This is a genomic window from Sphingobacterium bovistauri (assembly GCF_020295405.1).
Taxonomy (GTDB): domain Bacteria; phylum Bacteroidota; class Bacteroidia; order Sphingobacteriales; family Sphingobacteriaceae; genus Sphingobacterium; species Sphingobacterium bovistauri.
Map to the genome: position 1 here is coordinate 115,344 of NZ_JADEYP010000005.1, position 52,994 is coordinate 168,337.

Consider the following 52,994-nt stretch of genomic DNA (forward strand, 5'->3'; position numbering starts at 1 on the left):
TGCTAGCGTCTGATGGTTCAATTTTTGCAAGAAGAGTAGCTGCAGCTGAGTTAGCTAAAAGCCAGTTTTCTGTTTTATCATCTGTGTTAAAATTACCACCTTTCCATACTCCTTTACTTGGAGTGGTTGGATCCCATGGAGCCATTCTTACTAGACTATTATCCAAGTTGCCGAAATTGCGAAGATCACTAATCATTCTCCACGCAGGTCCCTCTTGAAATGAATAGGCATATGTTGTATTATTAGAAACATGAAATATACGTTTCGAAGGTAGTGTGTACGATAATCCTACTTTCGCTATTAATTCATTACCTATAGCTGGATTAGTGTAGTTAAACGTGAATTTGATGTCTCTAACAACAGGAAAATTGGCATTGGTAAAAGTTGCTAAGTTAAGGCTAGCAATTGACGGATCTACCGATTTGAATGTAACAGGAAGATCTGTAACTTGAATTTGAAACTGACTTAATACAGACGGGTCAACAGTATAGTAGCTATATTCCCAAGTGTCATTTGTAGGCGTTGTGGCATCTAATATTTGGCTAACAGGAACCGTCTGAATATTTGAAAATGTATTATCTTTAATATTAAAAGTTGCTTTTTTGAAGTTGTTTTGATCTAGAAACTGAACTTTTATACCTCTTATTTGTGCATACAACGCCAGATTTACTGCGTCAATTTTAACAGTAACTTTTGTCATCTTATGCTTAAAAAGGATTGCTATAGGATACATTTTTATGTTTCCTGTAGGGGTTCCAGTTGGTACAATTAATGTTCCTTGTGCATACAATAAGTCTTTGTCAGTGAGAGCTTCTACAGTAGGGTTTTGCAAATCAGCTATAGCGGGTAATGGCTGATCTTCATTATAAGAGTAGGCTACCCATTGAAATGAATCTCCTTTGGTGACATCAAATTTAATAGCAGTTCCTACGGTGCCATCAAAAGTTTTCCAAACAGTAGTAGAATTATTTTTATAAATTAATATTCTGTACGTGCGACCATTAGCCATGTTCGCTGCAACGCGAGTGCTATTTGCACTTTTATTCAGTCTTTCTTTTAAAGATAGCCCGTTATCAGCGGTACTAATACCCTTGCCAATTGAGGTTTGCTCAGCAATGGCATCTACTGTAAATCCAACTTCGTTATTAAACGTTGTTGATACTTTTATGCCATCGGAATTTTCGTTTGAAATTTCCTGCATTAAATTCTTGTTAGTGCTGGCAATTCGGATTGGTTCAGGGGATTGGCTCTTTGAATCTTCGATGCCGCTAACATTAAATGTTACGGTCATTTCTCCATTTTGGGCATCAAATTCATTTTTATCTCTTGAACAACTGCCTGCAAATACAACAAAGGCGGCAAATAGAGATAGTTTTATATGTTTAAAAATATTGTTCATTTTGAATGATATGTGAAATTAAAAATCAAAAAATTCTGTATCTTCTTTTTTAGTCCAATCTTCTACCTGGATATCAGTTGGCGCATTTCCAATTATTCCTTGTGTTGAAGCTGTTGCTATAGAATTCTCAATTTCAAATAGTGTAACTTGAATTGTTGGCGCAAAGTATTGCTTCAATGGAATTTTTTCATTGTTCTTATTGTATCTAATCGTGTTGTTATTTTTCATGTTAATATAATATTTTAATTTTAACGACTATATTGTTTGCTGATCGCTGTATAACCGAGTTTGTTGTAGCTGTAATTTGATATGTCGGTATAATACTAAATGTGGTGGCTAAATGTGTTTTACAAAGTTATATTATGATTAATTTATTTTTGTAAAATGAAATGTATTATATTATTGAGATCGTAGTGTTTCTTTTACTTTTTGTTTTGTTAACTCAAATGGGGTTGTGGGAAAATATGTTTTGTTGTTTTTATTACTGGTAATGATATTTTGAGGTGCTAGTTTTTAAGACAATTAATGGGTTATATAATAGGCGATTGGTGGCAAATTCGATTGCCTTAAGGTTTTTTCTATTTCAGTTATGGATTAAAAAGGTTATTTTTGTACAAATAATCCTATAATGAAACAATCGATTTTATTAGACGGTCCTAAGTTTCAAATTACAATCAAAAGATTGTGTCAACAATTGATTGAAAATCACGGAGATTTCTCGAATTCAGCAATTATCGGTATTCAGCCCCGAGGTACTTTTTTGGCTAATCGTATAGCCAAGGAGCTGAAAGAGCTTTTAGGCAAAGATGTGGATGCGGGTATATTAGATATTACATTTTTTCGTGATGATTTTCGTCTGAAGGGAAATTCACCTTTACTTGCTAACAGTACACAGATTGATTTTATTGTGGAAGGTAAGAATGTGATTTTTGTCGATGATGTGCTTTGGACTGGTCGTACTATTCGTTCAGCTATGGATGCTATCCAAGCATTTGGTCGTTCAGAGCGTATAGAGCTTTTATGTTTGGTAGACCGCCGATTCTCAAGACAGATACCTATTCAACCAGATTATATCGGTATACAAGTCGATTCTATCGATTCTCAAAAGGTAATTGTGAGTTGGGAAGAGGTCGATGAGGAGGATAGTATCGTATTGATTACGGACAAGAAATAATTTTTTCAGCGAAAATAGTAGTTAACAATGCCAACAACAACAGAACAGTTAAGTACACGCCACCTATTAGGCATCAAAGACCTAACTGAGCATGACATTCAATTAATTTTAGATACAGCAGCAAATTTTAAGGATGTCTTGAATCGTCCGATCAAGAAAGTTCCTTCGCTAAGAGACATCACTATTGCCAATGTATTCTTCGAAAATTCTACCCGTACACGTCTATCTTTTGAATTAGCAGAAAAACGACTTTCAGCCGATACCATCAATTTTGCTGCTTCTTCTTCTTCGGTAAGTAAAGGGGAGACGTTGATTGATACTGTCAATAATATTTTAGCAATGAAAGTTGATATGATCGTAATGCGTCATCCATATGCGGGGGCTGGTGTGTTTTTGAGTAAGCATGTAGACGCACAAATCGTGAATGCAGGAGATGGGGCTCATGAACATCCAACACAAGCATTATTAGATTCATTTTCTATTCGGGAGAAGTATGGTGATGTAGCCGGACGTAAGGTGGCTATCATTGGTGATATTCTACACTCGCGTGTAGCTCTTTCAAATATTTTGTGTTTGCAAAAGCAAGGTGCGGAAGTAATGGTTTGCGGACCTACGACTTTAATCCCAAAATATATCACTTCATTGGGAGTGAAGGTGGAGCATGATTTGATGAAGGCGTTGAATTGGTGTGATGTGGCAAATATGTTGCGCATTCAATTGGAGCGTCAAGATATCGCATATTTCCCATCATTACGTGAATATTCCATGCTATATGGTTTAAATAAAGAGATATTGGATTCTCTTGATAAAGAAATAACAATTATGCACCCAGGTCCGATTAATAGAGGTGTAGAGATTACATCGGATGTGGCAGATAGCTCGCATTCTATTATTCTCGACCAAGTAGAAAATGGTGTTGCGGTGCGAATGGCGGTTTTATACTTGCTAGCAGGAAAGAGAGGTTAAGGTGTTAACCTCTCTTTTTTTAACCTTCTTTTTTTGGAGGGAAAAAGAATTGTAGTGGGCTAAGTAAGAATAAGGCCCATATAGCCTTACTAACTAATGCTAATTCATATAGTTTTAATTTGTGGGCACGGAAGGCTAGTATTAGCGATAGGGTAAAGCTGACAATGAAATTGACAAAACCTATTACACCTATCCCTAAAATCCCCCAAATAATCATGTCATTTGGGGCTCTCCAGTCACTTCCATACATGCCTAAAGCTAAATTGCCACTAGCAAAAGTGATATGACGTATATCAATATTTAACCCTAAGAATATTCCTATGGATCCGGTCATTCCCATGAATATACCAAACCAAATATTCGATATCACACCAGCCCATTTCTTTTTGTACCAATTCGCAATTTTTTTAGTTTTTTCTTTTCCAAATATTTTTTTTAGAATAGGGTGCTGTTCCATGCGATAGTACAGGGAATTATATTTATCTCTGTTGGCAACACTACCAGCAATTATTCCCGAAAGAAACAAAAATAGACCCGCTATGGAAGCGTGTGCTATTGCAGGAGAGTCTATAGGGTCTAAATCAGTAATTAATCCCCTCCATTTTGTAGATGCTATATTGTAGGAAAATAATGTGTCAATTCCCCATATTAATAACATTGCAATCGGAAATGCAAGAATTACATTGCCTACGAATGCGATGAATTGGGATCTGAATACTTGGGAAAAGAAATTGGCAAAAGACCAATATTTGTAATTACGTTCTTCTTTACTTTCTGTCTTTCGTTCCAAAGCACTGACGAGGGCAGAAGCGGTCATAGCTGGTTGTTTGGTCGCTAGTGTACAGCCTAGCAAATAAATAGCGGTGAAACCTAATGCATAGTTTAAACTGTATAAGACAGCGTGTCCGAATATACTGGTGTCTGCTTTGGCCATCAGTACCTTTATGATACACAATACTGCAACAATAGAGCCACCGCCACAGGCGGACCAAAACATATTAATGTATTCTTTTCTGGATGAGGTGATGTAATGTTCACCAGTTTGAGCTGTATGTTGGGTAATTTCATAAGCGATAGATTGGGTGCTTTCATTGATGAGCGTACTAACATCTGTTTTGTTCGAATTAATACTAATTAATTTTTTGATGAAAGCAATGGTCTGCTCAGTTCCTTTGCTTGGATCATCAAGAATTAGGTAAGGTAAAATTTCTTTGATGCGACCTAATTGTTGACGTAAGCGCAATAAAGATTGGTTTACTTTCATAGAGATACCTAGCTTTTGTGAATTTCCAAATGCATCGTCTATATATTTGTCGCATTGCTGTAATAGAATATTTATCTGCTTATAATTTATATCCGAGCTCTCTAGGTACGGTTGGTTTTGTGTACGAATAAATTGAATTATTCCGTCCATTTCCTGTAGTAATCCAATGAATGGATTGTCAAAGTTTCGATATTCAGGAGTCATCTTACTTACATCTGCTTCCATTGCACGACCAGACGCACGCTGTGTTAATACTTCAAGTCCATAGAGTATTTCAGAAATTGGATGGTTGTTGCTGTTGTCCGCATAAACATTAGCTCCGCCTAATAAATTGACTAAGCGAACAATCTGTTCGTCAGGAATGTGTTGTATCCACTGAGAATCTGTGCGTGCATAGAAAATTTGATTAAGTACAAATTCTAAAGATTCTGGAGGAGCTTGATGCGGTATGACTTTAGCTATCAGCCTTCGTTTGACCTCGTACAGAAAGTCGTTATAATTGATAATACCTACATCAGAAATGATTTGATCGAAATCTCGTTTTTTAAGCTCTAAAGACGAAATTTTTGAAATAAGTAAAGATTTATAAGTGTAGTCAAATTCCAGTAATTCAATTAGTTCAGTAATGTCTAATAATAGTGAGTTTTTGTTTTTTCTAAATATATTAACAAGCTCTATCAAAAAATCTAAACCATCAATATGCTGATGTATAGACTTCTCAAATAATTGTGTGATTTCATGTTTTAGTTCCGTCATCTAGTCTATATGTCTGTCTATATTTTTTTGTAGCAAGGAATAAATTACACTTTTCAGTTGGAACATACAATTTTCTGTTTGTTTTTAATTTGAGTAGGGGACGGAAATTATATTTACTAATGTGAAAAAATGTTAAAATTTCAATAAATATCCCTCTTGATCGTAATATTGGCGTTATAAATGTAGTTTATCAACAGATGTTAACAACTTTTGAGGAAAACTTGATTTTGAACTACTAATTTAGTAGACTGAAGAGTAGTGTCCGCATGTCACACTTAACAGGTACTATTCTTTTTGATTTTTAGAAATTTAGATATAAGAAATACACCATTATGTACAAGAAAATTTACGGATTGGGTGTTGCATTGAGCTTGATGGCAGTTCCAGTATTTGGTCAACAAACAGCTTGGCAAGATATTAATAGGGCTTATAAGAATGGTTTGGAGTTATATGAGCGTGGAAAGTTTAGTTCTGCTGCCAAACAATTTGATAAAGTCGAAGAGCTGCGTACGAAGTCAACTTTGCAGCTTGATGAAACGGAAGAATTGACGTTAATTAAAGAGGGCGTACGTTTCTATCAGGCAGTCTGTGCACTAGAATTAGGAGATTCGGATGCTGAGGGGCGTTTTCTGAAATATATTAAGGACTATCCGTCAAGTGCGAACTCGAAGGCAGCCTATTTTCAAATCGGTCGTTCGTATTATGCTAAAAAGGACTATACCAAAGCAATAGAATGGTTCACTAAAATCGAGAGTAAAAATCTTGCTGGAGCTGAAAATATAGAGTACCGTTTTAAGTTAGGGTACGCACAATTTATGACTAACGATTATAAATCGGCAAAACCTTTATTTGAAAAACTTAAAGATGAAAATAGTGAATACCAAGAAGCTTCGATTTATTACTATGCTTATCTGTGTTATCTAGATGCAGAATACAAAACAGCACTTAATGAATTCGAACGTTTGAATGGATCTAAGACTTTTGAGACTACTTATCCATATTATATCACGGCATTATATTTCTTAGACAAACGCTATGATGATGTGCTAGGCTATGCATTGCCTATTTTGCAAACAACAAAGCAACAATATGAAACAGAGATGTTTCGAATATTGGGGGCTACTTACTTTATTAAAGGTGACTTAGCAAAATCAAAAGAATATTACGATAAGTTCCAATCACAAGATCAAGGTAAAACGCAGAATAACCAAGATAGCTACCAAATCGGTTATATAGCATATAAATTGTCTGATTACAGAAAAGCTATCACTGAGCTTGAAAAATTAACTGATGCTGATGAGTATTACCAAAGTGCAATGATCACTTTAGGGGATTCATTTATCAAAACAGGAAATAAGCAAAGTGCACGTAATGCTTTCTTCAAAGCTTCTAAATTGGACTTTGATCCACAGTTGCAAGAAGAAGGTTTGTTCAATTATGCAAAGTTGTCATATGAACTAGAATTCCATCAAGTGGCTTTAGATGCGGTACAGGAATATTTGGCGACGTATAAAGACAATAAACGTAATGAGGAAGCGAAAACATTACTTGCTGAAGTATTGTTGAGTACGAAAAATTATCGTAATGCTGTCGATGTCTTAGAGTCATTCCCATTGACAAGTAAAGAGGCTAAAGCAGCGTATCAAAAAGTAACCTACTATCGCGGATTGGAGTTTTATAATGAGCGGGCCTTCGAAAATGGTATCTCTATGTTTATGCGTTCGGAAGCCAATCGCTACGATGAAGAAATTTATGCTTTATCAACCTACTGGAAAGCAGAAGCAATGTATGAAGTTCGTAAATACAAGGAAGCGGTAGCAAACTTTAATAAATTCATTCAACTACCAGCAGCGCGCAAGACAGATGTTTACCATTATGCAAACTATGCATTAGCGTATGCCGCTTTTAGAAATGATAACTTTAATACATCTGCGAATTATTTTGAACGTTTCTTAGCTGGAGGAGGTAAAGATGGTATTGAGTTAAATACCAAGAATGATGCTATCGCACGTCTAGCAGATTCATATTTTGCCACGAAAAACTATGGTCGTGCAATGTCTTATTACGACAGATTGATTAGTTCAAATGCACAAAGTCAAGATTATGCATTGTTCCAAAGAGGAATTATACAAGGATTGCAAGGAAATAATGATGCAAAAATAGCGACATTGAACTCTGTAATAGCTAAATATCCGAAATCAAATTATGCTGATGATGTGGCATTTGAGATTCCATACACATATTTCTTGATGAATGATTATGATAAAGCTATCGGTGGTTTGCAAACTATGGTTGAAAAATATCCTCGTAGTTCGTATGTGCCTCGTGCTTTATTGACAATTGGTTTAGTACAATACAATCAAGATAATACAGACGCGGCAAGACAGACATTCGAGCGAGTAGTAAGTCAATATGCGACTACTGATGAGGCTAAACAAGCTATCCGTTCTATTGAAAATATTTATTTGGATAAAGGCGATGCTTCGGGCTATATCCGTTATGCGACTTCAACTAATATTGGTAACCTTTCACAGGCAGAACAAGATTCACACACTTTCGGCATAGCACGTAATCTATTCGATCGTGGCAATTATCAAGGAGCAGTAGAAGCTGTAAATGCATATTTTGATAAATTCCCTAAGCCAATCAACGAAAAGTTTGCTCGTTTTATTCGCGGGGAAAGTTACGCGCAGTTAAAACAAGATAAAGAGGCGCTTCATGATTTCAATATTATAATGAATGATTGGACTTCTGAATATACAGAGAAGACACTGATTAGCGTTGCAAAATTACACCTACGTAATAAGTCCTACAATGAAGCTGTTCAAGTTTTGAAAAAGCTCGAGTTGACTTCTGAATACAAAGAAAATTATGGTTTTGCAATCAAAAATCTTCTGATTTCTTATTACAATATCGGCGATGTCACAGAGACGTTGAATTATGCAAATATTCTTAAAGGTTATGAAAAATCATCTGAAGAAGATATTGCATTAGCTCATTTGTATGCTGCAAAGGCTTTTGCTAAGCAAAATAAAGCAGCTGATGCTACTAAAGAGTTGAATCTAGCGGCGTTGAAATCAAAAACAGAAACAGGTGCTGAGGCTCGTTATTTGGTAGCAGAACAACAATTGAAAGCTAAGCAATATGATAAGGCTATTGAATCAGCGTTTGATATTTCAAGTACCTTTTCGTCGTATGACTATTGGGTAGCGAAAGGCTTTATTTTGATGTCTGATGCATATGTGGGTAAAGGCGATAAGTTCCAAGCGAAAGCAACATTAGAAAGTGTCATTGAGAATTATGAAAATGATAAAGATGATGTTTTGAAAATTGCGAAGGAACGTTTACAAAAATTGAAATAACAAGAAATAGGAAATAAGATGAAATTGCATAAAACAGTATTTAAGAATTATGCTATAGTAGCATTGTTATTAGGGATGGGGCAACAAGCTTATGCTCAGGTTGATACTGTGCGTCCTGTAACGATTGATTCATTTGATGTAGTACGCGATTATAAGCCTATTCTTGCGGATGCGGTAAAGATAAGACGTAGTCCTGATATGACTAACAAGCGTTCATATATGCCAAAGTTGAATTATGGAAATGTACCAGATAAAAAGTTAGATATCAATACTGGTTTAAAAGAGTTGACTGTTCAGGAATTACCTTTCACTCGACTTCAAGAAATTACGTCAAATTATATTAAACTTGGCGTAGGTAATTTAGGTACGATTCTAGGCGAAGCGTATGTAGCTAATGAACAATATGAAAACCTACGTTTTGGGGCGTTTGTTAAACATTTGAATCAAAAGGGGGCCTTAGAAGAGCAAAAGTTTTCTAGACAGGAAGTTGGTGTTTTTGGGCGACGTATCCTCGATGCTTTTACAGTAGATGGATTATTGGGTTACAATAGATACGGTACTCGCTTCTACGGTATTCCGACAGATGTGAGTGGAATGACATTAAATCCTGCAAAAGAAGCTCAGGTATTTAATGATATCTATTTTACGGGGGAATTGACAAGTAATTTTGATCCAAAGAACGAAGAAGCGGTGTCTTATTCAGCAAAATTGGATGCCTATACCTATAAAGATAAATTTGAAGGTAGTGAGAACTCAATTGCTTTATCTGGGTATTTAAATAAGCGGGTTCGTACATTCAATATAGGTGCCAATGTTGCTTTGGATATTAATTCAATAGGAGGTGTAGGACAGAATTTAGATAAATTCAAAAATTCAGTTGCTACAATTAATCCATATATTAGTTTCAAGGGAACAAACTATACCTTGACTTTAGGTGGTAATATTGTTTCAGAATTTGGAGATGAGAGCCGATTTAATATTTTTCCGTCAGCTGAGATTGATTTCTCTTTGGTGCCAGGATACATTAATTTGTTTGGTGGCTTGAATGGTGGAGTTCAGAAAATATCATATAAGTCGTTGACCCAATTGAATCCATATTTGGGTCCAAATCAAACTTTCCAAAATCAAATTGATCGATTGCACATCTTTGGTGGTATCAAAGGAAATGCAGGAGCAACGTTCGGTTATAAAGCTAAAGTTGTGTACAAGTCAATCGAGGGATTACCATTATTCATGAATAGCAAGGACGCTCCATTTCAGTTTGACTTGGTGTATGATGGAAATGATGATGATAAAGCAACTTATTTAGGTATAGAAGGAGAGATCAGTGTGCGTTTGTCGCAGTTAGTCAATTTAGGAGGTCGTCTTAATATAGATGGCTACACAATGGCTACGCAAGACGAAGCATGGTTTACCCCAAAAATGAGATTGGCAGCAAATGCACGCTTTAATATTTCAGAAAAATTGTATATTGATGCTGAAGCATTATTCCATGGTTCATCATGGGCAGCTGCATATGATTATGATTTGGGTACTAGTCCCGTGACAATTAACAACTACCGCAAGGTATCTGTTCCTGAATTTTTTGATTTAAGTGCTGGAGCAGAATATAAGGCAATGTCTAATTTGGGTATATTTATAAAAGCGAACAATATTTTTAATAAAGAATATGAACGTTATTTGTATTATCCAAAATTAGGTTTCAACGTGATAGGTGGGGTTAATTTTTCATTTTAACAAATAAGATTATAACTTTGTATCACATTTTAAAAGTGTAATTAAATGATTCTTGGTAGACATATTTATTCTTTGCTCAAAAGACATTCTGCTGTGTTTGTCACAGGATTAGGTACGTTTAGACGTATACGGACATCAGCATCTTTTGATGCCAAACGTAATGTTGTCTTACCACCATTGAGTTACATTGAGTTTGAATACGAGGTAAAAGACGGTTATGATTTTACATTGTATGTTCAACAGAGTCAGCAATTGGATAAACCAGATGCGGATAGATATGTTCAGTATGAGATAGAGAAACTAGTTAATACTGTCAATAAGGATGGACAAGCTACCTTAGATGAATTGGGCCAATTAGTTTCCTATGGTAATTCATATATCTTTAAGCCTTTTGATTTAAGTGGTTTTCAATTTCTTCCTATTGAAGACCCATATGTCTCTGGAGATTATGTAGACCCAACTGCTGAAAGTACTATAGCTGAACCTTCATCAGAAGTCGGTAATGATATCGTAGAGAATGGATCTAGCGAAAGAAATATTTCTACCCCTCAAGATGAAAAATCTTCTTTGACTAATAAGGTCGAACCACAGCAAGAGCATGTACCGCAAGGCCAGGTCTATTTTGAAGATGAACCAAAGCGAGGCAATGGGATGATATATGCTATAGTTGCGGTATTAGCATTGATTATTTTAGGCGGTATCTATTATTACAGTATTCTTTCGAAGAAATTGGATAATGTAGATAGATTTATAGCGGATATTGACTCTTCCGAAAATGAAGTTGATACGCTGCTTAATGCTGCTGATACTAATCTAATATCATTCTCTGAAACGGGAGAAATGATGGTTGATTCTATTGCTAAGAAGGACACTATTGTTACCCCTCCTGTAGTAGAAGAAAAAGTTCCACATAAGTATACAATTGTTATTGGGACGCATCCTAAGTTAGAACAAGCTGAGGCCGAAGCTACAGAATATCAACAAAAAGGCTTCAAGCATGTACGTGCCTTACCTTCTAATTTAGCTAAAAATCGTAAAAGAGTAATTTGGGATACATATCCCACAAAAGAGCTTCGTGATTCAGCTTTACGTTATGTACAGAAAAATGTAAAGTCTGATGCTTGGCCAACAGTATTATAGTTCAGTAAATAGAAACCAATAAATAAATAGTATTACATATTATGTCATTCATTCAAGACAACCTAATCACAGATTCTTTGAATCGAGCAGTATCATTAGCAGATCAAGCAATTGCCGTAGCTCCTCCTGTAGAGGATCAAAATCTCATTCAGTTACTTATGAAAGGTGGTTGGATTATGATTCCAATTGTCATCCTATTTTTCTTAGGCTTGGTTATTTTTATTGAACGTTATATTACTATTCGCAATGCATCAAAATCTGATGGGAATTTGATGTCTCAAATTAAAAGTAATGTATTGTCTGGTAAATTGGATTCTGCTATAGCCGTGTGCCGCTCAAGTAATTCCGCTTTAGCGCGTATGTTGCAAAAAGGATTAACACGTGTAGGTCGCCCTATCAAAGATATCGAAGGTGCTATTGAGAATGCTGGTAAATTAGAAGTGTCTCGTTTAGAAAAAAATATTAATGTTTTAGGAATTATTGCGGGTATCGCACCGATGCTTGGTTTCGTAGGAACGATTTTTGGAGTAATTCAAATCTTCCGTGAAGTGGAGCTTGCTGGTGGTATTGATATCGGTTCAGTATCAGGAGGTCTTTACGTGAAAATGATTGCATCTGCTTCAGGATTGACAATTGGTATCTTAGCGTATATCGGTTATCATATTTTGAATATGATGGTGGAGCGTTTGATCCTAAAAATGGAAACAGAAGCGGTTGAGTTTATTGATTTGTTAGACGAACCTGGGGTTTAATCAGGAACTATATTAATCGGATAAACCATGAATATAAGAAATAGAAGAGGGAAACCTACGGCAGAAGTGCATACAGCAGCATTGAATGACATCATGTTCTTTTTGATGTTGTTCTTTTTGTTGGCCTCGGCTGTAGCTAATCCACAAGTGGTGAAACTATTGTTGCCAAAATCGAGTGCTGGAGAACAATCAGTGGCTAAGAAAACGGTGACGGTATCTATAACAGCAGATTTGGCGTATCATATCGATAAGCAAACTATTCCGTACGAAGCTCTTGAGCAGACTTTGCAATCTCAAATGACTGCCGGAGAAGAGGTAACTATTATGTTATATGCTGATAGCACTGTTCCTATTCAAAATGTAATTTCGGTGATGGATGTAGCCAATCGCTTAAAGATTAAATTGGTACTTGCTACAGAGCCAAAGAAGGATTAAGAATTTGATAATTTGACAATTTGGAAAACCTCGAGTCAAAGTAATTGTATTCGTTAGTTTTTTAAATTTCAGTTTTGACTTTTTGTTATGTATTATCATATAAAAGAAGAGAATAATTTACCTAAAGCCATAGGTTATTCTGCTATTGTTATGGCTGTTTTGGTTGCTATCGGCTATTTCATAGTTTTCGGGCAATCTTCACTTCCTGAATATGGGATGGGAGGGATTGTGGTAAATTATGGTACCTCCGATGTAGGGACGGGTGATGATTATATGAGCATTGAAGAACCATCTATGGATGAAAATGCAAATAATGTACAACCTGATCGTGTGGTGCCAACAGAAACGCCTACACCAACTCCATCTCAGCAAGTCTCCGACAAAGCTGTAGCTACACAGGATATGGATGATGCACCTGCAGTCACGAAGACAGAAAAGGCTGTGAAGAATCCAGCTCCAGAGACGACTAAAGCTGTCAAAAACAGTACTCCGACTGTTAACACAAATGCTTTATATAAAGGTAAAAAGAATAATGGCCAAGGATCTGGTGATGGTGAAGGCGGTGGTGCTGGTAACCAAGGCTCTGCATTAGGAGACCCATTGGCATCAAACTATGGAGAGGGAGGTTCTGGCTTTGGTAATACACCAATTTCCTTGTCAAGTAGGCATTGGGCTGTAAGACCAAATATTGACGATAAAAGTCAATTTTCAGGTGTTGTAGTTTGTGAATTGACGGTGGATAGAAATGGTAATATTGTTAGTGTGAGACCTGGAGTCAAAGGTACGACATATTCTTCACCGACAGTATACAGCATGTTAGAGCGCGAATTGCGAAAAGCAAAGTTCAACACTGTTCCTAATGCTCCTGAAAGACGTGTAGTACACGTTACAATTAATTTCAAAGTTAGATAATTAAGTTTTATGCATACTTATACAGAGGTAATTGATTATTTATATAGTCGATTACCTATGTTTACACGTGATGGTGCTTCGGCATTCAAGAAGGATTTGGATAATACATTAGCGCTTTGTGAAGCATTTGATCATCCACAAAATAAATTTAAAACTATCCATGTAGCTGGAACCAATGGTAAAGGTTCATCTTCCCATATGCTTGCTGCTATTTTGGCAAGTGCAGGCTATAAAACAGGACTGTACACATCTCCACATTTAGTTGATTTCCGTGAGCGTATTCGCATCAATGGAGAGCAGATTGCAGAGCAGTTTGTCGTAGATTTCGTCAATAACCATAAACAATTGATTGACGACGTACAACCTTCATTTTTTGAGACTACTGTGGTAATGGCGTTTGATTATTTTGCCAAGGAGCAGGTGGATATCGCTATTATTGAAGTGGGATTGGGTGGAAGGTTGGATAGTACCAATGTGATATCGCCAGAAGTTTGTTTGATTACGAACATCGGTATGGATCATATGAATCTATTGGGTGATACTTTAGAGGAAATAACAGCGGAGAAGGCTGGGATTATTAAGCCGAATACACCAGTTGTGATTTCGGAGACAAATACAATCACAGCACCTATATTTGAAGCAAAGGCAGAAAAGGAAAGGGCATCGATCACTTTTGCAGATCAAAAAATAAATGCAATACGACTTGAAAAGGATGCTTTGACACAGCGCATTCAAATTACAGAAGAATCTGAATCTAACGTATACAATTTGGATTTGACTGGTTCTTATCAAGTGAAGAATATAGTAGGTGTACTAGGTACTATAGTAGAAATGCGTAAAAAGGGATTCAATATTTCTGAAGAGCAATTGGCTTATGCACTTGGTCACGTACAAGAGTTGACGGGTTTCCAAGGTCGTTGGCAAACTTTATCTACCGATCCGTTTATTATTTGTGATACTGGACATAATGAAGATGGTATCAAAGAGGTTATTAAAAATTTAAACGAAATATCTTACACTAATCTACATATTGTCATTGGCGCAATGAAGGACAAAGATTTGGATCATATGCTTCCTTATTTACCAAAAGAGGCAATTTATTACTTCTCGAATCCTGATATGCCACGTGCTATGCATGCTGCGGAATTAGCTGAAAAGGCTTTAACTTATGGGTTGAAAGGAAAAGTTTCTGGTAGCGTAATTCAGGCTTTGGAAGATGCTAATGAAGCCTACAAAGAAGGTGATTTGATATTTGTAGGGGGATCTAATTTTGTGGTAGCTGAGGTATTGCAAAGTATGAAGTAATTAATTTTATCTATATATTTAAGTGATAAAACTTAATTATTATGAGTAAAAAATACATTCTTTTGCTTGTTTCTTTTTTTATTTTTTCAAATTCATTTGCTCAAGAAAAGGAAACAGAAATACAAATTACTTTTGAAATAATTAGTTCTTCTATTGATTCTTTACATACTGTCGGAGTGAAAAAATTAAAAGCTGATGGATATCAAATGAACAAATCAGGTCAATGGGTTGATTCTCATGGTAATGAAGTTTTTTATCTGTGAGCTCCACTCTTTCTCCTAAAAATGGAATGTTGAGTTTTCAGAAGAAATTAAGAGAGAAAGTAAAAGCAAGCGGATTTAAATCAGGACAAGGGTCTATTATATTTCATATAAGTGAAAAAGGGCGAGGTTACTGGAATATATTCTAGTAATGAGGGTAACAAGAGTTTACAAAATGTTTTAAGTGATTTTTTGATGTCCAATGGACCCTGGTCTATGGGCATATCTAGTGGTCGATCTGCTGCTAGTACAAATAGATTATCTGTGATTATTCAATAGAAATACACTCTTCTAAGATTTCAAACATTCTACGGTTTATGCACTTCAATTTTTTTCCATTCTTCGTTTAAATTATAAGTATAATTTCTATTCCCAAGTTTTAGAATACCTTCTAATATTAATGTCTTTCCTTCATCTGAAACTTTGTACGTTAAGTTGGTTTGAAGTTTATCTAATGCGTTACCGCTTAAATTATCTATTACACTTTCCAAGTATTCGTTTGTGCCCGCAATTTTAAATTTTCCATCAGTCGTGAAGAGCTTATAAGCGCCAACTGGAATATCATCTATGTTGCCCTGACTTTTTAATTACCTAATCTCTATTAATTGTTTATCTTGCGTAACACTAATCGCAGCCATTGTCACAAGAAATGTAATTAGTAATACTGTTCATATCAGAATGTTAAAGGGAGCTATAGTATAGCTAAGAAAGTAAGATATTCGTCGTCATCAGGAAGTGGTAGTTTTGGTGGAGGTTCGTCAGGTAGTAGATCAGGAGATCGTTGGTAAGCTCTTATATATGAAAAATATATTATTATTTGGTTTATTGTTGATAGGAAATTTCGCATGTGATTCTAGGTCACGAAATTCGATATATACCGTGGCGGATCCCGTTTCGGATTCAATAGGTGCTTTAATTAATAAGGATTCTGTCGTTTTTAAAAATGATACGATTGCGATTTATAAAATTGATTCTATTGATTTTTTCAATCACCGTAGTAAGGCAAAATTAGTATTAGATACCATTCCTTATATTTCAGATTTTGAGAAAGCTAAAGATTTGTTAAAGGGAAAAGTAACGTTTGGAGGTTATAATTCTGATACAAATAAAATAGATTCTACAGTAGATGGCGAAATGATTTATAGTGTGTACCCCAGCGTGGGTAAAACAATTATAAGCAACGAACAAGAGTATTTTTGGGATGCAGGTTTTGTGCACTATTATCCTACGTTAGATATCTTACTATGCGAGGGAGGTCATACCTCAGATTTTAGCATAGACTTGAGAAATGGTAAAATAGGTGCTGATATCGTTGGTAATCCAGCATACATTTCGGTTTCGCCTACAGACATATATAGATTGAATGGATGGTTTCCTGGTCAAGAGTGTTCGGACTATTTTTTACAAAAGAAAACTGCTCAGGGCTATCAATTATTAGCTCGAATACCAATGCATATCTCTAAGGAAGGTTTTGATTTCTGTACCTTAAAGGACTATTATTGGATAAATGATGATACACTTTATTTCCGTAATTTTTATTACGGTGCACCTGATGATAGTCGATTGGGATTTTTTAGATTACAAATTAATTGATTTTAATAGTTATTCAATAATTCTAATTCTAACTTTTTTAGTGCTGCTTTGTCTTCCTTCAATAGCTCTGCAATATTCTTGAAAGTAAGTGTTTTCTTGATTTCATTTTCATAAATTCCTTCAATACGTATTTGATCATTATCTTGAACAATACGAATACCATATGGAATTTTGCCTTGTTCATCATATTGTACAATGCTCAAATATGCCTCATCTGGAAAAGGTGCATATTTTTCAAAGGCGCTAAATAGGTATTTCTCCATGTTATTTTCAGTTTTAGCACTCTCTAACATTTCAAGAAAAAGTGTTTTGACAGGATTACTTGATTTAATAGGAAAAGCAAAAAACAATTGATTTACCATGGAAATTTTATCATCTTCTTCCACTTGCTCTGTTATTGACTTTTGGACAGATGTATGTATCTTGTTATCTTTTAAATAATAAAATACTAGAGAATTTGGTGCTCCCTCGGTAGCATTTTTGTCTAGCGATGAACTACGAATAATTTTGCTATTATTAACTAAAGAAGCTAAGTAAGTATTATTTTCATTATGAATTTCTAACCACTTTGGGGAGTTGATCTCTGCTACTTTTATTTTGTCCTTCTCTAAACTAAATACATATTGGTTGAAGTAATGCATGCCAAATACGTTTATTTTGAATTGAATTGGAACACTGGTTTTGTACAAAGTCTCAAGAAGTATACTGTTGCCAACTAATTGATATGTAGGTCCATCTACTATTTTGCTATTGTTGTATGTAGATTTTATAGTATAGGTATCTATTTTAAAACCCTCTATTTCTTGTAAAAAATCAAAGGAAAATTTATATTTTAAATTCCCATTTTCATAATAGTCTATTAATTTAATATTATCAATCAAGGTGTCAAGCTGAAAATATCCATTTTGAGGTTTTCCATTCTTATATATACCTTCATAATATTGTTGAGGATATTCGTCTATAAAGAAGTTTCTATACAGGACTTTATCTAAAGTACCATCCTCATGATAAAACTCCTCGATTTCTATTATCTCGTCACTTAATATACTTCCAATTTTTTTGTGAATCAGTATCCCATTTTTATAAGTTAACAAGTCAGTCCTTTCTGGGATTTTACCTTCCCAAATTTTGTCATTTTTATACATGCTTTCGATTACCTCATCACCTCCAATGTATACTTTTCTAATGCCTTCAAGGATACCATTTTTCATTTCGTAGGTTTCCATTGGCTGACGATCTGTTAGAAATGGAAACTTTTTTTGAGTCCCCTCTAATACCCCGTTTTTATAATTATGCAAAGTAATTGTATAATCAAGACTGTCTTCTATGGCAAAATTTCCTGACCAAGGCTTGAAGTTTTTATATTCACCATCCGAAAAATAAGAGCCATCTTCGGTGTTTTGCCAAGTCTCTCTGCCAATTTTTTGACCTTTATTTAGAATGAATTCATTAACATATAAATTTTGATTAATCTTGAACTTTCCATCGTAAGGTTTACCTTCTTCGTATAAATTTGTCTGCACTATTTTATTGTTGTCAAATATCTCTACTTTAGTTAGTCGCCCATCATCATAATTAAGCTGTTGTTTGATGGTGCCATCATGTGCATAATGGATACTAGGGCCATCCAAATTATATCCTATGTAAGATTCCTGTTTAGCTACACTGTAAGCAATTCCATTTTTGGTGTAATATGTGTATTTAACATGTGGGGTAGTATAGAAATTCTCTTCTGCGTGGTTTACTTGAGATAGTAATTTGCCCGATTGATCCCAAAATCTTTCGAGACTTTTTTTAGTATTGTGTGACTCTTCATATATCACTTTTTGCTCAGCAGCTTTATGACCATTTTTCCAGAATATATTTATGAGATAGTTTTCTGTTTTATTACTATTGGATTTCGATTTTTGTTCTGAATAATCATTTTCTTCATCCTGATAGGGTTGAGCAATGTGTGCTGCTTCATGATATCCATTTTCATCTAACGCGGAGAGGTAAGATCGTTCGACTTCTCTATAGCTAAAACTTCCTACAAAGTATGAGTTGTCAACAAGTTTGGCAAATCCTATTTCTTTGTCATTCAAATAGACTTTCACCTCTACTTTTTTGCCTTTATCATTGTATGTGATTTTTTGCCATAGTTTTCCATCATCATGGTAATAGCTTAATACTTTATTAGCAGTTGGATTTTCATATTGAGAATAGCTATCATCAAATCCTTGCTCGTCATACCAGTAAACATCTCCGACATATTGTTTAGGGTTTTGTTTAAGGACATACCCCTGCATCTGTATGTTTCCATTTTTATAAAAGTCTTGAACGTAGTAAATATCCTGCATTTCTTTTTGTGGAAGTAAACGATAATACGTGTGATTGGCCCTATTGGTTTCATTCCACATTTTATCAAAATATAGAGTGTCCTGTGCATACAAATTGCTAATTGCAAATAATATTAGCGTTAAAGCTACAGTTTTAGTTTTTTTCATTTTACATTGTGTTATTTAAATGTAACGAATAATTACTTTAGTCAATCTAATAATACAGAAATTTTAATTCCATATTGTTAACCAATGCATACTCTTAAAGAAACTCGTATTGGAGTTCGAGTCTTACTTTTGTTGTTATTTTATCTTTTCCTATTTGTAGGGACTGTTTTTTCGCAGCACAGTGTTATTTCACTTGAGTCACCAAAACAGAATGGACAAGATAAATATGTTAGTAATCCCGATAGTATCCTAAGTTTTGATACAGAAGGTTATTTGAATAAAATATCCATTCAAATAGATAGTGTTTCCGGATCAGAATATGCTATAGTTGTTGTGGATGATTTTTTAGGAGAAGATGCTTATGATTTCGCCCTTGAATTATTCAACAAGTGGGGAATTGGTAAAGAGGGGTTGAATAATGGGTTACTATTATTTGTCGTAAAGGATAGGCAAGAATATAGATTCATTTCGAAATATGGGATGGAGCGTGTTTTTCCAGATACTTATTTAAAGAGGATAGGTGAAAAGTATTTGATTCCGAATATTCATAATCACAATTATGACAAAGGAGTTATAGAGGCTTCTGAATTTATTCAGCACATCCTTTCTTCACCCAAGCCTATCGAGGAGCTGGAATCACAAATGCCAGAATCTATGCCTTTTTGGGATTTACGGAATCCTGCCTTTTTAATTAGTATGGTAATTTTGTTCGTTTTTATTTCGCTATACGTGTGGACTCATTTGGTAATCAAAGGTATTCTCAAGGGCAAGGGGGTGAAGTCCAAAAACATATTACCAATATCTCAAGGGATGGGGTGTATGGCAATATTAATGTTTTTTAGTGTATTTGTATTTGCTTTTATATTTAGCAATCTGGGGGAAGTATATAGTAAAAAAAATATCCCATATTTTATTTTCATACTTTGTTCCTTGATTTTGACTATGAAAATATATACAGGAAGCAGTCAGATTCATAAAGCCTTTGTTGATGAAGGGCAGAAAATGCAGGCTTTGAAAAAATATGTACCACTTATAATTGTTCCATTATTGTTGGCTCCTCTGTCTTGGTTTAATGTATTTTCTCTTAGAAGATTAATGAAGCGTAATGAGGAACGTTTCATTCCTCCTGACAACAGTGGAAATTGGGAACGGGTAGTAAGAAGGAGTAAGATGCCCATCGAAGGTTTTTTAAGTGAGGGGCAGTATAAGGAGGAAAGATTAAAAAGCCGTAAATATGAGATTTGGAAAAACATTAAATCAGGTGAGGTGGTAACAGTTCCTTGGGAAATTAAGGATACTTTTCAGGAATGCTCACAATGCAAATTCCATACGATTGAGGTTAATTCTAAAAGGATCATTCGAGACTCAACTCATAGATCTACTGGGGAAGGGCAATATGTTGATAAATGCCATAATTGCACCTATACACTTGATAAAGAGTTTTTCACTATAGCCAAAAAAAGTAGGAGTGCATCATCATCTAGAGGCCGTAGTCGCTCGTCAAGCAGAAGCTCCTCTCGACGTAGTGGAAGTTTTAGTGATGGTTCTACTGGTGGCGGTGATGCATAAGGAAGGTATTACTATATAAAATAACTTAAAAATGCACCAGCTAAGGGTGCATTTTCTAATTATTCTGATTTTTTATAGCCTTAATAATACCCTCTAAATTTTCATTGAACTCTAAGAGTTGAGCAAATACTTTATCATCTTTTCCTAAACCACCGTGTTTGTTGTTCTTACGGAAAATTTCTTTGATATCTTCCCAACGTTTTTTCTCTTCAGACGTTATTAATCCAGCCAGTTCTTTCAACTTGAGTAAGTTGCTTTCTGTATCAGCTGTCAATGTTTGGGATTCACTTTCATAGTGTACGCGAAGGACATCTTCAATCTCTTTGTCATTCATCATGGGCACAATTTGCGTTACCAATTTACTCATGTTACGGTAAGATCCTTGCATCTTGAAAGCTGGTTCTGTACGATACGAATCTTGCATAGCTGCGGATTGGATATAGTTTCTATTGACATTTACGACTACATTCCGAATCTTGAATACATGTCGCAAAACAGCAACGAAATTATCAATATCTTGTTTCAAGTAATTTCCTTCTAAGTCAGGCAATTGGTCAGCACCTTTTTGTGCAAAATCAATTAGGACGTAAAAATCTTTGAATGATTTACTTGCTATTTTCTCCAAGTGTGGATTCTCAATAGCGGCATTTTCAATCAGACTGAGATTAAATAGATGTTCGGTGTCGCCTATTACGTCACCCAAATTGTACACATCAGCACGGTTGGCAAGCATATCAGGGATCTGAAATTTAGATCCCGATTCGGTGTATGGATTTCCTGCCATGACGATACAAAATCTTTTACCTCGCAGATCATAGGTCTTACTTTCTCCATCAAAAATTCCGTCTATCTTGCGTTGACCGTCTGCCAGAGAGATAAATTTTTGTAAAAACTCAGGATTCAAGTGTTGTATATCGTCAAGATACAACATCACATTATCAGCCATTTCGAAGGCTAAATTGATCTTCTTTAATTCTTCTCGTTCTCCAGAAGTTTTGGCCTCTACAGGATCAATGGAGGTTATAGAATGCCCAATAGTAGGGCCATTGACTTTCACAAAATTTAATCCCATAGTCTTAGCCAAATATTCCATCAATGTCGTTTTGCCATATCCTGGAGGGGAAATCAACAGCAACATACCCATACGAGCTGTACGTTTGGTATCGCCGGCAGCACCCAATTGTTTAGCAAGATTGTTTCCTATCAACGGAAAATAAACTTCATTAATTAGTTTATTCCTCACAAAAGAAGTTAATACTTTGGGCTCAAATTCATTGATTTTTAACTCCTTTTCATAGGATTTTACTAATTGTTCTTTTAAGGAAGAGAAAGCATTGAATTTCGGAACATCTTGGGATGTAAAGGCTTGCAATTTATCCCTAAAATTGTGGTACTGAAAAGAAATTTTGCCTTCGTGCAGCATAGGATGGTTACCTTTCAGCCCCTCTAATTCCATAGTGTCGTGTGCAAAGTGCAAATGATATTCTATTTTAGGGAATAGCAATGCTACAGCTACTTCTTCTATATGTGGTCTATAGCTTTCGTACTTGTTATCCTCGTCTACAAAGGCATGCAACCAATTCAGTGCTAAGTAGTATCGATCTTCAGTCGTGAAAAATGAATTATTTAAATCGTCTTGAAATAGTTTGAATGATTTTTTGTTTTCTAATGCACGAATAAACTCTTGTTTTAGATGGTCTGCTCGTTCACTCAAAGTCATTTTCGCATGTTGCGCAATAGTTTCGAAGATATATTGAGCTAATTGTTTTGTGTAAATGCTGCTTGTGTCAATTGTCGTATTCCAATTAAGGAAACTTTTTTCAATCTCTTCAATTGTGCTTTCAAAGCGTTTGGTATTTGGGAAAGTTTTTATGACGGTGCTTGTCGAATGAATCAAAGCCGTCAATTTTTGACTTATTTCGTCAGCTAACGTATACCAAAATAAATGTGCTGTAGCACGTAAAACGGGTTTGTAACGTAATAAACTTAATTTATCATCTATTTCCTTGATGGATTGATAAATCAAAAGTGCATCAAAATTGTGTACCCCTTTGATGTAGTTTTCTGAATAATTCTGTTCTACTGTTTGCGTGATATAGGCTTCTGCATTAAAGTCTTGTTGATCTAGTGAGGCTAAAAATGTTTTATAGGCTAAATATTCAGCACGATAAACCATTTTATTTTCCGAGACCAGTTCTTGATCCCAAATGTCTTGATATAGCAGTAAATCTTGATTTTTTACTTTTTGGTAAAAACTTGTACCGGTCAAATGGTAATATAGCTCATCATTACGACGCAATAGTGTCAAACTGAGTGGTTGTTTATTTACGGTAAATTTATGCTTGCCTAATGCAATTATGTTTTCACCATCTACATAAAGCTCGGTTTTATCACGTAACACACGTAATGCATCTTCTTGTGATTTTTTAAGTAGATTTTCTAAGTTTTCAGCTTTTGATACATCATTCAATGATTTTAACTCAGTGATTAGTTCACGGATTTTGTTAATCATCAAATCCGAAGCGTAAAAGCTTAGTATTTCTTCTCTAGAATTAAAGGTTTTTGTTTTGTTTTCAATATTTTTTAATACTCGAAGACCAATTTGTTCTAAGGAAGAGCTTCTTTTATTGAGTTGTTCTACGATTTGCTCGCGACGCGCATTAAATGCTTTGATAACTTCATCACGTTTGTCCGCAATTTTTAACGCGAAATCATCAAATTCTGAAAATTTGCTATCTAACTCTTCAAGTTGAACGACAATTTTGGTGTAATATTCATCTACTTTTTCGGCAGATGTTGAAAGTTCTAAATAATTGGTGACAGACTGCTCCAATAAAGTCAGTTGAGCCGAAAATTCGGCTACAGCTTCCTTACTTCGCAATGAGCTTAATTTGCGTGTAAGTTGTGCACGAACTTCATTCAATGAAGAAAATATCAATGATATTTTCTCAATGATTTTGGTAGTCTGTGTGGCATCTTCAATTTTTAGACTGTTGAGAATATCAATCAACAACTCCAATTCAGATGAAATATTTGTGTTGTTCTGCTCTATTTCCTTAGCGTCAAACGCTTTGGTAATTTCTTCTACCTTTTGCTTTTGTTCGATGACACGTTGCTCATAAGGTAGAAGTGCTTCCTCTTTTAATAAAAAAGCGACGGTTTTTTTCGACAGTTCGGAGGATGTATTCTCAATTTTCTCATTCAGTAAAGCAATTTGTGCAGTGTCCGTATACTTTACATTATTCAAATCGATGATTTCACCCTGTAATTTTCGAGCATCAGCCAATTGATGAACCAATTGATCAAGTTTTTCGACTACAGTGCTATTGACATTGAACAGTAAGGTTTCAAGTTTTTGACTGGTATTCGTAAAAACCTCCAAAGCATGTTTGCGCAAGGCTTGGACTTTGACAAATTCGTCAATTGCTGTATTGGCTACTTCCGAAATTTGTTTAAGTGGCTCGCCAAAATTTTTTAAAGCAGGATCATTTATCCAGAAAAAGCTATCCAATATAGTATTGGTTTTACGAAGAATGTCTTCATACAGACCTTCGTAGCTGTCCTCTTTGTTTACTAATTGAATGACCTCTTGTACTTCAGCCATCGCTTGTACAATCTGTTTGTTCCCTACTTTGTAGAGAGGGTCATCTTTACGTCCTGCATTCTCTTTGAGGATCGCCATATATGGCGTTTCCCAGATTTGTACTTGATGGTGTCTTGTTGCTTCTGCTTCGGTGCGAAAATAAATCAATGAACCATCATCAAAGACGGTAAATCCGTTGCAAATAATAGGTGTTTCGACAGATTGCTGAATGATATTATACGATATCAAGATGTACGTATTTGTCTCCGATTGAGAGAAAATATATAAGAAATCTTCCCCATTAGGTGATGCTATACGGCGCAAAAATGAAACGTTTTCAAGTGTATTGTCGAAAACTTTGTACGTGCCGTTTTGTAAATAGTATCCGTTGGAAAAAATTACTCCTTGATTATCTGGAAGTAGAATGGCTGATTCATTCAATGCTTTTATATTAACAACTTCTTTCGTGCGTTGATTAAAAATATAAGCTCTGAAATCCTCTTGATAAGGCTTTATTCGTACAGCAATCAAATTTCCCAAATCAGCATAATAATAATCGGCATCATCCAATTGCTGGTCGGTATTTGTAACTTTTTCTGAATAGATTCCTTGCCCAGAATCAGTGTTATTTTCAATTTTGAAAGTAATATCTCCATGCAATGCCTCAATAAAGACCTTGTCCAAGATAGAAATGTGCGAAAATTTTCCTAAGCGACGATCTTCCAATGTTGTCTTAGTCCAAGAAAATTCATGTTGGTCAGGTAATTTGACTTCATGAATGCTTCTATCGTCTTGGTAAATTAGCTGATTTCCTTTTACCAACCACTTGAATGCCTTCCTATCATCGGCATTTTTGCTGGTTTGAAAAATCATGTATAAATAATTTTCCGTTCTACGGAATTTGGAAAAGATAGAGTCGCGGTAATATTTGTAGAGATTTTGGTAGTCGTTGATAAAATTTGGATCGTTGATTAAGTCCAACGACATCGGGTTAAAATGATTGTCTTCAAAAGTATAAATACTGAAAACATCCTCCAGTTTAATCTCTGTACGTAGTCCAAAATGTACATTGTATCCGAAAATACAAATGTTGTCTAAAGCGATGATACCACGTGCGACACAATTGTTTTCAGTCGTGATACGCTGATTAGCTTTTAGTACAAAATTCGTCGAATTGAAGACTTCCTTACGCGCAGCGTTTAATTCTGCTACACGTTTGGATAAATCATCACGCTGCGTCAATAAACGCTTTCTGATTATTTCGTAGGAGCCCGTATCTAGCGAATCTTGTTTTATAGGTACCTCTTTGTTCTCTTGCATGGTTAATAGTTTTGAGGCTATTTTATTTTATTAAATTTTAGTTCTTGCCCGTTTTGAAATAAGGTCAACGAATTGATTTGATCATTTTCTTTCGAAAATTTCAGATCGGCTCTAACAGCAGTGTAGAATAATTCTAATTCACTTCTAGGATATACTTGAATAGATTGTTGTCCCGTAAGTTGTGCAAATATATTTCCATTATCATCCGCTGTAATATCAAATTTTAGCTCCGTTTGTTTTTCATATGCATAGGTTCCAAGTAATTGTTTGACTTGAAATTCCATTAATACAATCGCTTCAGATAATGTTTCTCTCTCAATTTTTGGAACTTGTTGGTTCTGTAAAATCTTGTCAATAGCTGAAGTCAGGGGATATACGTTTATCGTATTCCATTTGTTAAGCAAGGCAATGAAATAGCGTTGATTTTTATTTTCTCGAACAATAATACTATAATATCCAGGGTAGCCTCCAGTGTGGAAATGCATTTTATTTTCATTACTCGTACTATCTGTAAATAACCAGCCATTGCCGTAATACAATCCGGAAAACTGTATATATTTTCCATCATTAAGTGTGTCCACACTAATTGATTTAATGAATTTTTCCTTCTTTAGAAGGCTATTTTTATACAATGCTTCATTCCATTTTAACAAATCTTGTGCTGTACTAGCGATACCATAAGGACCATTTATACCATCAAAATATTGGACATATCGATACGAAGGAAAATCATCTACAGATTTGAAAGATTTAGATTTTGCATCATATGCTAATCCTTTTGCATAGTTTTTTAAGTTTGATTTTGGAGAGCGAGCAGAAAAGACAGATGTATTAATCATACCCGCAGGCTTGAAAATATTCTTTTCCATATATTGTGAAAATGGTTGTCCAGAAACTTTCTCTACAATCAGTGATAATAAAATCCAATTCGTATTGGAGTACCAGTATTTTTCACCAGGTGTAAACAATAGTGTATCAATCTTATCTTCTACTATTTTTAATATATCTGCATTCGAATTTATTTTTGTCTTATCAATCCAATTGGGATCCCATGCTAAAAATTCTGAAATTCCAGATGTGTTTCGTAGAAGATTCTTAATCTTTACGCCTTTGAATTTAAGATTGGAAAAATATTTATTGATTTCATCTTCAAATGATAGTTTTCCCTTCTCCTCTAACTGCATGACGGCCATTGCGGTAAACTGTTTACTAACTGAGGCCAGCTCGAAACGACTTAATGCATTGATTTTATTATGCTTTTCAGCATCTTCATGTCCAAAGTACTTTTCAAAAATTACTTTTCCTGAATCGACTACCATAAATGCACCACTTAACTCGCTATCGGTATTTAATGATTCAAATAATGAATCAATCCGGGATGTTTTATCTTGTGCATATGTGTGAGCTAATAGAATCAGACCTATAATTGTTAGAAATATCTTTCTCATGTATGGGATAATAGTAATAATCATTTGAAACAGGAGTTTACTCTTTAGAGCAAACTCCTTGCGTATCCTGCTTTAAATTAATTTTTTATTCGATAGTCCTAAGTTTTTAGCTATTCCGAACAATGAATTAATAAATCCTTTGTCTTCTTCGTTATCTTCCGACGAAGCTGCTTGCTGTAACTTAATCAAGGCTGCCGAAACAGTAAGATTCTTGATGTCGTTTGACGAAATACCATATTTATCCGCTAAAGAGCGTACCTTCTCAGCTAAATCACCTTTACCATCCGGCCCCAACAATGAATTCTTGATATCTGTAGCATGTTGTGAATTGTTTATTAAATGATCAAAACCTTTAGAATTGGATACTTGACGGACAATATTCTCGAAGAACATCGTTTCACCCCCAACGATATCTATTTTAGCCGATTTCAATGCTTCAGACAATACAGAAGCTTGTGCTCCTGCGATATCTTTTTGGATATTGATATGTGCCAATTCGATGTCGCGCTCTTTTTGTAATTGCAATTTGAATTCTTCGTGCGCTTGTCCTGCATCATTCAATTGTTTCATTGCCGATGCTTTTTCTTCAATACCTTTTGCTTCTGCTAATGCCTTCTCGCGTATCACTTCTGCTTGCGCCAAGCCTTCTTTACGTGTTGCTTCGGCTTTTTTCTCAATTACAGATGCTTCTTTAGTACCTTGAATTTCTACAGCTTCTGCTTTTGCTACCATCACTTCTGCTTCTGACAACCCTACAGCAGCTTCTTCTTTTGCCTTAGCTTCTGCAATGATTTTGCGGGCTTCAGCTTCTTTAGCTGAAGCTTCTTTCTTCGATTCGGCCTCTATCAATAATTCTTGAGCTTTTTTCTCTGCAATTTTGCGAGATGCTTCTGCGTCTATTACTTTCTTCTCCGCTTCTTGTTCAGCAGCAATTTTTGCTGCTTCAGCAGCTTTTACAGTTGCAATTAATCGTTCTTCTGCTTCTTGCGATGCTGCGATGACACCCGCTTGTTTCTTACGTTCTACTTCACGGAATACTTCTACATCTTTTACAGCTTGTTGTTCTTCAATTACACCTTTTTCTAATTGTACACGCTCTTTGATTACATTTTGAATAGATTTTTGCTCTGTCTCTATCGAACGTTGCTTGTCAATCTGTGCCAATGTCACGATACGCTCTCGTTCTGTTGCTTCCAATGCACGATCTTTCTCTACACGCTCTGTCTCTACAGCATCTGTACGCAATTTGTTTTTCTCTGCGATAATGATTTGGCGCATTTTGTTCTCTTCTTGAATCGCTAATGATTCTTCTGTAGAGATGCGTACTGTTTCGGATTTTAAACGTTCTTCTTCACGCACTTTAAGTATTTCAGCCTCCTCGCGAGATTTAATATTTTCGATTTCACGTCGTTGCTTCTCCTCTTTCTCCGCCAATTGACGTTCCAATTCTAAGATTGCTTCACGTGCTTCTACGTCTTGTTTTTTGATGACTTTTTCTTCTTCACGACGAATTAAGTTTGCATTCATGTTTTGTTTTGCAGTCAATTCGGTGATTTTTTTAATACCTTCAGAATCTAAGATATTGTCTGGGCTTAGAAATTGTAATTCTGTTTGTTCTAAATAATCAATAGCACAGTCATCTAAAATATAACCGTTCAAATCTGTACCGATGATGTTCAAAATTTCATCACGAAATTCTCTCCGTGCTTCATACAATTCGATGAAATCAAATTTCTTACCTACAGTCTTTAAAGCCTCCGAAAACTTAGATTCAAAAATACTTTTTAAAGTGTCTGGATCACTCGCACGATCACAACCTAAATTTTGAGCAACATTAATGACGTCATCAACGGATTTATTGACACGTACGAAAAATGCAACTTTTATGTCTGCCCGGATATTATCTTTACAAATCAAACCATCACCCTGCATACGGTTTATTTCAATTTTTTTCACTGAAATATCCATGATTTCCATTTTGTGGAAAACAGGAATAACGTACATCCCTTTGTTGAAAGTTACACTGGATCCACCTACACCTGTACGCACAATGGCTTTGCCTTGTGGTATTTTTTTGTAGAACATGCTCAGTACTACAAAAAATGCAATAATGATAAAGACTACAGCCCCTACCGCAATAAGTATCACGCCTGTTAGTCCATCGATTAATAGTAATTGATTAGTAGTCATTAGTATTTAAGTTTTATATTTTAAAAGTTATTTAGTGTTATATTCTTTTGTACGTAATAGTATTTTTTGTCAGGAGTTTCATCTACGATAATGATTTCGTCTTCGTAATTGATGCTTTCTCCATTTAGACTTTTCACATTTAATCGAATTACATCATTCTGAATCATTATTTCGGCAGAGCCAATGTTGTTTCCTTTTAATGATGATTTCATTCTACCTGTTCGTCCTAAAAATTCGTGTGCTTCTTCTCCTGTATATCCTACTTTTTGGTATAATTTCACTACAGGAATAGTGACATAATGCATAAAAAAATAAGTCAGGACAAATATGGGGACCAGAATCCAAATAGATTTCCATCCATAATTTCCTAAATGAAAAAATAAAGATGTTGCAATAGTGATTATCCAGCCAATAAATTTGAATAGAGTCACAATCACCATCAAAGGCGCTTTTCCGATATTTATGTAATCCATCGCTTTTGATAGAAATGACGGTTCTACGTTACTGTCATGATCTACATCCGTGTCACCTTCAATATCTTGTATATCTGCTCCTTCGAAATTAGCATCCACATCTGTACCTCCAAAATCAAATCCATCGCCCATGAGCATCGTAAATAACCAATACAATAGCGATAGCGCTGTAAATAACGTCATTATTGCATTTGGCAATGGATTAAAAAGTATATTTAGGACTTCTGCCATAATTTAGTTTTAAAGAGTTTGTCTTTTAAAGGTGTACATGTAAGAAAAGGAAGTGCCACTCATGGATAAATCTTGTACACTTACTAGTTCCCAACCTTGTCGACCCAAGTCATTTAATGTTTCTTCTATATCTTCTACTTTAATTTCTGTAGTCCACATTGAATTGGGCGCGATCTTAATAGTTTTATATTCGAATCTTTTCATGTTAATATGTTGGGATTTTTAATTGAAAATGTTTTCTAATGGTTATTAAATAAATCAATGATCCTAAAATGGGAGTAAACAATATGAGTAACCCTATTAATAGCCTATCTAAGGAGTTATATTTAAAATCTCGTCTGAATAAATCAACAAATGCTATCACCATTAAAAACAAGGGTATTAAGCATAAGAAAAGTACAGTTATCAACAGGAAGAACTCGTTTACTCCAATATTTAGAAATAATAGATTTTCCATGGTTACAAGTTTTTAATTTTTTGTTTTAATTGTTCCAAATCTTGCATTGCTGTGTTATCCGAGCTATCTAAAAGATAATCTATTTGTTGTTCTGTGCTTAGTTGGATAATTTCTTCAGTTGCGTCATTATGAGCTTCTTGGTTTTGTAACTTTAATTTCATTTTTTTCAAAAGCTCAATCGTACTATTGTTGTCTATATTGGCCATTTGTTGGTTCGCAAACTCAGAAGCATTATTGATACGTTGTTTGGCTTTTAGTGTAGACAGTTCTTTTTCCCACTTTGCAATATTAAACTTTAATATATCTATTTTATTGTTAATTAAATTAGTTTTTTCTGCAAAAAGTAAATTTTCGTTTGTGACTTCTGTAGCTTCTTGTGTCAATTTCTTTTTGATATTAAGTGCTTCTAATGCTAGATGATCAGCTTTGGAAGATTCTATTTCTTGCTTTTGTGCTTTTTGCAATAATAAAACAGCTTTTGCTTCATAGCTTTCTGCATCATTAAGTTTGTTCTTAGCTAAATTCTCATTTCTAATGATTTGCGCCCGATTCAAGATATAAGCTTCTGTCAGTTCAGATAATTGTTGTTTCATTTCCTCGATTCCGTTTTCAATCAAACGAATGGGATTTTCCATTTTATCGACTAAAGCATGAATCTCTGCCTGTCCGATTTTTAAAAGTCTTTTGAAAATATTCATCACACGTTCTTTATTGTTTTGAAAATTGTATTAGTTGTTCATGATATTCACTTAGTAAAAGTGAAAGGGAATTAATTGCCGCATCAAATTCATTTTGATCCAGATTATGCAATTGCAAAGTGTATCTGAAAATTACACGCTTACCATCTTCAGTCAGTGCAAACGCACCATGAATAATATCTCTATTTTTAATTAATAGTGATTTGAAAAGATGGATGTTGTCCACGTGTAAAGAAAAAAGATGCTGTTCGAAAATTATAATAGGTGGTGTCACGCCTATAATCAGATTCTTAATGCCATCAAAATTGTTTTCGATAAGAAAAAAACCTTCTTTTTCATTCTTACTGATGATGGTATAGTCCAAATCCAGAATAAATTTTTCAACAGTTTTGAAGTTCATTGGCTAATTATTTTTTATATTTGCTTATATTGTTAGCATAAAGATACTGAATGCAAAATATTTTTGCAAAATAATTTTACATTTTTTTTGAAATGAGTCAAATTGGGAATAATATTAAGAAGCTAAGAAAGGTGAAAGGGTTAAGTCAGCAAGCTTTTGCAGATATGTTTAACTTGACTAGGGGTAATATTTCCTCTTATGAGGAATTTAGAGCTGAACCGAAAATTGCGGTTGTTTTGCATATTGCAAAATATTTTAGCATTCCGGTTGCCGAGTTGTTGGAAAATCAGCTTACTGTTAATGAGATTTTAAATTTTGAAGATCATTTTGATCAAACGTCTATTAAATTGGATTCAAAAAATCTAACTGAATTACCCTTATTAAATCGAGAATATTTACAGAATTCAGATAAAGTTGATATTAAAGAGTTGCCAAATATCTATTTTCCCATATATACTAAGCATAAAATGTTGGCTGTAGAAGTGACGAATCTGATTCCACATCTAGTTGATTTTCCTTATGTAGAAGGTTCGGTATTATTTTTTGAGCATGTTGAAATAGATATTCTACACACTTTAGATACTAAAATTGGTTTTTATTTAAATCAAAATGATTTATTTTTTGGATCATATAGTGTCGAGGATAAGGAAATAAAATTGAAATTGAATGATTGGAAGGAAGAAACTTTTACGCAAGAAAATAGACAGTACTTCTGGAAGCTCTATGCTCAATTTTCGAGAGTATGATTTAACAAAAAGTCCTCCATTTATAATTGAAATGGAGGACTTTTTGTTCTATTTCATTTCTTCTTTCAAGAATCGAGCAGTTTCTGAATTTTTGACTTTAAGTAAGTCTTCTGGAATTCCTGAGAATAATAATTGACCTCCTTCGCGACCTCCTTCAGGCCCCATGTCTATAATCCAATCCGCTGTTTTAATAACGTCTAAGTTGTGTTCGATAATCAATACTGTATTACCTCTATCGACTAAGCGATTTATAACTCCCAATAATACATTTACATCTTCAAAATGTAATCCTGTGGTTGGTTCGTCTAGAATATAGAATGTATTTCCTGTATCTTTTTTCGAAAGTTCAGTAGCAAGTTTGACACGTTGTGCTTCACCGCCAGATAAAGTCGTCGAAGATTGTCCTAAAGTCAAATAGCCTAACCCGACATCTTGCAGTGTCTTAATTTTGCGGTATATGGAAGGGATATGTTCAAAGAAATCTACAGCTTCATTGATGCTCATATCTAATACATCCGAAATAGATTTTCCTTTATAGCGAACTTCCAAAGTTTCACGTGTGTAGCGTTTGCCATGGCACGATTCACAAGGAACTTGCACGTCAGGCAAGAAATTCATTTCAATAAGTTTCATTCCGGCTCCCTGACAAGTCTCACAACGGCCACCTTTTACATTGAAAGAGAACTGCCCTGGTTTGTAGCCTCGAATTTTTGCTTCTGGCAACTGAACATAAAGCGTACGGATATCAGAGAAGACACCTGTGTATGTTGATGGATTTGATCTTGGTGTTCTTCCAATTGGACTTTGATCAATCTCTATGACTTTGTCAATATGATTTAGTCCTTCAATACTTTTATGCGGCATTGGAGTTGCCTTTGCTCGGAAAAAGTATTTGTTCAGAATAGGGTAGAGTGTTCCTGTTATTAAACTGGATTTGCCTGATCCTGAAACTCCAGTTACTAGAATCAATTTTCCTAATGGAAAATCAACGGATACATTTTTAAGATTATTCCCTGTGGCTCCTTTTAGAGAAAGTACATTTCCATTACCTTGTCTTCTTTCTAGTGGAACAGTAATTTCTTTTTTACCATTCAAATATGCTGCTGTAAGTGAATTTGATTTTAAAATTTGTTTTGGCAAACCTTGTGCAACAATTTCACCTCCGTTGATTCCTGCTGCAGGTCCCATGTCAATTACATAATCAGCATTGAGAATCATATCTTTATCATGTTCTACTACAAGAACCGAGTTTCCAATATCACGTAGGTTTTTTAATGATTTGATAAGGCGTTCATTATCGCGTTGGTGTAAACCAATGCTTGGTTCATCGAGGATGTACAATACATTGACCAATTGTGAACCTATTTGTGTTGCCAACCGAATACGTTGTGCTTCGCCGCCAGATAATGTCTTGGAAGAACGATTAAGGGTAAGGTAATTTAATCCTACATCTAACAAAAAGCCAAGACGTGTCTTTATTTCTTTAAGGATTTCAACAGCAATTGTTTTTTGACGATCATCCATTTTATCCTCGATATTTTCAAGCCAATTTGCCAACACCGAAATATCCATAGCCGCTAGCTCTGCGATATTTTTGTCAGCAATTTTGAAATGTAAAGATTCCTTTCTTAGTTTATTACCATGACATTTGGGACAAATTACTTGTGTGCGAAATTCATCCAAAGCAGGAGCATCATCTGAATATTTTCCGCTTTGTTCTTCTAGCATCTTGAAAATTCCTGAAAAGCTAACTTTATATTCTCTTGATCCGTATGATCCATAAGAAACGGTAAGAGGAACAGGTTCTTCAGCTCCAAAAAGCATCAAATCAATTTGTTCTTCAGTCAGTTTGTCTATTGGATTTGTAAGTGAAATTTCAAACTTTTTAGCTACAGCTTTCAGAATTGCACTATTCCAACTCTCTTTTAGTGAGCCTAATGGGACAATACCACCTTTTTGAATGCTCAATTTTTTGTCGGGAATAACAATGTCTTTATCTATTTCAAAAACATAGCCCAAGCCATCACACTTAGGACAAGCGCCATAAGGTGAGTTGAATGAAAAAGTATTAGGTTGCGGTTCATCGTATGAAATTCCCGACTCCGCGTCCATTAAATATCTACTGAAAAATTGCTCTTTCGTATTATCACGGTTAACAATTTTAATAATTCCTTTTGCTGCTTTCATCGCTTGCAATACCGAAGTGTACAAACGTTTTTTGTCGCCTTCATTTGCACTAACTCTGTCAATAACAATTTCAATGTCATGAATTTTGTAGCGGTCAACCTGCATTTTAGGAACTAAGTCCATGATTTCTCCATCAACACGTACTTTGGCATATCCTTGCTTACGAATTTGTTCAAACAATTCGCGGTAATGTCCTTTACGGCCTTTTACTACAGGTGCTAAAATATTAATACCTTCGCTTTTAAAGTCTGTCAGAATGCGTTCTACAATTTGCTCTTCGGACATGCGTTGCATTTTTTTACCTGTCGCATAAGAAAATGCCTCACTAGCTCGAGCATAGAGCAGTCGTAGAAAGTCGTAAATTTCGGTGATAGTACCTACAGTCGATCGTGGATTTTTATTTGTAGTTTTTTGCTCAATAGATATAACCGGACTCAATCCTGAAATTTTGTCTACATCAGGACGTTCCAAACCGCCTAAAAACTGACGACTATAGGCTGAAAAAGTCTCCATATACCGTCTTTGCCCTTCGGCATATATCGTGTCAAAAGCCAATGATGATTTGCCGGATCCACTAAGTCCAGTAATAACGACCAATTCATTTCTTGGAAAGGAAACATCAATGTTTTTCAAATTATGGACACGTGCGCCATATACTTCTACTTCACTTTGGTCTCCTAAATCGACTGCTTTTGATTTTGACATATTGAGCTAAAAATTTTCGAACTTGCAAAGTTACTCATTATTGATCGGACTTTATACTGATGTGTAAGTTGTTATTAGTTAATATTATATTTAGATGATAGAATAATTTTTGTAATTTGGGTAAAAAAGTTCCTTTTGAAAAAATTAGATTTAAGTCGTCAAGATAAGGAGACTGTTGAGGAGGCATTAGCCTTTTGGAAAGCTTCAGGGCAATTGGATGAATCAACAGTAGAAGAATTACGGTCTACAATTGATGAGCGCAGCTTTGAGTGGCGAGTATTAGCTCGTTATGCATTTTGGGTGGCTTTAGCATCATTAATTTTTTCTGTGGTATCTCTTTTTTCTGACAATACATTAGAGAAGTTTGTACAGCAGTTTTATGATGCTCCTAATATAGTTTATTGTATTTTCTTTGCTGGTTTGGCTGCAGTGTTCTATTATTTAGGCTTCCGGAATAAGAAATTATATCCTGAAAAGACGTTCTCTAATGAAACATTGATGTTGGCAGGAGCATTTTCTACAGCTGCTTGTATAGGTTTTTTAGGGCAAATATTGGATAGAGATAATCATTTTTTTACGATTCTATTCTTTATCTCAATACTAATATATGGTGTGTTGTCCATCAAGTTGCAATCTAAACTTATTTGGGTGTTTACTTTAATAGCATTAGGTATATGGTTTGCTACAGAGACTGCGTACCATAGTGAGTGGGGGTGGAAGTTTTGGGGTATGAATTACCCTTTGCGGTTTACTATTTTTGGAATCATCCTTACAGCCTGTGCTGTATTTGTTCAGCCTAAATTTTCTCCATTGAAATCTTTTAAATCAACAAGTGTGATTATTGGGTTGCTCTATACAATGATTGCGTTGTGGATACTTTCGATATTTGGTAACTATAGTGACTTTGAGGCGTGGAGTCGGATTCGTCAGATTGAAATATTTTATTGGGGTTTAATAGCTATTGCTCTATCATTAGGCTTAGCTATTTATGGATTGAAGAGGAAGGATAATGTGATTCGTGATATTGGTTTTGTATTTTTCTTAATTAACTTATATACACGATTTGTTGAATACTTATGGGATAATATTAATAGAACCATTTTCTTCTTGATTTTAGCTGTTTCATTTTGGTTAGTAGGACGCTGGTCCGAAAAGGTTTGGAAAAAACAAAGCTCTTCGGATTAGAAGAGCTTTTTGTATTTATATTATTTTGTTCGATCATATCTCCAGGGTTTAATACCTTTGAACTCAGCTAGTTCTGCGGACCAAAGCATTATATTTCCTGCTATATGACCATTGTATGCACTTTGGCTTCCTAAGGGGTAATCTACTCCATCTGGCGTATTTATCCAAGCATAGCCATATGGTTTTGGTAATGGTCTTCTAGTAGCAGGATCATATTTAAATGGTACTGTGGTATAGGACGTGTTAGTGTTATCTAGAAATGAAGTCAGTCCTCCATCTCCTAGGTAAAAGAAGTTTTTGGTTTTATGTCTAAACATTGAAGGTATTGTAGCCCATGCGGTATATCCGGTTACGTTATGATTTACAGGAAGACCGTACGAATATACTATGATATCATTTGCAGGTAGCCCATTAACTCCTACAGTCACACTTGCGTCTTCACCCCAATGTTTACCACGGACATCCCCGAATGGTCCATTAGTTACAGGATCATCTACGTTTAAAATTTTATACATGGCGCCTGGTCCGCCTAATGATGTCATGGTTATACTTGATTCAGAAACTCCAAATAATTTATATAGAAATTCTTTAGGATATATAGCATTCAATTCATTCATCATAATGAAGACTCCTCCTTTATTAACGTATTCTACTAAGGCGTTATTTAGGGCTGTTAGCATGTAATACATGTCATGCCCGAATACAACGATATCAGGTTGGATATTGATATTAGTTGATTGAAGTCTATCTATGATTTCCTGTTGATTTACAACACTAGCCCTTGTTGTTAAGTAATTAGAATTTGCGGCATTAGCTGTTCCAGCGTTCGTAGCGTTTCCTCCTTTCCAAACACCTTGTCCCGTTGCATAGGGCTGCATGCGAACTAAGCTTTCTGGTAGATTGCCAAAATTTCTTGTATCATTTATTACCGCCCATCCACCGCCTCTTTCCATGGAATATCCATAAATGCAATCGCATGATACATGTAAAATACGTCTGCTAGGAAAGGTATATGATAAAACAAATTCTGCTAATAGAATTTGACCAGATTGGGGATTAGTGAAAGTAAATGTCCGTTCTATATTAGCTAGAGGGGTAATTGAATTAGTAAATGTAGCCAAGTTAACATCCGCTATAGAAGGAGCAACGGCTTTAAATGTTACTGGTAAATGTGTGATTTTTACATTATATGAAGTTAAAGACGAAGCGTCTGCAGTATAGTATGTAGCTTCCCATATATTGGTAGGATTGGATGCTGTATTTAATATTTCCGTAGTAGGAACAGTTGTGTAATTTCCCATGCTGTTATTCTTTATATCAAATGTTCCGCTTTTGATATAATTGTTTTGGGAAAAAGTTGCTTTTAAGCCATTAATCGTAGCGTACTTTGCCAATAGGGTCCCATCAATTTTAACCTTAATTTGCGCCATTTTATGATTAAAGGTTATATTAATGTTATATATGTTGTTTTGCCCAGGAGGGGTCATTGGAATGACAAGTTGGTCACTAGCATACAATAAGTCTTTGTCTACAGGGGCAGGGACTGTCGGATTTTGAGTATCAGAAGGTATTGGTAGGGTTTCTGTATTATTATAAGAATAGGCAAACCATTTATATGTATCACCTTTTGAGACATCTATATTTACGGGTTGGCCCACTGTAGCATGTATTGTTTGCCATAATTCAGGAGAATTATTTTTATATATAAGTATTCTATATGTTCTGCCGGTAGTCATTGGTGTAGAAGCAGCTAAGGGAGAAATGTTTTTTAATGATTTAACTCCATTGGTCAGATTTTTTGTAGCTTCAGTCAGAGTCTGTATTGTGTATGTGTCAATAGTAAACCCTGCGGGATTATCAATTTTAGGAAATTTGTTAGTGGATAAATGGTTATTTGTTGTTGAAGTCTCCATTTGATTTTTAGCAAACTTGCTGTTTGCTATAGGTTCGATAGAACTTGACTCCTCAATTCCACGAATTTCAAATACTAATTTCGTGTTTTGTGACGATGTGTTCTCATTATGTTTTTTGCACGAGTAAACTAGTATTGTGAGTATTATGCAGGATATAATATAATAATATTGTTTTTTGTTTTGATAGATGTAGGCCATAACTATTCATTTTAAAAATCCCAGAAATGTTTGTTTTTTAGCCTCCTAACTGTTGATTTGTTGTATTCCGAAACGTCTATATTAGGAGATTAGATGTTGCTGTTTTTCCATGTTTTTTTTACAGATATCGAAAGTTAATTCAATCGACTAACGGGTTTCTGTGAGTAAACAATCTTTCTAATTTTAGTGATTGTATACTGTCTTGTATAGTGTAAATTAATAATTTAGTTTTTTCATATGGTTTGATTACAATTTAAGAAAAAAAATAAAAATATTTTTATTTTTTTTTAAACAATATTTCATCTTATTGGATAATTACTAATGTTGCTCTTTTTTGTAGCTTATCTATAGTCTTAGGTTTTTCGTTGTATATAAGATTGCGAAATTTCTTTGTTCCCTACTTTGATTTAAATTTAAAATTAAGGACGAGGGATCGCTATTTATTTAAATTTTGTGTTAGATAGGTGTATTTTAAAGGTAAATTGGTTTCTTGAAAAGTAGATGACGATATTATGTCATTGAGAAATTTTAAGTTTTGAGGAGTGTTTTTTTTGTGAATTTATTAATTTACTGAATTCAAGAGGTTTATGGTATTGTTGCAATATTTATTTTTAGAGATATTATTGTTTTTTGATGTTAATATTATTTAATGATTCAGATGTCTAATTGTATAAAAATTCTTTTGTATTGAATGTTGAAATTAAGTGTCGTAATTTAAAAATCCCAAAATTGTTGATCTTTAACTTCTTCCCAATCGGTAACTTGAGGTGTTCCATTCGTGCCGCCTATTTGAATTTGTGTTGATGCAGTTGCTATACCATCCTCTAATTCAAATAAAACGAATTCAATTTTTGGGGCAAAGTATTTTTGTTGGATAGAATTTATTTGTTGCAATTTGTGTTGAGTAATCATATTGTTTTTCATTTCTCCGTAGGTTTGTTTTCTATAGCTACATTTATTTATGTTTCTATATGTTTGACAAAATTACGCTGTTGAGAAATTTGATTTAATTAATTTGACCAATTAATTTCTAATTAAGTAGCTTTTCAACTACTTGTTGTTTTTATATTTCTTATAGAGTTATTAGTTAACCTATTTGATTTTTTTTTGTTCAGTGCCAGATACAGAGCTTTTTATGGTCATATTGTCGATTTAGTAAAATATTTACCATTTTATGGTTTCAGGCTTGGAGTACCATATTGGCCATCAATTTTAGAACTTTCAACTAGATGTATCCGTTTGATAACTTATTTATAATAAATTTTCTAAAATAAAATTCTTAGGAAGTAGTATGTAGGAAATGCGGAGATGTTGTGTTTACTCTAGAAGAGTTTATTGGGATGTCTCTTTACAAGTAATTTTGTTGGTATAGTCTAAAGGAACTCTGCACCTACATTAGACATCAATATTAAATAAACAAAGACTGCTCGTCAAATAATATTGACGAGCAGTCTTTGTTGTAAATATAGGTAGAATATATAATGTTATTTAGATCCTATTTATAAGCGAATACTTCACCCAAATCTTCATTACTTGTGAATGTACAACCTAAGTCGTTTAATTCTCCAGTTCCAATATTGATTACCATACCATGCACTGCCAAGTCATCACGATTTTTCCATGCATTTTGAATAATTGAAGTTGTACATAGATTGAAAACTTGCTCTTGAACATTCAACTCGATTAAACGGTCAACTTTGTCATCATGATTTTCGATAGCATCAATTTCTGTAGCATGTAGACGGTAAACGTCTTTGATATGACACAACCAGTTGTCAATAACTCCAAATTGTTGACGGCTCAATGATGCAGCTACACCACCACATCCGTAGTGACCTGCAATGATTACGTGCTTTACTTTCAGTACATTAACTGCGTAATCTAATACAGACAACATACTCATATCCGAGTGAATCACCATATTTGCGATATTGCGGTGTACAAATACCTCGCCTGGTTTTTTACCTGTGATTTCATTTGCCGGTACACGGCTATCAGCACATCCAATCCAAAGTACTTCAGGACTTTGTCCTTTTGCTAATTGTTGAAATTTGCCTGATTCGTCTTTGCTTACGAAATCAACCCATTCTTTATTCCCCTTTAATATTTTCTCAAATCCTAATTCTAACTCTTTATTTCCCATTATTAATAGTTATATTATAATAATCTATGATTGGATATACAAATTACAGTATTTATTATTAATATCTTGTATATAATTTCGGATATGAAAATTTGGTGTTTTCTAAATTTCATATTTACGGTATATACAGAAGATATATTTAAAAAAATAAAGCAGTAGTGAGTTTAATAACTACTGCTTTATGATACATTTATTTTTCACGTCATTTTTAGCGCAGGACAATAATCCATTCACAATTGACGAGAGATATTCAGAATTATAACCAGCTTACAACACCAGTTTCTACATTATAGTTTGCGCCTACAATTTTTATTTTACCATCTTTTTCCAGTTGGTTCAATGTGTTACTTTGAGTGCGGATATCTTCGATAGTTTGTTTTACATTTTGTACGTTTAATCTTTCTAATAAATCCTCATTTTTTGAAGAACGAACTTCTCCTTCGACAAGGATTTCTTCAATGATTGGGTTGAAATGACCAACTAAATGACTAAGATTATTCATCTCAGTCTGTTGTATTGCAGCAGCATCTAAGCCACCTTTTAATGCACCACATTTTGAATGACCTAAAACAACAACTAATTTAGATCCAGCGACATTACAACCAAATTCCATAGAACCCAAAATATCTTGGTTTACAAAATTTCCAGCGATACGTATACTAAAAATATCGCCTAACCCTTGATCAAATATCAATTCTGCAGAAGTGCGACTATCTATACAACTTAAAATTACAGCAAATGGCCATTGTCCTTCTCTAGTATCATTTACTTGCGATAATAAATCCCTATTAGCTTTTAGGTTTTGAACGAATCTATCGTTACCTTCTTTTAATATTTCAAAAGCTTTTTCTGGAGTAATTGTCGCTTGTGTTTCTAAAGTATGTGCCTTCATTATTCTTTGTTTTTAATTTGTTTTGTATTAATAATTAATTGTGTGTTTTAAACTGTTTTTTGAAGTTTAGAACTTTTTGATCGAACAGTTTTGCGTTTGTATGTCACGTCTTGCAACTCAATTTCTAAACCTTTGCTCATTGCATTTTGTTCGAAATCTTTTAACACTTCTAATACATCTTTGTCAATAAACTTACTGTTCTTTCCATTGATAATAACCTTGTCTACAGAGCGTGGTAGGTTATGCAATTTTTGTTGTATTGGTGCTTTATTCAAGAATGATACTTCTTCAGCTAATGTCAATATAGCTGTATTTTTGCTCTCAACTTCTTCAATCTTGAATTTATATGCATTTTGCATATTTGCTTTCAATATATAGAATGTTGCTACAACGATACCAATTCCAACTCCCATTAATAAGTCAGTGAATACAATAGCTACGACAGTGATTGTAAATGGAATGAATTGATCCAAACCCTTTGTAAACATTTGTTTGAAAAGAGATGGTTTAGCTAATTTAAATCCTGTATGTAATAGAATCGCAGCTAAACATGCTAAAGGAATATAATTAATCAATGCCGGAATGGCCAATAATGCCACCAATAACCAGATTCCATGTAAAATTGCTGCTTGACGCGTACGACCTCCTGAATTAGCATTAGCAGATGAGCGCACAATCACTGATGTAAGAGGTAATCCTCCCAAAAGTCCTGATGACATATTACCTATACCCTGTGCTAATAATTCACGATTTGTAGGAGAATTACGCTTGAAAGGGTCAATTTTGTCAACAGCTTCAATGCTAAGTAATGTTTCTAAACTCGCTACAATAGCTATAGTCGCTGCGACTATCCAAACTTCTTTGTTGCCAATTTGGGTAAAATCAGGGAAAATAAATAAGCCTAAAAATTCATTAAAGGAAGAAACAACAGGAATGGAAACGTAATGTGATACTGTTCCCAAAGAAAATGCTGTCTGCTGGAAAGCAAAACCTAATCCAACTCCTAATAGTACGACAACTAGTGGAGCAGGGATTTTATTTAATCCTTTTATCGATGGCCAAAAAATAAGTATAGCCAAGGACAAAAAACAAATAATTGTAGCTCCCCAATTTACAGAGTTGAGTATGGTGTCTGTAAAAGCAGCAATCCCTCCGCCATTATCTAATTCAAAAGCGTGTGCTTCTGTCATACCAAAGGCAATTGGTAATTGTTTCAAAATAATAGTAATACCAATGGCAGCAAGCATCCCGATGATAACAGATGATGGGAAATAGTTACCAATCATTCCAGCTTTTATAAAGCCCAAAATCAATTGCATAACACCAGCTAATACTACGGCCAATAAAAATGTTTCGTAAGCACCAAGTTTCATAATAGAGGCAGCTACAATTGTGGTTAATCCAGCTGCTGGTCCACTTACGCTAAGTGGTGATCCTGATAAAGAGGCTACGATTATACCTCCAATAACACCAGTTAATACACCAGCAAATAGAGGAGCTCCGGAAGCCATTGCAATACCTAAACATAAAGGTAAAGCGACAAGGAATACTACTATTGATGCTGGAAAGTCATATTTTAGATCCCTTTTCGATAATTTTAGAAAAGCGGACACACGTGTTCCTAACATAGTTTTTGTTAAAAAAATTGTTAAAGTTTTTGTTAAAATAATAAGCCAAAGAATACTGCTTTTAAAAGATTAAATCTTAAAAATCACATAGAGTGTAGTAAACAAAAGCTAAAAAGTTAAAGTAAATTAACAATAATTAGGAGGGGGAGTGGGTACTCTAGGATGGAAGCTGCATATTGATTTCTCGTTGCGCATATAATTAAGTTGCTTACCACTATTCTCAATAGTGGGGTTAAAACTTAAATCAATAGTATCAGGCTTGAATATTTTAATTCCATGTTCATGCAAATCTTCATTATTCGAATTTGAAGTTTTCGTTCCTAACTCGATTTCTAATTGCATTACAACTTGTAAAACTGTACCTTGATCTAATACGTTTACAAACATTGGGGTAGTAGAGATTAGCATCTTCGTGAAGAAGACAAAAAAACAAAGCTTTGCAGCTATTATTCTTTTGGTTTTATTACTAAACGTTGCGTATCTACTTTTCATTACATTACAAAAGTAAAGTTTGAAAGCAAAAAAACAAGAAAAAATAGAATTTTGTTGTGAAAATGTGACAAAAACAAGATAAAATTTTAATTATTTAACATTTTTGTAATTTAATTCTAACAAATGTTTAAACATAAATATTTCAATTATAGGAATTTGTCTATTTTTTTCTAAATTAGAAAATCTTATTTATTAGTGTATGAAACAAGAATTTATTGAAAAAATAATAACTTCTTACAATCCAAAGGGAGATTTTATCCAATTGGGATCTGGAATATTGAATGGAGAAGTTGTTACTGATGCTAAAGTAAATATTGCGCTGAAGATGATGAATCGTCATGGACTTATAGCGGGAGCTACAGGTACTGGAAAGACGCGAACATTACAATTAATCGCAGAGCAATTATCGGATAGAGGAGTTCCTGTTTTTATGCTTGATGTAAAGGGGGATTTGTCGGGATTGGCTGAAGTAGGAAAAACGAATGATGCATTGATTGAGAGAGGAAATGCTGTAGGTATTCCTTTCGAGCCCTCAAGTTTCCCTATTGAAATATTTTCTTTGACAGGTAAGTTGGGAGCTTCTATGCGACTGACTGTTGAAGATTTTGGACCGGTGATGTTGTCTCGGATATTGGATCTGAATGATACGCAATCAGGCGTGTTAAGTGTTATTTTCAAATATGCACAAGATAATGGTTTGCCATTGGTGGACTTTGACGATCTGAAAAGATTGTTATCTTATTTGTCAGAAGGAGTAGGGGCAGAAGAGATAAAGGATGATTATGGCAAAATAAGTAGCGCAAGTTCAGGCGCTATCCTACGGAAAATCGTGGCAATTGAACAGCAAGGTGTCTCACACATTTTTGGAGAGAAAGAATTTGATATCCAAGATTTGTTTGGTAGAGTTGATGGCAAAGGAGTAATTACATTGCTTAATATTTCAGATATACAGGACCAACCTCTATTATATTCGACTTTTCTATTAAGTTTACTGGCTCAATTGTTTAAAAAATTACCTGAGGTGGGCGATTTAGATAAACCAAAGTTAGTTTTCTTTTTAGATGAAGCGCACTTATTGTTTAACGGAGCTTCAAAAGCTTTTTTATCACAAATTGAACAAATTATTAGATTGATACGTTCGAAGGGGATTGGCGTATTTTTCTGTACACAAGCTGCTACTGATGTTTCAGAAAGTGTATTAAGTCAATTGGGTAATAGAGTACAGCATGCACTGCGTGCATTTACTCCAAATGACGCAGAGAATTTGCGCAAAACTGTCAAAACGTATCCTACCTCTGAATTCTATGAAATCGATAAGGTGTTAACTTCTTTGGGTACTGGGCAAGCTTTAGTAACTGTTTTGAATGATAAGGGTATTCCAACTGAGGTCGTAGCTACACATCTTGTGCCTGCCCGTGCTGTAATGGGCCCTTGTTCTGCGGAGGTGTATGAACAAATTACAAAGCAATCGGATTTTTATTCAAAATATCAAGAACGTGTAGAGCGTCGTACTGCAGCCGAAATGCTGGAGGAGAAAGAGCAGCAGAATCAGCTTGCGGAAGAAAGAGAGAAAGCACAAGTAGAAGCCGATAAACAGGCTCAAAAGTCACGGGCGACGGGTTCTCGTCGACAGTCTCCACTTGAAGCGGCACAGACTCAAGCTAGTCGTACTTTGGCGCGTGAGGGTGTGAAATTATTAGGTAAGCTGGCAACAGGATTGTTGAATGCTTTCTTTAAAAAGAAATAGTATATTTGCCGAAATTAATTATATTACCAATACAATATGGGAAAACCAACTTTGTTAGTGCTAGCGGCTGGAATGGCAAGTCGATATGGCTCTTTAAAACAAGTGGACGGATTTGGTCCACATGGCGAAACGATTATTGATTATTCTATTTACGACGCTATCAAAGCAGGCTTCGGAAAGGTCGTATTTATCATTCGTAAGGAGTTTGAAGATGTGATGCGTTCAAAGTTTGATGAAAAGCTTGCTGGTAAAATTGAAGTTGATTATGCTTTTCAGGATTTTGATTTAACAAAATTTGGTGTGGATCGTGTGATTGAGCGTTCAAAACCTTGGGGTACTGCGCACGCTGTAATGAGTGCTAAAGACAAAGTTAATGAGCCGTTTTGTGTAATTAACGCAGATGACTTTTATGGTACTGATTCTTTTGAGAAGATGGCCAAATTTTTGACTTCAGAAGTTTCTGATGCGCACATGTCTTTGATGGGATTTGAAGTAGGGAAAACGATGTCAGACTACGGTTACGTCTCTCGTGGTGTATGTGAGGTAAGTGCAGCTGGTAATATGGATTCTGTTACGGAACGTACTAATATTTACTATAAGGGCGAAGGGACTGATCATAAAATTGTCTATAATGAAAATGATATAGAGTACGATTTAGATCCTAAAACTCGTGTTTCCATGAATTTTTGGGGATTTACTCCTAAGGTGTTTGATGTTTGTTTAAATTTATTTCCTTCGTTTGTGGAAGAAAATGCAGATAATCCAAAAGCTGAATTCTTTATTCCGTCAATTCCTGATTATATGGTAAAGCATGAGATGGCTGATTTTAAAGTAATCCCAACATCATCAAAATGGTTTGGAGTTACGTACCCTGAAGATAAACCAATCGTGCAAGATAGTATTTCAAAATTGATTTCAGAGGGAGCGTATCCTGAAAAACTTTTTTAAAATATTCTTGTTTTATAATAACTTACGAAGTGCAAAATTTTATTTTGCACTTTTTTTATGACTTTAAATTATGAAATATATTAAAATGTTTATTCTGTACCCAATCTTAGCGATACTTCTATTTGCGGTAATTTATTTTGCTATAGAAGCTATATTATCTCGGATACCAGCAGATGCTAAGGCAAAATTTAGTAATGATAAATCGTATACGGTTTATTTACTATCCAATGATGTGCATACTGATGTAGTTTTTCCTGTGAAATCGGATTTAGTTGATTGGCGCGATACTTTCCCAATTTCGGATATAAAAAGTAAGGATAGTACATATAATTGGGTAGGAATTGGTTGGGGAGACAAAGGCTTTTACCTCAATACACCAGAATGGAAAGATTTAACAGCTAAAACAGCTTTAGTAGCAGCGATAGGGATTGGAGAGACTGCTTTGCATGTGACTTATCACCACCAAATGCAAGAGGGGAAGCTGTGTTATAAAATTGAAATCGATAAAGAGCAATATCAACAATTGATTAATCACGTATTAGAGAGTTTAGAAACGAAGGGAGATAATAAACCAATTTATATTGAAACGACTGCTCAATATGGCGATTCAGATGCATTTTATGAGGCGTTGGGTTCGTATAGTATGTTCTATTCTTGTAATACATGGACAAATGAAGCACTCAAAAAAGCTAATCTTCCTTCTGGTATTTGGACTGTCTTTGATAAGGGGATATTAAGATGGTATGGTTATAAATAGTAAAATATTTTTTACATTTTGTAAAAAATATTTGTCATAATGTATGGTTTGTTTTACATTTGTTTCATTGGCTTAGTAAACTTAAATCATTATGAAAAAAATACCTTTATTACCGCGCTATTTTAGATGGATAGGAATAGTACTATTTGTTATAGGAATTTGGTTGACCTATTACGAAAGTAATTATAAAAATACAGCTAGTACATTTGAACATTCTTTTATGGAAATACCGATGTTCGTTTTTTATGATAATCCTAGCTTGGGGGATGGTGAAGTTTGGTTTAGCTTTACTAAGGTTCACTTTGGATTAACTTTGAGATTGCTTATTTCTTTAGTTTCATTAAGTTTTATTGCCTTTTCTAGAAATAAAGTAGAGGATGAGATGATAAATAGTATAAGATTGTATAGTTGGTGCTGGGCAATAATTGTTATAGTGGTATTTAGCTTTATAACAACTTTATTCATTTATAATATAGCTTACTTAAACTTTTCATGTCTTTACATCCAATTTATGTTTGTAACATATATTATATTATTCTGGATTAATATATGGAAAATGAATAGGAGGTTAGCTCATGAAGAATAACATTAAAATAAACCGCTTATTGAAAGGTTATTCTCAAGAACAATTAGCTAATGAAGTTGGGGTCAGTCGTCAAACTATTAATGCATTGGAAGCTGCTAAATATGTTCCTTCTACTGTGTTATCTTTAAAATTGGCGAAGATTTTAGAGAAATCTATTGAGGAATTATTTGAACTGGATGAAAATGATTAACTTTAATAGAAATTCATTATGAGAAATCTATATTTAATTATTTTCACCTTTATTTCATTTAATTGTATAGCTCAAATTACTATTTCAGGTTAAATAGTAGATATTCCTGCGGATTTAGATGCATATGTCTTTTATTATAATAATCCTATCGAGGATGAGGAAATTTCATCTACAAGAGTGACACCTGATAGAAATGGTAATATAAAACTAGAAATATACTGTTCAAAAGCAACACGTGCTTACCTTTACATAGGTGAGCAAAGAATTAATGTTTATTTGCTGCCTAACACCGATATTAGTTTCATAGCTGATTTTAATAATTTGTATAAATCAATAAAGTTTACTGGTAAAAATGCAGCCGATAATAATTATTTGGCAGCTGAGTTTTTAGAGGGTTTTTATGAAAAGTCCAATGCATATAGTCAATTTGAGGATGAGCTAGAATTTAAGCTGTTTGTTGATAGTCTTGAACTTGCGAATAAGGAATTTTTACAAAATTATGGAATTCAGAAGTTGTCTAATGGGTTTAAAAGCTATATTACCAATAGTATAAACTATCAATACATATATCCGCGCTGGATGGATCGAATTGGTTATGACCGTACCACACGTCAATTAGATTTTAACAAACCCGTTTCAGAGGATTTTTTTGATTTTTTGAAAACTCTGAATTTAGGGGATCAAGAAGCGCATGATAATTCAAGTTATATTTTAGCACTTAATCGATATCTATATGAGTTTCAAGATAAAAAAATAGAGGTGCCGAAGGAGGTGAATGATGGCGATAGGTTATTGTATAAAGCTAGAGCTAAATTTGATTCACGTAAGAAATTATTCAAAAATAAAGTCTTGGATATGCAGCTAACCTTGTTAATGAGAGATTATTTAGAAGGTATGGCAAAGGATTCTAATTTCGCAGATTCATTATTGTCTGATTATAGAAATAGTTGCAAGAACTTAGATTATGTCTCCATTATTGAGAAAATTTATAATCAAAATTTAAATTTTTCTCCTGGAAAACAGGCTCCTGATTTTGAGTTGCAAGATGTAAATGGCAAGTTAGTGTCTTTATCTTCTTTGAAAGGTAAGGTTGTATTTATGGATTTTTGGGCAACTTGGTGTGTACCTTGTCTTGCCTCAATGCCCAAGACGTTGAAATTGATAGATAAGTTTAAAGATAATGCTGAAGTTGTCTTTTTATTGATTAATGTAAGTGATAATATGGAGAATTGGAAGAATTATTTAAAAGAGAACAGTTTGCCTGGAATAAATTTGTATGCTAATAAAGAGCAATCAAAAATTATTAGAGATAGCTTTAATATTCCCGGAATACCAAGGTATATTCTGATTGATAAGGATGGTAAATTTATTGATGCGAAAGCGGGAAATGGCGACAATACTGTAAGACAAATTGCAAATGCTTTGAAATTATAATCATATAATTTATTGTATTTTTTAGTATAGTGGAAGCTTATTTTTCAATCGTTACTGTTAATTTTATTTACTCAGTAAACATACTGTAGATCGTTATCTACTTTAAATATTTTTTGTTGTTAATCAATATTATTTAGTTTTCTAGAAACTACTTTTTAACCTACTTTTGTTTGAAACTTGAGCCTTTCAAGTTTCCAAATAAAATTATCTATGAAAAAAGTTTTTTATTTATTAAGTGTCTCACTTGCATTTACTGTTATTAGTTGTGATAAAGCAGATCCTATTTCCATTGATAAAGTAATCATTGAGAATAATGAAAGTATTTTGGGGAATCGTGTAAGCCACGAAAACGTAGGCCTTTTAAATATTCAAAATAAATCTTCAAACGGTGCGAAATTCAAAAGTGGATCACAAGATGAAACAGTTGTTTTAACTTCTGCGGATAAAAATTTTGCTCTAGCCTTAGTGTCAGAAGTTTTATCTCCAGTCTATGAAGGGAGCACTTTGAGATCTACACATGTTGCTATATCGGGTAATTACGCCTATGTTAGTTACAATACTGAGGGAAATAAATATTTAGGTGGGATAGATGTAATCGATATTTCGGAAATCAATTACCCGAAACTAATATCGAGCGCAAAACTTCCGAATGTGGATGTCAATGCATTGGCTATAGACGGCAATAAGTTATTAATCGCTGGTGCAGCAGATGTTGACTTTTTCTCTGATCTACCAACATCTGCTTGGACTTCGTATATGACTCTTAATAATGGACTATTAGGATCAAATTATGATTTTACGAGTCTGTATGGGCAGGCTGCCATCGATGTTTATCCTGGAACATCGAATTCAAATTACGTAGTTTCCGGAAGCCAGGGTGTATTGGCGAAGCTGAATAAGCAAACAGGAAAAGCTGAATTGATGATTGATATCGCAGATCTGAGGTCTGTAAGAAATGTTAATGGAAAAGTGCTGGCATTAAGTGGTACAGGTGTTTTAAAGGTTTATAATGAGGCATTAGCGTTCGAGAAAGATATCAATGTGGCACAAAATAACACAGAATCAAAAAGAGTCTTGGATGTATATCAAAATTATGTTTTTGTTCCTCAAGGAAAAAAGGGATTTGCAACATATAATATTATGTCAGGAGGTCTAATTGCTGAGTACGCTATACCTCAATATGTAGGTAATGATAATAATATAAACTTTGAAGATGTTGTTACTAATTCTGTATCAGTGAATGGAGATAAGATATTTGCAGCAAATGGAGCTGCGGGTATTTCAATTTATAATTTTGATAACTCTGTTGGCTCAGCTAATTTATTGGGTACCGCTAGTTTTAATGGATTGGAATTGACTTCAAGTAATTTTGTTATTAGTCGTGAAAATTATGTTTTTGTAGCTTCGGGTAGAGGTGGATTGAAAATTTTAAAAATGATAGATCTTACCCCTAAAACTATAACTTGTAGTGGGAATTATCCAGTATATAACAAGAACGAGAGTTGGTTAAATATTAATTCTAATGATAGTAAAAATTACTCTGGAACATATAATTTCCAAGGCGTGAATGTCAATGATGAATTAATTTGGTGTGGAGCTATTGGTTCTATTGCTAGTGATTTAAATATTAATTCTAATGGAAAGTTTACAGTTTATGGAACATTGGCTGCTTCAAAGGCTTTAAATGTAAATTCAACAGCTAACATTTATGGGGCAGGTGTGGTAGAAGGAAATTTGCATTTGAATAGTAATGGTGTATTAAACATAATAGGAACTGTGTCACAGGGTAAAAGTGGTACAAAAACTACATTTCATATTAATGGGAAGTTGATTATTGATGGTGAAGTAGTTGTATACGGCGATTTGAATTTAAATAATAGTAGTTCAGTAGAATTTAAAAATACAAGTTCTAAACTCATTGTATACGGAAAGATTACTAATAATAATGCTAAAATTATTAATGGTAATATTACTAAAGTAGGAAACTAGTTCTGTATAAACTTTCACGAGAGCCATTGATTATTTATCGATGGCTTTTTTGTTTAGTAATCAACTAATGATTCGTTATGATTTTCAAGAGGTGATATATAAAACTATACTGTTTTAACATTTGAATGTAACTATACTTTTATTTGTAATATTTTCAATATTAGCGCGTTATAGGTTATATTTGTCTTGTAAATCTAATCAATATGAACTTTTTTATAACTTTTGGTCGAATCATTCGTTTTGTGCTAGCAGTCTTTACATTGGTCGCAGCAATTAACTACATTCAAGAATCAACATTCAATATTGAGTTGACGGATATTGCTAAGCAAATGCAAGGAGAATTCTCAATTCAATTGGATGAGTTTGATGTTAGGTTAGCATTAAATGATAGCACCCTCATGTTGAAGGTTGAAGCCTAATTTTAGATTTTGTTACTACAATAATGAAAATTTCGAAGAAATTAATCTTCTAGATTTTCTATTTTAATAATGTTTATACCTCTGAAACAATCATCCACACATCCTTGTGGCACATATCCGGCTGTCGAGATTAGGCCATTATTTTTTGTTTCAAAATAAATTGTTGATTTAGGACGCTTAACAATCCATTCATTTTTTGTTTTATTATAAATCTGTTCTAAGGTCATCAGTTCATTTTCACTGCCGTGATTACCTAAGTTCTCTTTATTTTCAACCCATTGCAATTTATCAATAACCTCTGTACCATATGAAGATTGTATTTCATCTTCTTTGATGCCTATTTCTTTTAGAGCTTCTATTGCGAGCTGTTTTGTCCAGCCACTTTCTGGTATTGTTTTACTTCCTATTCGAAAGTATTTAAACTCTCTTTTTGTGATTTGGTTGTTTTCTATGGTAATTTTGGTATGTATAGTAGTTCCTACCCATGAAGTTAGTTGAGTTGTATAAGAGTAGGTTTGGTTGTTAGTCTTGCTGAATTGCTGCCATGTTTTATAGCTTTTTTCATATTCGTTTTCGTATTCTGAATCATCTTTGCTACAGCTTAAGAATGTAATTATGATTAGGAGAATGTAGATTATTTTATTCATAATTTTAAGTTTATGTAAATATAACGAAAGGAAATGTCGTATTGCTACAAATAAAAAATCCCCTTAGAAATTTCCGAGGGCACTGAAAAAGTCTCAACTTTTAATGAGACTTAAAGAAATGACTGAGTATAGGATTTACCTTACTCAGTCATTTTTGTTTAAAGGATTTCTGGAAGTTTGCTTTTTAATGGCCTTGTTAAAGATTTAACCTACTTGGACTTGCTATTTGGTTTTCTAGCATCCCAATTCGATTGTTTTTGAGGCAATACCCCTCCTTT

Annotated in this window: 42 protein-coding genes (1 of these 42 only partly in view); 22 read left to right on the top strand and 20 right to left on the bottom strand. The window is 34.3% G+C overall.

Going from position 1 to position 52,994, the window contains the following annotated elements:
* A protein-coding gene (locus IPZ78_RS04430; RefSeq protein WP_225551733.1) for a fimbrillin family protein crosses the window boundary here: on the bottom strand, window positions 1-1,399 show its 5' portion. 722 nt of this gene lie to the left of the window's left edge; the window shows 1,399 of its 2,121 coding nt (coding positions 1-1,399); it begins with the start codon at window positions 1,397-1,399; its stop codon lies beyond the left edge, outside the window.
* A gap of 18 nt (window positions 1,400-1,417) precedes the next feature.
* Entirely contained in the window at window positions 1,418-1,627 is a 210-nt protein-coding gene (locus IPZ78_RS04435; RefSeq protein ID WP_225551734.1) for a hypothetical protein, read from the bottom strand.
* A gap of 400 nt (window positions 1,628-2,027) precedes the next feature.
* Here IPZ78_RS04435 and pyrR point away from each other — a divergent pair, with 400 nt between their 5' ends.
* Together pyrR and IPZ78_RS04445 are read left to right on the top strand one after the other, a co-directional pair.
* Window positions 2,028-2,573, top strand: coding sequence for a bifunctional pyr operon transcriptional regulator/uracil phosphoribosyltransferase PyrR (pyrR, locus tag IPZ78_RS04440; protein ID WP_225551735.1), 546 nt, complete (start codon window positions 2,028-2,030; stop codon window positions 2,571-2,573).
* Window positions 2,574-2,600: 27 nt separating this feature from the next.
* On the top strand, window positions 2,601-3,539 hold the full coding sequence (locus IPZ78_RS04445; protein ID WP_225551737.1) for an aspartate carbamoyltransferase catalytic subunit: 939 nt from the start codon (window positions 2,601-2,603) through the stop codon (window positions 3,537-3,539).
* A 19-nt stretch (window positions 3,540-3,558) separates the two neighbouring features.
* Here the strand turns inward: IPZ78_RS04445 and IPZ78_RS04450 are convergent, their stop codons facing one another.
* Window positions 3,559-5,559, bottom strand: a complete 2,001-nt coding sequence (locus IPZ78_RS04450) for a site-specific recombinase (protein WP_225551738.1) — start codon at window positions 5,557-5,559, stop codon at window positions 3,559-3,561.
* 332 nt (window positions 5,560-5,891) lie between these two features.
* Here IPZ78_RS04450 and IPZ78_RS04455 point away from each other — a divergent pair, with 332 nt between their 5' ends.
* From IPZ78_RS04455 to IPZ78_RS04495, 9 genes are all read left to right on the top strand, one after another.
* The gene (locus IPZ78_RS04455) at window positions 5,892-8,921 is read left to right on the top strand and encodes a tetratricopeptide repeat protein (RefSeq protein WP_225551740.1); all 3,030 of its coding nucleotides are present in this window, start codon (window positions 5,892-5,894) and stop codon (window positions 8,919-8,921) included.
* 18 nt (window positions 8,922-8,939) lie between these two features.
* The gene (locus tag IPZ78_RS04460; protein ID WP_225551741.1) at window positions 8,940-10,658 is read left to right on the top strand and encodes a TonB-dependent receptor; all 1,719 of its coding nucleotides are present in this window, start codon (window positions 8,940-8,942) and stop codon (window positions 10,656-10,658) included.
* A gap of 45 nt (window positions 10,659-10,703) precedes the next feature.
* Window positions 10,704-11,798 (top strand): HU domain-containing protein, encoded by a 1,095-nt coding sequence (locus IPZ78_RS04465; protein WP_225551742.1) that lies wholly within the window; start codon window positions 10,704-10,706, stop codon window positions 11,796-11,798.
* Between the two features lie 41 nt (window positions 11,799-11,839).
* A complete protein-coding gene (locus IPZ78_RS04470; protein WP_225551744.1) occupies window positions 11,840-12,550 on the top strand; it encodes a MotA/TolQ/ExbB proton channel family protein in 711 nt (236 codons plus the stop codon).
* 27 nt (window positions 12,551-12,577) lie between these two features.
* On the top strand, window positions 12,578-12,985 hold the full coding sequence (locus tag IPZ78_RS04475; RefSeq protein ID WP_225551745.1) for an ExbD/TolR family protein: 408 nt from the start codon (window positions 12,578-12,580) through the stop codon (window positions 12,983-12,985).
* 87 nt (window positions 12,986-13,072) lie between these two features.
* A complete protein-coding gene (locus IPZ78_RS04480; RefSeq protein WP_225551747.1) occupies window positions 13,073-13,897 on the top strand; it encodes an energy transducer TonB family protein in 825 nt (274 codons plus the stop codon).
* A 9-nt stretch (window positions 13,898-13,906) separates the two neighbouring features.
* Window positions 13,907-15,202: a bifunctional folylpolyglutamate synthase/dihydrofolate synthase gene (locus IPZ78_RS04485; RefSeq protein WP_225551748.1), complete on the top strand. Its 1,296-nt coding sequence runs from the start codon at window positions 13,907-13,909 to the stop codon at window positions 15,200-15,202.
* Between the two features lie 41 nt (window positions 15,203-15,243).
* On the top strand, window positions 15,244-15,465 hold the full coding sequence (locus tag IPZ78_RS04490; RefSeq protein WP_225551750.1) for a hypothetical protein: 222 nt from the start codon (window positions 15,244-15,246) through the stop codon (window positions 15,463-15,465).
* Between the two features lie 795 nt (window positions 15,466-16,260).
* Window positions 16,261-17,055: a hypothetical protein gene (locus tag IPZ78_RS04495; RefSeq protein WP_225551751.1), complete on the top strand. Its 795-nt coding sequence runs from the start codon at window positions 16,261-16,263 to the stop codon at window positions 17,053-17,055.
* Between the two features lie 2 nt (window positions 17,056-17,057).
* Here the strand turns inward: IPZ78_RS04495 and IPZ78_RS04500 are convergent, their stop codons facing one another.
* Entirely contained in the window at window positions 17,058-19,541 is a 2,484-nt protein-coding gene (locus tag IPZ78_RS04500) for a hypothetical protein (protein ID WP_225551752.1), read from the bottom strand.
* An 84-nt stretch (window positions 19,542-19,625) separates the two neighbouring features.
* On the opposite strand from IPZ78_RS04500, the gene IPZ78_RS04505 reads away from it, so the two are divergent.
* Window positions 19,626-21,110, top strand: a complete 1,485-nt coding sequence (locus tag IPZ78_RS04505) for a TPM domain-containing protein (RefSeq protein ID WP_225551753.1) — start codon at window positions 19,626-19,628, stop codon at window positions 21,108-21,110.
* A 55-nt stretch (window positions 21,111-21,165) separates the two neighbouring features.
* Here the strand turns inward: IPZ78_RS04505 and IPZ78_RS04510 are convergent, their stop codons facing one another.
* The 8 genes from IPZ78_RS04510 to IPZ78_RS04545 all read right to left on the bottom strand — a co-directional run bounded on the left by IPZ78_RS04510 (window position 21,166) and on the right by IPZ78_RS04545 (window position 31,910).
* Window positions 21,166-26,013, bottom strand: a complete 4,848-nt coding sequence (locus tag IPZ78_RS04510) for a DNA repair ATPase (protein WP_225551754.1) — start codon at window positions 26,011-26,013, stop codon at window positions 21,166-21,168.
* Window positions 26,014-26,030: 17 nt separating this feature from the next.
* Entirely contained in the window at window positions 26,031-27,461 is a 1,431-nt protein-coding gene (locus IPZ78_RS04515; RefSeq protein WP_225551756.1) for a serine hydrolase domain-containing protein, read from the bottom strand.
* 72 nt (window positions 27,462-27,533) lie between these two features.
* Entirely contained in the window at window positions 27,534-29,651 is a 2,118-nt protein-coding gene (locus tag IPZ78_RS04520; RefSeq protein WP_225551757.1) for a flotillin family protein, read from the bottom strand.
* A gap of 20 nt (window positions 29,652-29,671) precedes the next feature.
* Window positions 29,672-30,355, bottom strand: a complete 684-nt coding sequence (locus tag IPZ78_RS04525) for a hypothetical protein (protein ID WP_225551758.1) — start codon at window positions 30,353-30,355, stop codon at window positions 29,672-29,674.
* A 9-nt stretch (window positions 30,356-30,364) separates the two neighbouring features.
* Window positions 30,365-30,559, bottom strand: coding sequence for a DUF4177 domain-containing protein (locus IPZ78_RS04530; protein WP_225551760.1), 195 nt, complete (start codon window positions 30,557-30,559; stop codon window positions 30,365-30,367).
* A gap of 1 nt (window position 30,560) precedes the next feature.
* Window positions 30,561-30,812, bottom strand: coding sequence for a PLDc N-terminal domain-containing protein (locus IPZ78_RS17335; protein ID WP_225551762.1), 252 nt, complete (start codon window positions 30,810-30,812; stop codon window positions 30,561-30,563).
* Window positions 30,813-30,814: 2 nt separating this feature from the next.
* Window positions 30,815-31,510, bottom strand: coding sequence for a PspA/IM30 family protein (locus tag IPZ78_RS04540; RefSeq protein ID WP_225551792.1), 696 nt, complete (start codon window positions 31,508-31,510; stop codon window positions 30,815-30,817).
* A 10-nt stretch (window positions 31,511-31,520) separates the two neighbouring features.
* The gene (locus IPZ78_RS04545) at window positions 31,521-31,910 is read right to left on the bottom strand and encodes a YbjN domain-containing protein (protein WP_225551763.1); all 390 of its coding nucleotides are present in this window, start codon (window positions 31,908-31,910) and stop codon (window positions 31,521-31,523) included.
* A 92-nt stretch (window positions 31,911-32,002) separates the two neighbouring features.
* Here IPZ78_RS04545 and IPZ78_RS04550 point away from each other — a divergent pair, with 92 nt between their 5' ends.
* Window positions 32,003-32,656 carry a helix-turn-helix domain-containing protein gene (locus IPZ78_RS04550; RefSeq protein WP_225551764.1) on the top strand — a complete coding sequence of 218 codons (654 nt, stop codon included), beginning with the start codon at window positions 32,003-32,005 and terminating at the stop codon, window positions 32,654-32,656.
* A 48-nt stretch (window positions 32,657-32,704) separates the two neighbouring features.
* Here IPZ78_RS04550 and uvrA read toward each other — a convergent pair whose 3' ends face one another.
* Complete coding sequence (gene uvrA, locus IPZ78_RS04555) at window positions 32,705-35,548, bottom strand: excinuclease ABC subunit UvrA (RefSeq protein WP_225551766.1); 2,844 nt, start codon at window positions 35,546-35,548, stop codon at window positions 32,705-32,707.
* A 135-nt stretch (window positions 35,549-35,683) separates the two neighbouring features.
* Here uvrA and IPZ78_RS04560 point away from each other — a divergent pair, with 135 nt between their 5' ends.
* On the top strand, window positions 35,684-36,733 hold the full coding sequence (locus IPZ78_RS04560; RefSeq protein WP_225551767.1) for a DUF2157 domain-containing protein: 1,050 nt from the start codon (window positions 35,684-35,686) through the stop codon (window positions 36,731-36,733).
* Window positions 36,734-36,753: 20 nt separating this feature from the next.
* Here the strand turns inward: IPZ78_RS04560 and IPZ78_RS04565 are convergent, their stop codons facing one another.
* From IPZ78_RS04565 to IPZ78_RS04590, 6 genes are all read right to left on the bottom strand, one after another.
* On the bottom strand, window positions 36,754-38,646 hold the full coding sequence (locus IPZ78_RS04565) for a fimbrillin family protein (RefSeq protein WP_225551768.1): 1,893 nt from the start codon (window positions 38,644-38,646) through the stop codon (window positions 36,754-36,756).
* A gap of 912 nt (window positions 38,647-39,558) precedes the next feature.
* Entirely contained in the window at window positions 39,559-39,756 is a 198-nt protein-coding gene (locus IPZ78_RS04570; protein ID WP_225551769.1) for a hypothetical protein, read from the bottom strand.
* A 583-nt stretch (window positions 39,757-40,339) separates the two neighbouring features.
* Entirely contained in the window at window positions 40,340-40,987 is a 648-nt protein-coding gene (locus tag IPZ78_RS04575; RefSeq protein ID WP_225551770.1) for a carbonic anhydrase, read from the bottom strand.
* Window positions 40,988-41,243: 256 nt separating this feature from the next.
* Entirely contained in the window at window positions 41,244-41,879 is a 636-nt protein-coding gene (locus IPZ78_RS04580) for a carbonic anhydrase family protein (protein WP_225551771.1), read from the bottom strand.
* A 47-nt stretch (window positions 41,880-41,926) separates the two neighbouring features.
* Window positions 41,927-43,507, bottom strand: coding sequence for a SulP family inorganic anion transporter (locus IPZ78_RS04585; RefSeq protein WP_225551772.1), 1,581 nt, complete (start codon window positions 43,505-43,507; stop codon window positions 41,927-41,929).
* A gap of 126 nt (window positions 43,508-43,633) precedes the next feature.
* A complete protein-coding gene (locus tag IPZ78_RS04590; protein WP_225551773.1) occupies window positions 43,634-43,999 on the bottom strand; it encodes a hypothetical protein in 366 nt (121 codons plus the stop codon).
* A 199-nt stretch (window positions 44,000-44,198) separates the two neighbouring features.
* Between IPZ78_RS04590 and IPZ78_RS04595 the strand changes: the two genes are divergently transcribed.
* From IPZ78_RS04595 to IPZ78_RS04630, 8 genes are all read left to right on the top strand, one after another.
* Complete coding sequence (locus IPZ78_RS04595) at window positions 44,199-45,746, top strand: helicase HerA-like domain-containing protein (RefSeq protein WP_225551774.1); 1,548 nt, start codon at window positions 44,199-44,201, stop codon at window positions 45,744-45,746.
* 36 nt (window positions 45,747-45,782) lie between these two features.
* Window positions 45,783-46,694, top strand: a complete 912-nt coding sequence (locus IPZ78_RS04600) for a nucleotidyltransferase family protein (protein WP_225551776.1) — start codon at window positions 45,783-45,785, stop codon at window positions 46,692-46,694.
* Between the two features lie 70 nt (window positions 46,695-46,764).
* Window positions 46,765-47,451 (top strand): TIGR02117 family protein, encoded by a 687-nt coding sequence (locus tag IPZ78_RS04605; protein ID WP_225551778.1) that lies wholly within the window; start codon window positions 46,765-46,767, stop codon window positions 47,449-47,451.
* A 91-nt stretch (window positions 47,452-47,542) separates the two neighbouring features.
* On the top strand, window positions 47,543-48,037 hold the full coding sequence (locus IPZ78_RS04610) for a hypothetical protein (protein WP_225551779.1): 495 nt from the start codon (window positions 47,543-47,545) through the stop codon (window positions 48,035-48,037).
* Window positions 48,027-48,227 (top strand): helix-turn-helix transcriptional regulator, encoded by a 201-nt coding sequence (locus IPZ78_RS04615; protein WP_225551780.1) that lies wholly within the window; start codon window positions 48,027-48,029, stop codon window positions 48,225-48,227. The genes IPZ78_RS04610 and IPZ78_RS04615 overlap by 11 nt, the downstream gene beginning before the upstream one ends.
* Window positions 48,228-48,404: 177 nt before the next feature.
* Window positions 48,405-49,661: a TlpA family protein disulfide reductase gene (locus IPZ78_RS17295; RefSeq protein ID WP_225551781.1), complete on the top strand. Its 1,257-nt coding sequence runs from the start codon at window positions 48,405-48,407 to the stop codon at window positions 49,659-49,661.
* 210 nt (window positions 49,662-49,871) lie between these two features.
* Complete coding sequence (locus tag IPZ78_RS04625) at window positions 49,872-51,650, top strand: LVIVD repeat-containing protein (RefSeq protein WP_225551782.1); 1,779 nt, start codon at window positions 49,872-49,874, stop codon at window positions 51,648-51,650.
* A 203-nt stretch (window positions 51,651-51,853) separates the two neighbouring features.
* Window positions 51,854-52,069 carry a hypothetical protein gene (locus tag IPZ78_RS04630; protein WP_225551783.1) on the top strand — a complete coding sequence of 72 codons (216 nt, stop codon included), beginning with the start codon at window positions 51,854-51,856 and terminating at the stop codon, window positions 52,067-52,069.
* A 41-nt stretch (window positions 52,070-52,110) separates the two neighbouring features.
* On the opposite strand, the gene IPZ78_RS04635 is transcribed toward IPZ78_RS04630, so the two are convergent.
* The gene (locus tag IPZ78_RS04635; RefSeq protein ID WP_225551784.1) at window positions 52,111-52,716 is read right to left on the bottom strand and encodes a hypothetical protein; all 606 of its coding nucleotides are present in this window, start codon (window positions 52,714-52,716) and stop codon (window positions 52,111-52,113) included.
* Window positions 52,717-52,994: the final 278 nt, after the last annotated feature.

What these genes read in the sequence shown, in the direction of transcription:
- IPZ78_RS04485 (WP_225551748.1), top strand. Translation starts at nt 13,907, where the DNA reads ATGCATACTTATACAGAGGTAATTGATTATTTATATAGTCGATTACCT.
- IPZ78_RS04435 (WP_225551734.1), bottom strand. Translation starts at nt 1,627, where the DNA reads ATGAAAAATAACAACACGATTAGATACAATAAGAACAATGAAAAAATT.
- IPZ78_RS04580 (WP_225551771.1), bottom strand. Translation starts at nt 41,879, where the DNA reads ATGAAGGCACATACTTTAGAAACACAAGCGACAATTACTCCAGAAAAA.
- IPZ78_RS04450 (WP_225551738.1), bottom strand. Translation starts at nt 5,559, where the DNA reads ATGACGGAACTAAAACATGAAATCACACAATTATTTGAGAAGTCTATA.
- IPZ78_RS04490 (WP_225551750.1), top strand. Translation starts at nt 15,244, where the DNA reads ATGAGTAAAAAATACATTCTTTTGCTTGTTTCTTTTTTTATTTTTTCA.
- IPZ78_RS04465 (WP_225551742.1), top strand. Translation starts at nt 10,704, where the DNA reads ATGATTCTTGGTAGACATATTTATTCTTTGCTCAAAAGACATTCTGCT.
- IPZ78_RS04475 (WP_225551745.1), top strand. Translation starts at nt 12,578, where the DNA reads ATGAATATAAGAAATAGAAGAGGGAAACCTACGGCAGAAGTGCATACA.
- uvrA (WP_225551766.1), bottom strand. Translation starts at nt 35,548, where the DNA reads ATGTCAAAATCAAAAGCAGTCGATTTAGGAGACCAAAGTGAAGTAGAA.
- pyrR (WP_225551735.1), top strand. Translation starts at nt 2,028, where the DNA reads ATGAAACAATCGATTTTATTAGACGGTCCTAAGTTTCAAATTACAATC.
- IPZ78_RS04510 (WP_225551754.1), bottom strand. Translation starts at nt 26,013, where the DNA reads ATGCAAGAGAACAAAGAGGTACCTATAAAACAAGATTCGCTAGATACG.
- IPZ78_RS04600 (WP_225551776.1), top strand. Translation starts at nt 45,783, where the DNA reads ATGGGAAAACCAACTTTGTTAGTGCTAGCGGCTGGAATGGCAAGTCGA.
- IPZ78_RS04545 (WP_225551763.1), bottom strand. Translation starts at nt 31,910, where the DNA reads ATGAACTTCAAAACTGTTGAAAAATTTATTCTGGATTTGGACTATACC.
- IPZ78_RS04515 (WP_225551756.1), bottom strand. Translation starts at nt 27,461, where the DNA reads ATGAGAAAGATATTTCTAACAATTATAGGTCTGATTCTATTAGCTCAC.
- IPZ78_RS04585 (WP_225551772.1), bottom strand. Translation starts at nt 43,507, where the DNA reads ATGTTAGGAACACGTGTGTCCGCTTTTCTAAAATTATCGAAAAGGGAT.
- IPZ78_RS04610 (WP_225551779.1), top strand. Translation starts at nt 47,543, where the DNA reads ATGAAAAAAATACCTTTATTACCGCGCTATTTTAGATGGATAGGAATA.
- IPZ78_RS04565 (WP_225551768.1), bottom strand. Translation starts at nt 38,646, where the DNA reads ATGGAGACTTCAACAACAAATAACCATTTATCCACTAACAAATTTCCT.
- IPZ78_RS04495 (WP_225551751.1), top strand. Translation starts at nt 16,261, where the DNA reads ATGAAAAATATATTATTATTTGGTTTATTGTTGATAGGAAATTTCGCA.
- IPZ78_RS04550 (WP_225551764.1), top strand. Translation starts at nt 32,003, where the DNA reads ATGAGTCAAATTGGGAATAATATTAAGAAGCTAAGAAAGGTGAAAGGG.
- IPZ78_RS04460 (WP_225551741.1), top strand. Translation starts at nt 8,940, where the DNA reads ATGAAATTGCATAAAACAGTATTTAAGAATTATGCTATAGTAGCATTG.
- IPZ78_RS04505 (WP_225551753.1), top strand. Translation starts at nt 19,626, where the DNA reads ATGCATACTCTTAAAGAAACTCGTATTGGAGTTCGAGTCTTACTTTTG.
- IPZ78_RS04445 (WP_225551737.1), top strand. Translation starts at nt 2,601, where the DNA reads ATGCCAACAACAACAGAACAGTTAAGTACACGCCACCTATTAGGCATC.
- IPZ78_RS04480 (WP_225551747.1), top strand. Translation starts at nt 13,073, where the DNA reads ATGTATTATCATATAAAAGAAGAGAATAATTTACCTAAAGCCATAGGT.
- IPZ78_RS04595 (WP_225551774.1), top strand. Translation starts at nt 44,199, where the DNA reads ATGAAACAAGAATTTATTGAAAAAATAATAACTTCTTACAATCCAAAG.
- IPZ78_RS04570 (WP_225551769.1), bottom strand. Translation starts at nt 39,756, where the DNA reads ATGATTACTCAACACAAATTGCAACAAATAAATTCTATCCAACAAAAA.
- IPZ78_RS04455 (WP_225551740.1), top strand. Translation starts at nt 5,892, where the DNA reads ATGTACAAGAAAATTTACGGATTGGGTGTTGCATTGAGCTTGATGGCA.
- IPZ78_RS04520 (WP_225551757.1), bottom strand. Translation starts at nt 29,651, where the DNA reads ATGACTACTAATCAATTACTATTAATCGATGGACTAACAGGCGTGATA.
- IPZ78_RS04575 (WP_225551770.1), bottom strand. Translation starts at nt 40,987, where the DNA reads ATGGGAAATAAAGAGTTAGAATTAGGATTTGAGAAAATATTAAAGGGG.
- IPZ78_RS04590 (WP_225551773.1), bottom strand. Translation starts at nt 43,999, where the DNA reads ATGAAAAGTAGATACGCAACGTTTAGTAATAAAACCAAAAGAATAATA.
- IPZ78_RS04540 (WP_225551792.1), bottom strand. Translation starts at nt 31,510, where the DNA reads ATGAATATTTTCAAAAGACTTTTAAAAATCGGACAGGCAGAGATTCAT.
- IPZ78_RS04525 (WP_225551758.1), bottom strand. Translation starts at nt 30,355, where the DNA reads ATGGCAGAAGTCCTAAATATACTTTTTAATCCATTGCCAAATGCAATA.
- IPZ78_RS04530 (WP_225551760.1), bottom strand. Translation starts at nt 30,559, where the DNA reads ATGAAAAGATTCGAATATAAAACTATTAAGATCGCGCCCAATTCAATG.
- IPZ78_RS04625 (WP_225551782.1), top strand. Translation starts at nt 49,872, where the DNA reads ATGAAAAAAGTTTTTTATTTATTAAGTGTCTCACTTGCATTTACTGTT.
- IPZ78_RS04615 (WP_225551780.1), top strand. Translation starts at nt 48,027, where the DNA reads ATGAAGAATAACATTAAAATAAACCGCTTATTGAAAGGTTATTCTCAA.
- IPZ78_RS04500 (WP_225551752.1), bottom strand. Translation starts at nt 19,541, where the DNA reads ATGAAAAAAACTAAAACTGTAGCTTTAACGCTAATATTATTTGCAATT.
- IPZ78_RS04470 (WP_225551744.1), top strand. Translation starts at nt 11,840, where the DNA reads ATGTCATTCATTCAAGACAACCTAATCACAGATTCTTTGAATCGAGCA.
- IPZ78_RS04635 (WP_225551784.1), bottom strand. Translation starts at nt 52,716, where the DNA reads ATGAATAAAATAATCTACATTCTCCTAATCATAATTACATTCTTAAGC.
- IPZ78_RS17335 (WP_225551762.1), bottom strand. Translation starts at nt 30,812, where the DNA reads ATGGAAAATCTATTATTTCTAAATATTGGAGTAAACGAGTTCTTCCTG.
- IPZ78_RS04630 (WP_225551783.1), top strand. Translation starts at nt 51,854, where the DNA reads ATGAACTTTTTTATAACTTTTGGTCGAATCATTCGTTTTGTGCTAGCA.
- IPZ78_RS04605 (WP_225551778.1), top strand. Translation starts at nt 46,765, where the DNA reads ATGAAATATATTAAAATGTTTATTCTGTACCCAATCTTAGCGATACTT.